47 protein-coding genes, 3 tRNA genes and 1 other RNA gene (2 of these 51 cut by a window edge) are annotated in these 57,671 nt (G+C 40.4%); 28 read left to right on the forward strand and 23 right to left on the reverse strand.

The window, feature by feature from the left end:
* On the forward strand, nt 1–150 hold the end of the coding sequence (locus tag ABDV70_RS04905; protein ID WP_343595876.1) for an MGMT family protein. The gene continues 189 nt to the left of window position 1, outside the view; 150 of the gene's 339 nt are visible here — the last part of the coding sequence; its start codon lies off the left edge, out of view; its stop codon occupies nt 148–150.
* 43 nt (nt 151–193) lie between these two features.
* Here the strand turns inward: ABDV70_RS04905 and ABDV70_RS04910 are convergent, their stop codons facing one another.
* From ABDV70_RS04910 to carA, 4 genes are all read right to left on the reverse strand, one after another.
* Nucleotides 194–631, reverse strand: a complete 438-nt coding sequence (locus ABDV70_RS04910; protein WP_343595878.1) for a universal stress protein — start codon at nt 629–631, stop codon at nt 194–196.
* Nucleotides 632–768: 137 nt separating this feature from the next.
* Nucleotides 769–1,245, reverse strand: coding sequence for a transcription elongation factor GreA (gene greA / locus ABDV70_RS04915; protein WP_343595880.1), 477 nt, complete (start codon nt 1,243–1,245; stop codon nt 769–771).
* A 90-nt stretch (nt 1,246–1,335) separates the two neighbouring features.
* The gene (carB, locus tag ABDV70_RS04920) at nt 1,336–4,569 is read right to left on the reverse strand and encodes a carbamoyl-phosphate synthase large subunit (protein ID WP_343595882.1); all 3,234 of its coding nucleotides are present in this window, start codon (nt 4,567–4,569) and stop codon (nt 1,336–1,338) included.
* A gap of 14 nt (nt 4,570–4,583) precedes the next feature.
* Nucleotides 4,584–5,723, reverse strand: coding sequence for a glutamine-hydrolyzing carbamoyl-phosphate synthase small subunit (gene carA / locus ABDV70_RS04925; RefSeq protein WP_343595884.1), 1,140 nt, complete (start codon nt 5,721–5,723; stop codon nt 4,584–4,586).
* A 314-nt stretch (nt 5,724–6,037) separates the two neighbouring features.
* Between carA and ABDV70_RS04930 the strand changes: the two genes are divergently transcribed.
* Nucleotides 6,038–6,580, forward strand: coding sequence for a hypothetical protein (locus ABDV70_RS04930; protein ID WP_343595886.1), 543 nt, complete (start codon nt 6,038–6,040; stop codon nt 6,578–6,580).
* A 46-nt stretch (nt 6,581–6,626) separates the two neighbouring features.
* On the opposite strand, the gene ABDV70_RS04935 is transcribed toward ABDV70_RS04930, so the two are convergent.
* Nucleotides 6,627–7,163, reverse strand: a complete 537-nt coding sequence (locus tag ABDV70_RS04935; RefSeq protein ID WP_343595887.1) for a DOMON-like domain-containing protein — start codon at nt 7,161–7,163, stop codon at nt 6,627–6,629.
* 18 nt (nt 7,164–7,181) lie between these two features.
* Nucleotides 7,182–7,505, reverse strand: coding sequence for a ribosome assembly RNA-binding protein YhbY (gene yhbY, locus ABDV70_RS04940; protein ID WP_343595889.1), 324 nt, complete (start codon nt 7,503–7,505; stop codon nt 7,182–7,184).
* A gap of 312 nt (nt 7,506–7,817) precedes the next feature.
* Between yhbY and rlmE the strand changes: the two genes are divergently transcribed.
* The 9 genes from rlmE (at nt 7,818) to ABDV70_RS04985 (ending at nt 19,300) form a co-directional block, all read left to right on the forward strand.
* Nucleotides 7,818–8,468 (forward strand): 23S rRNA (uridine(2552)-2'-O)-methyltransferase RlmE, encoded by a 651-nt coding sequence (rlmE, locus tag ABDV70_RS04945; RefSeq protein WP_343595890.1) that lies wholly within the window; start codon nt 7,818–7,820, stop codon nt 8,466–8,468.
* Between the two features lie 131 nt (nt 8,469–8,599).
* Nucleotides 8,600–10,495 carry an ATP-dependent zinc metalloprotease FtsH gene (ftsH, locus tag ABDV70_RS04950; protein ID WP_343595891.1) on the forward strand — a complete coding sequence of 632 codons (1,896 nt, stop codon included), beginning with the start codon at nt 8,600–8,602 and terminating at the stop codon, nt 10,493–10,495.
* Nucleotides 10,496–10,763: 268 nt separating this feature from the next.
* Nucleotides 10,764–11,627 carry a dihydropteroate synthase gene (gene folP, locus ABDV70_RS04955; RefSeq protein WP_343595893.1) on the forward strand — a complete coding sequence of 288 codons (864 nt, stop codon included), beginning with the start codon at nt 10,764–10,766 and terminating at the stop codon, nt 11,625–11,627.
* A 245-nt stretch (nt 11,628–11,872) separates the two neighbouring features.
* Nucleotides 11,873–12,811, forward strand: coding sequence for a LysR family transcriptional regulator (locus tag ABDV70_RS04960; RefSeq protein ID WP_343595895.1), 939 nt, complete (start codon nt 11,873–11,875; stop codon nt 12,809–12,811).
* 331 nt (nt 12,812–13,142) lie between these two features.
* Nucleotides 13,143–14,378, forward strand: coding sequence for an NRAMP family divalent metal transporter (locus ABDV70_RS04965; protein ID WP_343595896.1), 1,236 nt, complete (start codon nt 13,143–13,145; stop codon nt 14,376–14,378).
* 11 nt (nt 14,379–14,389) lie between these two features.
* Nucleotides 14,390–15,148, forward strand: a complete 759-nt coding sequence (locus tag ABDV70_RS04970; RefSeq protein ID WP_343595898.1) for a 5-oxoprolinase subunit PxpA — start codon at nt 14,390–14,392, stop codon at nt 15,146–15,148.
* A 13-nt stretch (nt 15,149–15,161) separates the two neighbouring features.
* Nucleotides 15,162–15,971: a putative hydro-lyase gene (locus ABDV70_RS04975; protein ID WP_343595900.1), complete on the forward strand. Its 810-nt coding sequence runs from the start codon at nt 15,162–15,164 to the stop codon at nt 15,969–15,971.
* Nucleotides 15,972–15,995: 24 nt separating this feature from the next.
* Nucleotides 15,996–17,579, forward strand: coding sequence for a 5-oxoprolinase/urea amidolyase family protein (locus tag ABDV70_RS04980; protein ID WP_343595902.1), 1,584 nt, complete (start codon nt 15,996–15,998; stop codon nt 17,577–17,579).
* Entirely contained in the window at nt 17,576–19,300 is a 1,725-nt protein-coding gene (locus ABDV70_RS04985; protein WP_343595904.1) for a biotin carboxylase N-terminal domain-containing protein, read from the forward strand. The genes ABDV70_RS04980 and ABDV70_RS04985 overlap by 4 nt, the downstream gene beginning before the upstream one ends.
* A gap of 98 nt (nt 19,301–19,398) precedes the next feature.
* On the opposite strand, the gene ssrS is transcribed toward ABDV70_RS04985, so the two are convergent.
* From ssrS to ABDV70_RS05000, 3 genes are all read right to left on the reverse strand, one after another.
* Nucleotides 19,399–19,582: non-coding RNA, 6S RNA (gene ssrS, locus ABDV70_RS04990), on the reverse strand.
* 113 nt (nt 19,583–19,695) lie between these two features.
* A complete protein-coding gene (locus ABDV70_RS04995; protein ID WP_343595905.1) occupies nt 19,696–19,980 on the reverse strand; it encodes a cell division protein ZapA in 285 nt (94 codons plus the stop codon).
* Nucleotides 19,977–20,534 (reverse strand): hypothetical protein, encoded by a 558-nt coding sequence (locus ABDV70_RS05000; RefSeq protein ID WP_343595906.1) that lies wholly within the window; start codon nt 20,532–20,534, stop codon nt 19,977–19,979. The genes ABDV70_RS04995 and ABDV70_RS05000 overlap by 4 nt, the downstream gene beginning before the upstream one ends.
* Before the next feature lie 64 nt (nt 20,535–20,598).
* On the opposite strand from ABDV70_RS05000, the gene ABDV70_RS05005 reads away from it, so the two are divergent.
* The 6 genes from ABDV70_RS05005 to ABDV70_RS05030 all read left to right on the forward strand — a co-directional run bounded on the left by ABDV70_RS05005 (nt 20,599) and on the right by ABDV70_RS05030 (nt 26,950).
* A complete protein-coding gene (locus tag ABDV70_RS05005; RefSeq protein ID WP_343595907.1) occupies nt 20,599–21,225 on the forward strand; it encodes a UPF0149 family protein in 627 nt (208 codons plus the stop codon).
* 86 nt (nt 21,226–21,311) lie between these two features.
* Nucleotides 21,312–22,631 carry a Xaa-Pro aminopeptidase gene (gene pepP, locus ABDV70_RS05010; protein ID WP_343595908.1) on the forward strand — a complete coding sequence of 440 codons (1,320 nt, stop codon included), beginning with the start codon at nt 21,312–21,314 and terminating at the stop codon, nt 22,629–22,631.
* A gap of 32 nt (nt 22,632–22,663) precedes the next feature.
* Nucleotides 22,664–23,872 (forward strand): 2-octaprenyl-6-methoxyphenyl hydroxylase, encoded by a 1,209-nt coding sequence (gene ubiH / locus ABDV70_RS05015; protein WP_343595909.1) that lies wholly within the window; start codon nt 22,664–22,666, stop codon nt 23,870–23,872.
* Nucleotides 23,869–25,098 carry an FAD-dependent monooxygenase gene (locus ABDV70_RS05020; protein ID WP_343595911.1) on the forward strand — a complete coding sequence of 410 codons (1,230 nt, stop codon included), beginning with the start codon at nt 23,869–23,871 and terminating at the stop codon, nt 25,096–25,098. The genes ubiH and ABDV70_RS05020 overlap by 4 nt, the downstream gene beginning before the upstream one ends.
* A gap of 156 nt (nt 25,099–25,254) precedes the next feature.
* Nucleotides 25,255–25,503, forward strand: a complete 249-nt coding sequence (locus tag ABDV70_RS05025; RefSeq protein WP_343595912.1) for a hypothetical protein — start codon at nt 25,255–25,257, stop codon at nt 25,501–25,503.
* A 184-nt stretch (nt 25,504–25,687) separates the two neighbouring features.
* The gene (locus tag ABDV70_RS05030; protein WP_343595913.1) at nt 25,688–26,950 is read left to right on the forward strand and encodes an MgtC/SapB family protein; all 1,263 of its coding nucleotides are present in this window, start codon (nt 25,688–25,690) and stop codon (nt 26,948–26,950) included.
* Nucleotides 26,951–26,991: 41 nt separating this feature from the next.
* Here ABDV70_RS05030 and rsmI read toward each other — a convergent pair whose 3' ends face one another.
* A complete protein-coding gene (rsmI, locus tag ABDV70_RS05035) occupies nt 26,992–27,834 on the reverse strand; it encodes a 16S rRNA (cytidine(1402)-2'-O)-methyltransferase (RefSeq protein WP_343595914.1) in 843 nt (280 codons plus the stop codon).
* Nucleotides 27,835–27,952: 118 nt separating this feature from the next.
* On the opposite strand from rsmI, the gene ABDV70_RS05040 reads away from it, so the two are divergent.
* From ABDV70_RS05040 to ABDV70_RS05050, 3 genes are all read left to right on the forward strand, one after another.
* The gene (locus tag ABDV70_RS05040) at nt 27,953–28,354 is read left to right on the forward strand and encodes a YraN family protein (RefSeq protein WP_343595915.1); all 402 of its coding nucleotides are present in this window, start codon (nt 27,953–27,955) and stop codon (nt 28,352–28,354) included.
* 79 nt (nt 28,355–28,433) lie between these two features.
* The gene (locus ABDV70_RS05045; protein ID WP_343595916.1) at nt 28,434–29,156 is read left to right on the forward strand and encodes a BON domain-containing protein; all 723 of its coding nucleotides are present in this window, start codon (nt 28,434–28,436) and stop codon (nt 29,154–29,156) included.
* Nucleotides 29,143–30,036, forward strand: coding sequence for an alpha/beta hydrolase (locus ABDV70_RS05050; protein ID WP_343595917.1), 894 nt, complete (start codon nt 29,143–29,145; stop codon nt 30,034–30,036). Before ABDV70_RS05045 ends, ABDV70_RS05050 begins: the two co-directional genes overlap by 14 nt.
* Here ABDV70_RS05050 and nudC read toward each other — a convergent pair.
* From nudC to dnaQ, 3 genes are all read right to left on the reverse strand, one after another.
* The gene (gene nudC, locus ABDV70_RS05055) at nt 30,033–30,782 is read right to left on the reverse strand and encodes an NAD(+) diphosphatase (protein WP_343595918.1); all 750 of its coding nucleotides are present in this window, start codon (nt 30,780–30,782) and stop codon (nt 30,033–30,035) included. The two genes, ABDV70_RS05050 and nudC, sit on opposite strands and share 4 nt — an antisense overlap.
* Nucleotides 30,783–30,785: 3 nt before the next feature.
* On the reverse strand, nt 30,786–32,432 hold the full coding sequence (locus ABDV70_RS05060; protein ID WP_343595919.1) for a chemotaxis protein: 1,647 nt from the start codon (nt 32,430–32,432) through the stop codon (nt 30,786–30,788).
* 115 nt (nt 32,433–32,547) lie between these two features.
* Nucleotides 32,548–33,912: a DNA polymerase III subunit epsilon gene (gene dnaQ, locus ABDV70_RS05065; protein ID WP_343595920.1), complete on the reverse strand. Its 1,365-nt coding sequence runs from the start codon at nt 33,910–33,912 to the stop codon at nt 32,548–32,550.
* A 206-nt stretch (nt 33,913–34,118) separates the two neighbouring features.
* Between dnaQ and ABDV70_RS05070 the strand changes: the two genes are divergently transcribed.
* The 6 genes from ABDV70_RS05070 (at nt 34,119) to ABDV70_RS05095 (ending at nt 44,649) form a co-directional block, all read left to right on the forward strand.
* On the forward strand, nt 34,119–37,409 hold the full coding sequence (locus ABDV70_RS05070; protein WP_343595921.1) for a LysM peptidoglycan-binding domain-containing protein: 3,291 nt from the start codon (nt 34,119–34,121) through the stop codon (nt 37,407–37,409).
* 46 nt (nt 37,410–37,455) lie between these two features.
* Complete coding sequence (locus ABDV70_RS05075) at nt 37,456–39,261, forward strand: extracellular solute-binding protein (RefSeq protein ID WP_343595973.1); 1,806 nt, start codon at nt 37,456–37,458, stop codon at nt 39,259–39,261.
* 13 nt (nt 39,262–39,274) lie between these two features.
* The gene (yejB, locus tag ABDV70_RS05080) at nt 39,275–40,342 is read left to right on the forward strand and encodes a microcin C ABC transporter permease YejB (RefSeq protein WP_343595922.1); all 1,068 of its coding nucleotides are present in this window, start codon (nt 39,275–39,277) and stop codon (nt 40,340–40,342) included.
* A 1-nt stretch (nt 40,343) separates the two neighbouring features.
* The gene (locus ABDV70_RS05085; protein ID WP_343595923.1) at nt 40,344–41,357 is read left to right on the forward strand and encodes an ABC transporter permease; all 1,014 of its coding nucleotides are present in this window, start codon (nt 40,344–40,346) and stop codon (nt 41,355–41,357) included.
* Nucleotides 41,329–42,915, forward strand: a complete 1,587-nt coding sequence (locus tag ABDV70_RS05090; protein WP_343595924.1) for a dipeptide ABC transporter ATP-binding protein — start codon at nt 41,329–41,331, stop codon at nt 42,913–42,915. Before ABDV70_RS05085 ends, ABDV70_RS05090 begins: the two co-directional genes overlap by 29 nt.
* Nucleotides 42,916–43,431: 516 nt before the next feature.
* Nucleotides 43,432–44,649 (forward strand): glycosyl hydrolase family 28 protein, encoded by a 1,218-nt coding sequence (locus ABDV70_RS05095; protein WP_343595925.1) that lies wholly within the window; start codon nt 43,432–43,434, stop codon nt 44,647–44,649.
* Nucleotides 44,650–45,269: 620 nt separating this feature from the next.
* Here ABDV70_RS05095 and ABDV70_RS05100 read toward each other — a convergent pair.
* The 3 genes from ABDV70_RS05100 to ABDV70_RS05110 all read right to left on the reverse strand — a co-directional run bounded on the left by ABDV70_RS05100 (nt 45,270) and on the right by ABDV70_RS05110 (nt 47,664).
* Nucleotides 45,270–45,345 (reverse strand) — tRNA-Glu (locus ABDV70_RS05100).
* 49 nt (nt 45,346–45,394) lie between these two features.
* Nucleotides 45,395–45,470, reverse strand: a tRNA-Glu gene (locus ABDV70_RS05105).
* Nucleotides 45,471–46,242: 772 nt separating this feature from the next.
* Nucleotides 46,243–47,664 carry an amino acid permease gene (locus ABDV70_RS05110; RefSeq protein ID WP_343595926.1) on the reverse strand — a complete coding sequence of 474 codons (1,422 nt, stop codon included), beginning with the start codon at nt 47,662–47,664 and terminating at the stop codon, nt 46,243–46,245.
* A gap of 154 nt (nt 47,665–47,818) precedes the next feature.
* Here ABDV70_RS05110 and ABDV70_RS05115 point away from each other — a divergent pair, with 154 nt between their 5' ends.
* Complete coding sequence (locus ABDV70_RS05115; RefSeq protein WP_343595928.1) at nt 47,819–48,715, forward strand: lysine exporter LysO family protein; 897 nt, start codon at nt 47,819–47,821, stop codon at nt 48,713–48,715.
* A 27-nt stretch (nt 48,716–48,742) separates the two neighbouring features.
* Here the strand turns inward: ABDV70_RS05115 and ABDV70_RS05120 are convergent.
* The 3 genes from ABDV70_RS05120 to pyrC form a co-directional block, all read right to left on the reverse strand.
* Nucleotides 48,743–48,818, reverse strand: a tRNA-Glu gene (locus tag ABDV70_RS05120).
* Nucleotides 48,819–48,838: 20 nt separating this feature from the next.
* Nucleotides 48,839–49,498, reverse strand: coding sequence for a ribonuclease T (gene rnt / locus ABDV70_RS05125; RefSeq protein ID WP_343595930.1), 660 nt, complete (start codon nt 49,496–49,498; stop codon nt 48,839–48,841).
* Nucleotides 49,483–50,517: a dihydroorotase gene (pyrC, locus tag ABDV70_RS05130; protein ID WP_343595931.1), complete on the reverse strand. Its 1,035-nt coding sequence runs from the start codon at nt 50,515–50,517 to the stop codon at nt 49,483–49,485. Before pyrC ends, rnt begins: the two co-directional genes overlap by 16 nt.
* A gap of 148 nt (nt 50,518–50,665) precedes the next feature.
* Here pyrC and ABDV70_RS05135 point away from each other — a divergent pair, with 148 nt between their 5' ends.
* A complete protein-coding gene (locus tag ABDV70_RS05135) occupies nt 50,666–51,925 on the forward strand; it encodes a GGDEF domain-containing protein (protein WP_343595932.1) in 1,260 nt (419 codons plus the stop codon).
* Between the two features lie 49 nt (nt 51,926–51,974).
* Here ABDV70_RS05135 and argG read toward each other — a convergent pair whose 3' ends face one another.
* The 4 genes from argG to ABDV70_RS05155 all read right to left on the reverse strand — a co-directional run.
* Nucleotides 51,975–53,318: an argininosuccinate synthase gene (argG, locus tag ABDV70_RS05140; protein WP_343595933.1), complete on the reverse strand. Its 1,344-nt coding sequence runs from the start codon at nt 53,316–53,318 to the stop codon at nt 51,975–51,977.
* A gap of 286 nt (nt 53,319–53,604) precedes the next feature.
* A complete protein-coding gene (locus ABDV70_RS05145) occupies nt 53,605–54,756 on the reverse strand; it encodes an HlyD family type I secretion periplasmic adaptor subunit (protein WP_343595974.1) in 1,152 nt (383 codons plus the stop codon).
* A 61-nt stretch (nt 54,757–54,817) separates the two neighbouring features.
* Nucleotides 54,818–56,956 (reverse strand): type I secretion system permease/ATPase, encoded by a 2,139-nt coding sequence (locus tag ABDV70_RS05150; RefSeq protein ID WP_343595975.1) that lies wholly within the window; start codon nt 56,954–56,956, stop codon nt 54,818–54,820.
* A gap of 8 nt (nt 56,957–56,964) precedes the next feature.
* Nucleotides 56,965–57,671: the 3' end of a TolC family protein gene (locus tag ABDV70_RS05155; RefSeq protein ID WP_343595935.1), read on the reverse strand. Its footprint extends 766 nt past the window's final position; the window shows 707 of its 1,473 coding nt (coding positions 767–1,473); its start codon lies off the right edge, out of view; its stop codon occupies nt 56,965–56,967.

Here is a 57,671-nt window from a genome sequence, read left to right on the forward strand (position 1 = left end):
TATCGGGTGGTGAATGCTCAGGGGAAAATTAGTGTAATTAAACTCAATGAGCATGGGGAAAATATTCAGCAATTAAAACTGATGGATGAAGGGATTTTTTTGAAAAATGGAAAAATTGATTTAAAACAGTATCAATGGCAGGGAGAATAAGGCAAAGGCACTTAGCTATTTGCAAGATAAGCACCTATATAATTTATCTTACAATCAGTACAGGGAGGGGAAGTTCTAATAGTGCTCTTTGTGCAACACTACCTAATAAAAATTTAGATAATCCAGTACGGCCATGAGATCCCATCACCACAAGATCAGCCTTTAAGTCTTTCGCTGCTTGTGTAATGCCTTGCACAATAGAGAAATCCTCCAACAATTGCGTATGTAAATTAAGATTATCTTGTTGATAGTTTTGAGCAAGCTTATTTAAATTGTCTAAAATATAATTGCGTGCCCGATCTAGAACCTCATTACTTTTTCCTGTTTTGATATATTCAGTGGCAATGAGTGGATCAAGTGTTAAGACTTGAACAATTGTAATAGTGCTATTAAAAATTTTTGCCAATTCAACGGCATGTTGAACAGCGCGAGAGGAGTATTCGGAGCCGTCTACAGGGACGAGGATGTGCTGATAATTCATATTATTTCCTATTCATTTTTTGTTATGTACTATTTTTTATGATGATAACATTTTTATGTTGTACGTCGTATGTTTAAAAGAAATCAATACAAAAAAGCCTCCAAACTTAGTTTTAAAGTGGAGGCTTTTTTTAATTTTTAGAGATATTCGACACTTACGATCTCATATTCTACTTCACCTTGAGGTGTTGTAATTTTTGCTTCATCGCCTTCATTTTTACTTAAAAGACCACGTGCAATAGGCGAATTTACCGAAATTTTATTGATTTTAAAATCAGCTTCATCATCACCTACAATTTTATAGGTTTTGCGTTCTTCGGTGTCTAGGTTTTCGATGGTAACAGTTACACCAAAAACTACACGACCATTTTGTTCTAGCTCATGAACATCGATAACTTGAGACGCGCCCAATTTACCTTCAATATCTTGGATACGTCCTTCACAGAAACCTTGCTGTTCACGTGCAGCATGATATTCTGCATTTTCTTTTAAGTCCCCGTGCTCACGTGCTTCGGCAATCGCCTGAGTAATACGTGGACGTTCAACAGTTTTTAAATGTTGTAATTCTTTCTCTAGGGCGACTTTACCCTCAGGTGTCATTGGATAACGTTGCATTTTAGTCCCTCTTAATGAAATGGGAAAATACCGTATAAAAAAAAGAAAAATCCCGCCACCGATAAGGTGACGGGACTTATCGGTAAGGAATTAGCCTACAGTGTGTAAATCTTGCAAGCGATATACATCCATTGGCAATTGGATTGCAAATGCTTGGCAAACTGCCTCAGCACCATTAATCGTCGTTGTGTAATACACTTTACCTTGTAATGCCGCACGGCGGATCATGGCAGAATCATATTGAGCCTGCTTGCCTTCAGTGGTATTGACAATAAGGTGTATTTCACCATTTTTCAAGCGATCTACAATATGTGGACGGCCTTCGGTTACTTTATTTACACGTTCACAGGTTAATCCTGCTTCGTGGATCACTTTGTATGTTCCACCTGTTGCAACCAGTTTGAAGCCGAAGTCGATCAAGCGTTTCGCTACATCAACAATGTCTTTCTTATCTGAATCGCGAACAGACAAGAACGCATTTTTGACTTCACCTTCGGTAGGTAAGCCAGGTAAGCGTTCATTTGAACCAAGCACTGCTTTATAGAATGCTTCACCAAAAGTTTTGCCTACACCCATGACTTCACCTGTAGATTTCATCTCAGGTCCAAGCATTGGGTCAACGCCTTGGAATTTTGCAAATGGGAAAACGGCTTCTTTTACAGAGAAGTAAGTTGGAATAATCTCTTTTGTGAATCCTTGAGATTCAAGCGATTGTCCAGCCATACAACGTGCAGCAACTTTTGCTAAAGATTCACCAATGCATTTTGATACAAATGGAACAGTACGTGATGCACGTGGGTTTACTTCAAGGATATAAACGTCATCGCCTTTTACAGCAAATTGTACGTTCATTAAACCAATAACCCCAAGCTCTTTGGCCATTGCAACAGTTTGACGACGCATTTCATCCTGAACTTCTTTTGATAGAGAGTAAGGAGGAATAGAACATGCAGAGTCACCAGAGTGAATACCTGCTTGTTCAATGTGTTGCATGATGCCGCCAATCACCACATCTTTACCATCAGAAACACAGTCAACATCAACTTCTGTTGCCGAGTCAAGGAAATGGTCAAGAAGGACAGGGGCTTCGTTCGATGCTTGAACCGCTTCACGAAGGTAGCGTTTAAGTTCGTCTTCGTTATATACGATTTCCATTGCACGACCACCCAACACATAAGATGGGCGAACGACTAATGGATAACCAACTTTAGCGGCTTCTGAAATCCCTTCTTCAGCAGATTTTACAATGCTGTTGTTTGGTTGACGAAGCTGTAAGCGTTGGATCATTTGCTGGAAGCGTTCACGATCTTCTGCACGGTCAATCGCATCTGGAGATGTTCCGATAATTGGCGCACCAGCTTCTTCTAAAGCACGTGCCAATTTTAGAGGAGTTTGACCACCGTACTGTACGATAATGCCTTTTGGCTTTTCAGTACGCACGATTTCAAGTACATCTTCCAATGTAATCGGTTCAAAGTATAAACGGTCTGATGTGTCATAGTCAGTTGAAACTGTTTCAGGGTTACAGTTGACCATGATGGTTTCATAACCATCATCACGCATTGCTAATGCAGCGTGTACACAGCAGTAGTCAAACTCAATACCTTGACCAATACGGTTTGGACCGCCACCAATCACCATGATTTTGTCACGGTTTGATGGGTTTGCTTCACATTCTTCATCGTAAGTTGAATACATATAAGCTGTGTCAGATTCAAACTCAGCCGCACAGGTATCAACACGTTTGTAAACTGGGTAAACGCCCAAGTTCCAACGGTGTTTACGGAATTGTTTTTGTGAAATACCCATTAAGTTTGCAATGCGAAGGTCTGATAAACCTTTGCGTTTAAATGCACGGATATTGTCAGCGTTTAAATCACCAAAACCTAAAGTTTTAACAACTTCTTCAGTTTTCACAATGTCTTGAATTTGAATCAGGAACCAACGGTCGATTTTGGTCGCTTCAAAAACATCATCTAAGCTAAAGCCATGACGGAAGGCATCGGCAACGTACCAGATACGCTCAGGACCTGGAACTTTAAGCTCTTGAAGGATTTTATCTTTTGCGTTTTCTGTACCAACTTCAATTTTTTCATCGAAACCACAAACACCGACTTCAAGACCACGAAGGGCTTTATGTACAGATTCTTGGAAGTTACGACCAATCGCCATCACTTCACCCACAGATTTCATCTGTGTTGTTAGTACAGGTTCAGCTTGTGGAAATTTCTCGAAGTTAAAACGAGGGATCTTCGTTACAACATAGTCAATTGCAGGTTCAAATGATGCAGGTGTTACACCACCAGTGATGTCATTTTTCAACTCATCAAGTGTATAACCTACAGCAAGTTTTGCTGCGATTTTTGCAATTGGGAAACCTGTCGCTTTTGACGCCAATGCAGATGAGCGTGACACACGAGGGTTCATCTCGATGACAACCATACGACCAGTATTTGGGCAAATACCAAACTGTACGTTTGAACCACCTGTTTCAACACCAATTTCACGTAAAACTGCAATCGAAGCATTACGCATTAACTGATATTCTTTATCTGTTAATGTTTGTGCTGGTGCAACAGTGATAGAGTCACCTGTGTGAACACCCATCGGGTCGAAGTTTTCGATTGAGCAGACAATGATACAGTTGTCGTTTTTGTCACGAACAACTTCCATTTCATACTCTTTCCAACCAATGAGTGATTCATCAATCAAGAGTTGATGGGTTGGAGAAAGTTCGAAACCACGTTCACAGATTTCAAGGAATTCTTCACGGTTGTAAGCAATACCGCCACCTGAACCACCCATGGTAAATGATGGACGGATGATGACAGGGAAGCCAAAGCGTGCTTGAATTTCCAACGCTTCCTGAATATTTTCAGCGACAGCAGCTTTTGGACATTCCAAACCAATTTTACGCATGGCTTGGTCAAACAATTTGCGGTCTTCAGCTTTTTCAATTGCTTCTTTGGTCGCGCCAATCAATTCAACGCCATATTTTTCCAATACGCCGTGTTCATCAAGTGCAAGCGCACAGTTCAGCGCAGTTTGTCCACCCATCGTTGGAAGGACTGCATCTGGACGTTCTTTTTCAATGATCTGTGCAACAGTTTGCCAAGTGATTGGTTCGATATACGTTGCATCTGCCATTGAAGGGTCAGTCATAATGGTCGCTGGGTTAGAGTTCACCAAAATAACGCGATAACCTTCTTCACGAAGCGCTTTACAGGCTTGTGCGCCAGAATAGTCAAACTCACACGCCTGACCGATAACAATAGGACCTGCACCAATAATTAAGATGCTTTTAATATCCGTACGTTTAGGCATTATTCGCTCCTTAATTACTTCTTAGCTGCTTCAATAAGTTCGATAAAATGGTCAAACAATGGCGCACAGTCATGTGGACCCGGGCTTGCTTCAGGGTGACCTTGGAAGCTAAATGCAGGTTTGTCTGTACGATGAATCCCTTGTAATGTGCCATCAAACAATGATTTGTGAGTTGCCTTTAATGTTGCTGGCAGGGTGTCGAAATCAACTGCGAACCCATGGTTTTGTGATGTGATCATCACTGTACCATCTTCAAGGTTTTGTACAGGATGGTTCGCACCATGATGACCATGACTCATTTTGATGGTTTTTGCACCAGAAGCGAGTGCCAAGATTTGGTGACCTAAACAGATCCCAAAAACAGGAGTATTTGTAGTTTCAACAATGGTTTTTACAGCTTCAATTGCATAATCACATGCTGCTGGATCGCCAGGGCCATTTGACAAGAAAACGCCATCTGGGTTTAAGGCAAGAACTTTTTCTGCTGGTGTTTGAGCAGGGACAACAGTAAGTTTGCAGCCACGATCTGCGAGCATACGTAAGATGTTGGTTTTGACACCATAATCATATGCGACAACATGATATTTAAATTCTGGTTGGCTAAAGCCTTGACCCAGTGTCCATGAACCTTCTGTCCATTCGAAACCTGTTGGGTCGCAACATACTTTTGCAAGATCTAAACCATTTAACCCGCCAAAAGCACGTGCTTTTTCTAAAGCTTCTTCTTCGGTAATATTGTCGCCAGCAAGGATACAACCATTTTGTGCACCTTTAGCACGTAAAATACGTGTAAGTTTACGGGTATCAATATCGGCAATGGCCACAACATTATGCTGTTTTAGGTAATCTCCCAAAGACTGCTCAGCGCGGAAATTGCTATGCAATAAAGGAAGATCTCGGATAATTAAACCATTTGCCCATACTTTATGGATACGACCTGATTCAGCATCTTCTGAATTACAGCCAGTATTCCCAATATGAGGGTAGGTTAAAGTAACAAGTTGTTGTGCATAACTTGGGTCGGTCAAGATTTCTTGATAACCAGTCATAGCGGTATTAAAAACGACTTCACCAGTCGTTGATCCCGTAGCGCCGATAGAAATACCTTTAAAGATTGTTCCATCTGCGAGGGCTAAAATGGCGGGGGTGCTCAAACCAAAGCTCCTGAAATTTTAAGCTGTAAAAAAGCGAGTAGACATAAAAAAAGGTAGGCTGTCCTGAAAAAAACACGCACTCCCTTGGTCTGCTCGCTCGTAACTTAAAAACGTATTGTACGCATCCAACTTGGAAAAGTCCACGTAATTTATCAAGATTCCTGCTTTGATGAGTGATTATTTTTATTTGGGGAAAGATGTTGTTAAATTGTGAGAAAGTTTTAAATCGCCAATAAAAGGCTGGTGAATAAAACAGCGATTTGTTACAGTGAGGACAATATCCTTTCATAATTTTAAGTAGAGGGAATATGGTTATGGCAACAAAAAATAATCTCGAAGAAAAACTGACACAAACTACCGATCAATTGGAGCAAAAAACTGCCGAGGTAAAAGCCAAAGTCGCTGAAAAAGTTGCTGAAGCTCAGGGAAAAGTAGGTGAAGTAAAAGCAACCGCTAGTCAAAAAATTGATGAAGTGAAGGATAAGGCAGCGCAAGGTGCTGCGAAGGTCGAATCCGATGTTCAACAAGCAAGTGCTTCATTTCAGGAACAGGTTAAGCAGTTTAAAGAAGATTTTGTTGCTCGATTTAATGAAATTAGAGAAAAATTTACCTTTTCTCAAGATGACTTAATTGAGTTAAAAGAAGTCGCAAAAATTGAATTTGCTTCGATTGTGGATGAAATTTCTAAATTATCCAAAGAGGTGAAAGAAGATGTTTCACAACTTTCAGCCAAACATAAAGAACATGTGACCGAAACGCTACAAAAAACCAAGGCGAGTGCGGTAGATGCTTGGCATAAAGTAAAAGAGGGTGATGAAAAGAAAGCCTCTGAAGCTGAAAAAGAAAAAGTTGAATAAATTTGTTGTATAAAAAACGGATCATTTATTGATCCGTTTTTTTATATTAAAAGAAATGTAGCCAGTCTCTTTTATTGTGAAAGTCTGCTTGACGACCACTATGCTGCATTGCATAGAGTTGCTGACCTTTTGATGTATCTAATATCGCAGAAAGCCCAACAAAAATATTATGCCATTTAAGCTGATGCTGTTGCATAAATGCACCAAGATCTAGCGTTGCATTTAATCCATAGTGAGTACGTTTAAGTTCAACCAGATCGATATCGTGTGCCATTACAGGGGGCATGGTTTCAGGATAGCGATATTCTTCAAACTGATAGCTTTGCCATGCTTGAGAAGGTGATAGGTTTATTTCACGATAATAGTCTTCATCTTTTACACCAATGAACACCTCAAAACTTGTGTGTTCCCACAAAAAGTCTTGACGAGGATGGGCAGGTGTAATGCTTGGCCATTGAATCAGTTGTAAAGGGTCACGTATCCAGAATCCGATATTGATGATAGAAGGTAATTGTTGCTCAATTGCCCCGACCAAAAAAATATCATGAAACTTGTGATAAGGTTGAAGTTCGTAACTCGCCATAAGAATCTGCTAATTCAATTAGTTTGCTAGGTGTGCGTGACGAACAAGATTCGACAATTTTGGATTTTGCTTTGCGGCTTTTTTGTAAAGAAGTGCAATTTTACCAATTTTTTGTACAACCTGTGCCTGAGTTGCTTCAGCAAGTGCTTCAATTACTTCTGCACGTTCCTCACGATCTTCACCCGCAATTTTCACCTTGATCAGTTCATGGTCGTTTAATGCGCGTAAAGTTTCTTCAACCACATTTTCAGTTAAACCTTGACCACCAAGCATGATCACGGGATTAAGAACGTGACCAATTTGACGTAAGCGTTTGCGTTCCTGAATAGATAAATTTGCCATGTGAATAAACCTGAATTTTTAAAAGCGGAACAGTATATCAAATTGTAGGCGAAAGCGCATGAAAAACCGTATTCCCTCATCGGAAAAATTAGAAGTTCTGATACAAAAACTTAGATATTTTTAAGTCTTTTGATGAGATAAACAATTATTCTTCTGAAAAGATGTCTAGAAAAGCTTGAAAAAGCTAAGGGGTGATGTGAAAAACGATTAGCATCATTAAAAAAAGTCATGCGTTTATGTACAGTTGTATACTGCAAGCTTCTTATTTTTTGCGTACAATACTTTATTGATGTTTTGATACTATAGATGATTATGGCGACACGCATTACAAACCAAAAACTGTCTAAAAGTAGTCGTGCGTGGATGAGAGAGCATCTGGATGACCCTTTTGTGAAAAAAGCACAAAAAGAAGGTTATCGCGCACGTGCAGCATACAAACTTCTTGAAATTCAAGAAAAATATAAACTGATTAAACCTGGTATGACCGTAGTCGATTTGGGTGCAGCCCCTGGGAGTTGGTCGCAAATCGCGGGAAAACTGGTTGGAAACAATGGGCTTGTCATTGCTTCTGATATTTTGGAAATGGATGCTTTACCAGATGTTACCTTCTTGCAGGGTGACTTTCGGGAAGAAGAAGTTTTTGAAAAATTGTTAAATATTTTAAATGGGCGTCAGGTAGACATTGTAATTTCGGATATGGCCCCCAATACATCAGGTAATAGAGCTGTTGATCAACCTCGACAAATCTATTTATGTGAGCTTGCACTAGATTTTGCTCAAAAGGTTTTAGGACCAAATGGGCAATTCGTTGTAAAAGTGTTCCAAGGAACAGGGTTTGATGAATTCCGTAAACAGGTTGTTGATAGTTTTGATGTATTAAAAACTGTAAAACCTGCTGCATCTCGTGCACGTTCAAAAGAGGTTTTTCTGATTGGACAAGGTCGGAAAAAAGCATTGCGATAAAAGTTGACTTGCCAATGCATTAAAAATTGTGCATGTTGTACAATTTGAGTACATTGAGTACGAACTTGTAGTTAAATAATAGATCATGCTGGAAAGGTATGATTACATTAGATTGATATGGGAATAAAGCTTTGAGCGATCTCTTCAAAAACGCCGTGTTGTGGCTTGTGATACTCGGAGTGCTGATTTTAATTTTCAGCAACATCAGTGATCACAACAAACCATCGCAAATGAACTATTCAGAGTTTGTGGCGGCTGTGAATGCGGGCCAAATTAAACAAGTCACGATCGATGGCGAAAAAATTACTGGCGAGAAAAAGAACGGTTCAGATTTTGAAAGTATTCGCCCTGCGGTTCAAGACCCTGAACTTATGCCGAATTTAATCAAAAACAATGTCGTAGTGGAAGGTACAGCACCACAACGTCAGGGTGTTTTGATGCAACTACTCATTGCAAGCTTCCCAGTGCTTCTGATTATTCTGCTATTTATGTTCTTTATGCGTAACATGGGTGGTGGAGCAGGCGGTAAAAATGGCCCAATGAGCTTTGGTAAATCAAAAGCAAAAATGCTTTCTGAAGACCAAATTAAGGTTACTTTTGCCGATGTTGCTGGCTGTGATGAAGCTAAACAAGAAGTCGTAGAAATCGTAGATTTCTTGAAGGATCCAGCCAAATTTAAGCGTTTAGGAGCATCTATTCCTAAAGGTGTTTTGATGGTAGGGCCTCCTGGTACAGGTAAAACCTTACTTGCAAAAGCGATTGCAGGCGAAGCGAAAGTGCCTTTCTTTAGCATCTCTGGTTCTGATTTCGTTGAAATGTTTGTGGGTGTCGGTGCTTCGCGTGTTCGAGATATGTTTGAACAAGCGAAACGTCATGCGCCATGTATTATTTTCATTGATGAAATTGATGCTGTTGGTCGTCACCGTGGGTCAGGTACTGGTGGTGGACATGATGAGCGTGAACAGACATTAAACCAGATGTTGGTTGAAATGGATGGTTTCGAAGGCAATGAAGGTATTATTGTTATTGCCGCAACAAACCGTGCGGATGTACTGGATAAGGCATTACTTCGTCCAGGACGTTTTGACCGTCAGGTGATGGTTGGTTTACCGGATATTGCAGGTCGTGAACAAATTTTAAATGTTCATTTGAAAAAATTACCTTCTGTCACAGGTGTGGATGTAAAAGTTCTGGCTCGTGGTACACCGGGTTTCTCTGGTGCACAATTGGCTAACCTTGTGAATGAAGCTGCATTATTTGCTGCTCGCCGTAATAAAAACACGGTCGATATGCATGACTTCGAAGATGCAAAAGACAAGATTTATATGGGCCCTGAACGTAAATCAATGATTCTTCGTGATGAAGAACGTCGTGCTACGGCTTATCATGAGTCAGGTCATGCAATTGTTGCAGAAGTGCTTCCGGGTACGGATCCTGTGCATAAAGTAACAATTATGCCACGTGGTTGGGCTCTTGGTGTGACTTGGCAGTTACCAGAACAAGATCAAATTAGCCATTACAAAGACAAGATGTTGAATGAAATTTCAATCTTGTTTGGTGGTCGTATTGCAGAAGAAATTTTCATTAACCAACAGTCAACAGGCGCATCGAATGACTTTGAACGTGCAACGAAAATGGCACGTGCAATGGTGACAAAATACGGTATGTCAGACAAAATGGGTGTGATGGTTTATGAAGATGAAAACCAAAATGGTTTCTTCGGTAATGTCGGTAGTCGCACGATCTCTGAAGCAACACAACAACAAGTGGATGCTGAAGTACGTCGTATTCTAGATGAGCAATATAAAGTTGCATGGGATATCCTTGAAAGTAATAAGGATAAAGCGCATGTGATGGTAAAAGCTTTGATGGAATGGGAAACGATTGATCGTGATCAGGTGCGTGACATTATGGAAGGCCGTGAACCACGTCCACCTAAAGTTTACGTTGCTGAAAACCCTGTGGCAGATTTAGAACCACCGAAAGATGGTCCTTCAACACCGCCACCATTACCAGCAATGGGTTAATTAGATACTTCTAAAAAAGAGTCGCAAATGCGGCTCTTTTTTTATAGTGGGATTTCAAGATATAAGCATGAATCGATAATATACAGAGGATCGAAATAAAGATAAAACAGACGCAAAGAGAACTGCGTATATGATTTTGAGCCATTGCCGAACAGTGCAATCAAAAACACTGCAAAGTGATCACCACTTCATCTCTTTTCATATTGTGTACCACTTTTTGTTAAGATAGAAAGAATAACCAGCCTTGATCGATTTGATTGTAAATACTATGCATTTGATATCTCTACCCAATAAACAACTACATTGTGGAAATAAAATTTTAGATTTATCTCGCCCGCAGGTGATGGGCATTTTAAATGTTACTCCGGACTCGTTTAGTGATGGAGGGAAACATCATCACATTGATAATGCGATAGAACATGCTGAGCAAATGATACGTGATGGTGCAACGATTATTGATATTGGTGGTGAATCAACGCGCCCTGGTGCAGATGCAGTCCTTTTGGATGCGGAATTGGAAAGGGTGATTCCTGTTGTACAGGCGCTAGCAAAATATGATGTAGTGTTATCGATTGATACCAGTCAACCAGAGGTGATGCAGCAAGCAGTTCAGTCTGGCGCACATATCTGGAATGATGTGCGGGCATTGAGTCGGGAAGGTGCTTTAGAAATGGCAGCGCATTTGAATATCCCTGTAGTATTAATGCACATGCGTGGCGAACCAACGACAATGAATCAGTTGGCAAGTTATCAGCATGTGACCAATGAAGTTTTAATCGAACTTCGGCAGCGTATAGATTGTGCGTTACAGGTAGGGATCAAAGCTGAACGTATTATTGTTGATCCCGGTTTTGGGTTTGCTAAAAATACAGTCCATAATTTGCAATTATTAGATGAATTATGGCAATTGCATCAGTTAGGTTATCCAATATTATCGGCATTGTCTCGGAAACGGTTTATTGGTGCGGTGACTGAACAAACCGAGGCTATGGATCGTGCTGTTGGTAGTGTGGCGGGGCATTTACTGTCAATTCAGCAAGGGGCGAGTATTGTCCGCGCGCATGATGTGCGTGCGACTGTTGATGCAATTCGAGTTTGGGAAGCGATGAAGAGTTGGCCGCATTGGGAATGATGATGGCAGAGTTATACAAATGCAGTTCTTTAGCTTTTTATGGGGATAGCCTGATTTTATAAAGAAAGGATTTTTTTGAAAATGTGAATAGTCTTGCAAGGGAAGTTTCTAGATTATTCACATAGATGGGTCATTGAAGACTTGTATCAGAATTAATATATGTCCAATTTTTTAATGATTAAAAATATAAAGATGATTCATTCAGCGACTATACTAAAAACAATCAGGTCGTTTAGGCGTATATTTTGAACTATAAAGGATTAGAAAACTTTTATTGGGTTGTACTGCTGAATAGCTTTAATAAAGCCGCCATGAAGCTCAATACAACACAGTCTTCTGTTTCTCAGAGGATAGCAACCCTTGAACAAGAATTAGGCGTTAAGCTTTTAGAAAGAACCTCTCGTACGCTGCAAATTACAGACTCGGGGAAGGTCGCGTTTAAATATGCAGAAAAAATGATTGAGTTAAATCATCAATTTTTACAAGAGGTTTCAAAGCAGTCTGCCATTGAAAGTACGATCCGTTTAGGTGTCGCAGAAACCATCGTGCATTCATGGTTGGTTGATTTTATTGAAAAAGTTTATGAAGAATATCCGTATGTAACAATTGATATTATTATCAATGTCACACCTGTTTTAAAGGAAGCGATTAAAACAGGTGAATTAGATATGGCATTTATGTTGGATACAAGCTGTGATTTTGATTGTATTGAAATTCCATTGTGTAATTTTGAGCAGAGTTTTTTGATTTCCCCGCGTTTAGGTAAACGCTTTCCATCAGGTTTTTTATCCTTTCAAGATTTAAAACGAAATACCATTATTACCTATCCTAAAAATACCTATCCCTACCTTGATTTAAAGCAGCAATTGAACCGTTTGCGGTTACATGAACCTAAAACGATTACCAGTTATTCTTTGGCAACTTTAGTCAAAATGACAGAAGAAGGAATGGGGATTGGTGTCATGCCACATTTATCGGTATTAAAAGAGCTTCGTGAAAAACGATTACTCATTTTACCTACGGATATCCACCTACGTCCTTATCAGTTTTCCTGTGTTTATACGGGGGGGCGGGATGAAATGATTAAGCAGAACCTTGCAGAACTTGCTTCGGATATTTCAAAACAGTCCGTTGGAAAATTAAAGCAACAGTTCGGAAATGAAAACTTTCTTTTTCAGCGTTAAAGAAAATGTCGATTTTATGGCCATGAATTTTGCACAGTTATGGGGATGGTTGCACTGATAATTTGCTGTTTTTGCACTCTTATTTTTCAAGTAAAAATAAATAAATGATATAAAAATTAAAATTTCTAATTGGTATTGATAAGAAAAAAATAATATTTAAGTTTGTATGCAATTTCTTAATGTTAATCAATTGTTTGCATTGCTTATAAAAGTAATGGTTATTAATTGTTCTTATTGGGCTGGTATGGTTAATTACTAGAGGACTCAAGAATTTCTTTTTTATGAGATGGCGAAAACAACAAGATTGAACTTTTTATAGCATGAGGGATGTATGACAAAGGTTGAAAAAAAGGCATTTTTTAATGAACGACAATGGGCAATTGTTGCTTCAATTTTTTTAATGGCAACATCGGCAATGGGGCCGGGTTTTTTAACTCAAACGGCAACCTTTACCGTCAAAATGGGAGCTGCTTTTGGTTTTGGTATTCTCCTTTCTATTCTTATCGATTTTGTTGTGCAACAAAATATTTGGCGAGTGGTGACATTAACGCAAATGAGGGCGCCAGAAATCGCAAATGCAGCTTTACCAGGAAGTGGTTATGTCTTGGCATTCATGGTGATTTTTGGTGGTTTCTTTTTCAATATTGGGAATATTGCAGGCGCTGCACTAGGGCTAAATGCATTATTTGGGTTAGACACCAAATGGGGCGGTGTTATTAGTGGTGCAATTGCGATTTTAATTTTTGCGTCACGTAAAGCCAGTTTGGTTGTTGATAAGAGCATGATTTTTCTTGGAATATTAAAAATTATTCTGGTTGTTATCGTTGCTATTATTGTGGCTCCACCTGTTGCAGATGCATTCCATCAAACCATTTTACCTAGCCATGTCGACTTTGCCAGTATTACCACGATTGTTGGGGGAACTGTTGGCGGGTATATCTGTTATGCAGGTGCACATCGTTTATTAGACAAGGGAACAGTTGGCCCTGAGCATATCCACGAAGTTTCTAAAGCTGCAACAAAAGGGATTATTGTTGTTGGTGTAATGCGTTACATCTTGTTCTTGGCTATTTTGGGCGTTGTGGTGAGTGGTGCATCAATTGATTTGGCAAGTAAAAATGCCAACCCAGCAGCACAAGCCTTTCAATATGCAGCAGGAATGTTTGGCTTTAAATTATTTGGATTAATTTTCTGGGCAGCAGGGATTAGTAGCTCGATTGGTGCTGCCTATACATCGGTGACATTCTTTAGCGCATTTAAAAAAGACATCACACTTCGACAACGTAATATTTGCACCATTGTGTTCATTGCCGCAGCGTTATTGTTGTTTGTCATTCTTGGGGCAACACCTGCAAGTTTATTGGTCTTTGTCGGTGGTTTAAACGGTTTGGTATTGCCGATTGGTTTAACACTTTTTGTTTATGTTGCCGCTTGCCGTAAGGATTTGCTTGGAAATTATGATTATCCAAAATGGTTAACCGTTTTAGGTATTCTCACTTGTATTTTAACTTGGTACATGGGGTATGTTTCATTTAGTACCATTTTCAACTATTTGAAAGCTTTGTAAGGATGATGACCATGAAAATTGATTTAAATAGTGATTTAGGCGAAAGCTATGGTTCATGGAAGATGGGCAATGATGCCGCAATTTTACCCATTGTCAGTAGTGCCAATATTGCTTGTGGTTTCCATGCGGGAGATCCTTCTGGGATTTTAAAAACATTGCGTGAGGCAGTGAAATATCAGGTCACTGTTGGAGCACATGTGTCTTATCCAGACCTTGTCGGGTTTGGCCGTCGGAATATGGATGTGTCTTATGATGAACTTTTTGCAGATGTGCTTTACCAAATTTCTGCTTTAGATGGCATGGCAAGAAGTGTCGGGACAACCGTGAAATACGTGAAACCTCATGGCGCGTTATATAACACCATTGCTCAAAATTTAGATCAGGCAAAAGCTGTAATCGATGCAATTCAGATCTTTAATCCTCAATTGGCGTTGGTTGCTTTGGCAGGTTCACCGTTGGTTCAGTTTGCTAAAAATCAGGGATTGCAGGTGATTTCTGAGGCATTTGCAGATCGTGCATATAATCGTGATGGTTCTTTGGTTTCAAGACGCCTTGAAGGTGCAGTTTTGCATGATGCAGATTTTGTCGCAAAACGTGTCGTATCGATGATTCAACAGGGCGGGGTTGAGTCTATCGATGGTCATTTTACGCCAATACAGGCAGATAGCATTTGTTTACATGGCGATACGGAGGGTGCATTGCTTATGGCACGTCGTATTCGAGAAGAACTGCAACAGCATCAAATAGTTGTGCAAGCATGCACAGCATAAAGGAATAAATGTCATGTTAAATCATACTTATTCTGCAACAGCCGAACAGTTGGATGCCGCTCGACAAGCCCGATTGCAAATACGACAAGGCTATGACCGACCAACAGCAGGTATGGTTGCAGGAATGACTCAGGTCAATATGTTGAGTTTACCTCAGGAGTGGGCTTGGGATTTTTTATTGTATGCACAGCGTAATCCTCAAAGTTGTCCTATTTTGGATGTGATTGAGCATGGAGAATTTAAGTCTAAACTTGGGCAGGATATTGATGTCCGTACCGATTTCCCTCGTTATCGTGTATGGGAACATGGAAAATGCACGGCTGAAATAACGGATGCAACATCTATTTGGGAACAGCATACGGACTTAGTTACATTTTTGATTGGTTGTAGTTTTTCTTTTGAAACTGCCTTAATGGACGCAGGCATTGAAGTTCGTCATATTCATGATCAATGCAATGTTCCGATGTATTTAACCAATATTCCATGTCAGTCAGCAGGTCGAATTTCAGGGAATCTGGTTGTATCTATGCGACCCATTCATGCTTCAAAAATCTCAGAAGCAGTTCAAATTACGGTAAAAGTACCTCAGGTTCATGGCGCACCTGTGCATATTGGTGCGCCTCATGTACTCGGAATCCAAGATATTCAACAACCTGACTTTGGCGATGCGCCTCGAATTTTAGCAGATGAAATTCCTGTGTTTTGGGCATGTGGTGTGACGCCACAAGCTGCGGTGATGAATTCGAAAATTCCATTTGCTATCAGTCATGCACCGGGACATATGTTGATTACAGATATTCCAGATCGTGAATGGATGAAATAACGAAAAAAAGAAATAGGATAATGTATGCGTTTTTTATCGGTCAATTTGGACAGTTTTTTAATCGAGTTAAGTGATCTTACGGAAACAATGGCGCTATTTCGGCATTTACAACATGCAAAACATGTTGCCATTGTCGATATGATTCCTGCTGCGAAAACTATTTTAGTTCAGTTTAATCCATTGATGATTGAACAACAGCAATTAACCCATTGGATTGCACAACAAAAAATTCGTTGTGATGACATCGTTGCAGGGCGAGAAGTAATTATCGATGTTCAATATGATGGCGAAGATTTAATATCGGTTGCTGAACTATTGGGAATGAGTACGCGAGAGGTAATTCAGCGCCATACCGAAGCAGCATGGCAGGTTGCATTTATTGGTTTTGCACCTGGTTTTGGCTATTTAATTCGTCCAGATCAACCCTTTGGTAGTGTTCCAAGATTAGCGTCTCCACGTAAAAAAATCCCAGCAGGTTCGGTTGGATTGGCGGGTGAATATAGTGGAGTTTATCCCAAAGAAAGCCCCGGTGGTTGGCAACTCATTGGACGGACGTATGAGCAAATGTGGGATGTACACCGTGAGTTCCCAGCACATTTAATGCCAGGAAATCAGATTATTTTTCGTGATCGAACGTCACAGTCTGTCACTGTGAATATCCCAAAAGTATTTGGGAAGTCCTCTAAAAATATTCAGCAAGGAGAAGCTGTGCTTGAAATATTGCAATCGGGGATGCAAACCCTTTTACAAGATGAAGGACGAGTACAACAATTCTCTCTTGGCGTTGGGGTGGGTGGTGCTTTAGATAAACGTGCAATGTGTCTGGCGAATAGATGTGTGGGCAACCCTGATAATGCTACTGTTCTCGAAATATTAAATGGTGGATTTAAAGCCAAGATTTTAGCCCCTATGGTGATTGCCATTACAGGTGCACAAGGTCAGGTTTGTGTTGACTATGCAGATGGTACATCGGGTTTTTTACCTTGTTCAAAAGCAGTTGCACTTGATCAGGGGGATGTGGTGCAGATTACACAGCCTACACATGGATTACGTCATTATGTTGCAATCCGAGGTGGTATCGCGGCAGAACCTATTTTGGGAAGTACAAGTTTTGATACGCTTGCAGAACTTGGAACAACACCTTTAAAAGCTGGTGATCAAGTGCATGTTGCTGATTTAGCGGTGCAAGCCGTTGCTGATATTGAATCGATAGCTCAGACATTGCCTCAAGCAGGTGATGTTGTTGAATTAGATTTTGTTCTTGGCCCAAGAACAGACTGGTTTAAACCTGAAAGTCTAGATTTGTTATTTGAACAGACATGGCTTGTGACCAATGAAATTAATCGTATTGGTTTAAGACTTAAAGGTGAATATGCCTTGCAGCGTTGTGTCGAAAAAGAATTACCAAGTGAGGGTACTTGCGTTGGTGCGCTTCAAGTTCCACCAAATGGACAGCCTGTTTTGTTTATGAATGATCATCCGTTAACAGGCGGCTATCCTGTAATTGGTGCTGTAGCGAATGATCATCTGGATTTGGTTGCACAAATTCCCTCAGGCTGTTTGATTAAGTTTAAAAAAGTTTCAATATTTATGGATGAATTATTATGAATAAACAACATAAAGTTTTAATTGCCAATCGGGGTGAAATTGCGGTTCGTATTATTCAGGCATGTAAAGATTTAAATATTCCATCGATTGCGATTTATGCCGATGAAGATTTACAAAGTTTACACACCCGTTTTGCTGACGAAGCGTGGGCACTCAATGGAATAACAGCACAAGAAACCTATTTAAGCATTGAAAAAATTATTGAAATAGCACAACGCGCTGGCGCAACAATGCTACATCCGGGGTATGGATTTTTGTCGGAACGGGCTGAATTTGCTCAAGCTGTGCTAGATGCGGGTCTAATCTGGATTGGTCCAAACCCAAACAGCATTCGGCAGCTAGGTGATAAAATTGAAGCACGTAAGTTGGCTGCTAAAGTAGGCGCGCCGTTAGTAAAAGGAACGTCTGAACCATTAAAAAATGCAAAGGAAGCATATCATTTTGCTTTAGAAAATGGCTTGCCAATTGCAATTAAAGCTGCATTTGGGGGGGGTGGACGTGGCCTAAAAGTGGCATGGAAACTAGAGGATGTAGAAAGTCTATATGAGTCTGCTGTACGTGAGGCAACAGCTGCATTTGGGCGTGGTGAATGTTTTGTCGAGCAATATTTGGATAAACCACGCCATTTAGAAGCACAGGTGATTGCTGATACACATGGAAATGTCGTTGTGGTCGGAACGCGAGATTGTTCATTACAACGTCGTAACCAAAAGCTAGTCGAGGAAGCACCTGCACCATTTGTCAGTGCAGATATACATCAACAGATTATTGAGTCTGCAACAAATATTTGTCGTGAAGCGCAATATGTCGGGGCAGGAACAGTTGAGTATTTATTGAGTCGGGATGGCAAATTATCCTTTTTAGAAGTCAATACACGGTTGCAGGTTGAGCACCCTGTTACGGAACAAACAGCGGGAATCGACTTGGTTGTCGAACAAATTTCGATTGCATTAGGACAACCACTTTCGATTCAGGAAACACCGAAACCACAAGGTCATGCGATTGAGTTTCGAATAAATGCTGAAGACCCAGCACGGGGCTTTATTCCTGCTTTTGGTCAAATTAGCCAATTTACAGCACCATCGGGTATTGGCATACGTTTAGATACAGGTGTTGAAAACCAAAGTACTGTTTCCAGTCATTTTGATTCACTGATGGCAAAACTAATTGTTACAGGCCCAACGCGTGAACTTGCAATTCAGCGCGCAAGGCGGGCTTTAGCTCAATTTCAAATAGAAGGCATTGCATCTGTCTTGCCTTTTCATCGGGCTGTTTTACAGCAAAAAGATTTTTGTGAAACTTTTCTTGTGCATACGCGCTGGATTGAACAAGATTTAAAAGCAGATTTTGAACCGTTCATACGCAGTAAATATAATCAACAGCATAGTTTACAGCGTTGGCCAATTGAAATTGATGGTCGTTTACATGAAGTGGGTTTACCTGCGGCATTGCTCCAGTTTTCATCTACAACCAAACCTGTTGAAAAACAAACAACCACCGCTCAGGCGAATGAAAATCAGGTTGTTGCGCCAATGAATGGAGTCATTAGTTCATGGAAGGTGACAGAGAACCAGCAGGTTCAAAAGGATGAAATGATTGGTGTCATGGAAGCTATGAAAATGGAAGTTCCTATTTATGCACATAGAACAGGAACCATTCATCATTTGGCAGAACTGAACAGTACGCTACAGGCAGATAGTATTATTGCTGAAATTCAATAAAATAGACAAAGCTCTAATCGTGCTACGGCATGATTAGGGTGATATGGTCTATTTCTTGCTAATCAATTAGAGAATAAAGAAGAGATTTAAACTAAAAAAAGTGCTCCAAAATGCCGCTGCATGTCTTTACCCTTGAACCCTAAAGTTCAAGGTGGACACGACGCATACTTGCTGGGTTTCCTGCTCGGGGCAGGCATACACTCTAAATACGCAGAACGTAATCCTAAAGTATAGATATCGGCTCAGGGGAATCAGACCGGCTGGCGAACATCTCAGAGACTTTAGTTAGTATAACCAATAACAGAGGTAATGCAAATCATCTTCAACAGGGTATGTTCAGTAAGTGTTGAGGATTTATTCAAAAAAATTAATGCGTGAAGAGATTGTGTTACAAATTACACAATCTCTTCCACCTCTTGTAAAATTGTGCTGAGAATTCGTTCGCAGTGCGCATATTCTTGTAACGATTTATTCAGTGCCAAAACTTCTTGCATTAATTCTAATGCAACCATAATCACCAGTTTATTGTGTTCAACACGTGGTGCATTTCGGCGGAATTCCTGAAATTTATCATTTAACAGTTCAGCAGCTTTTTCAAGATCTGCTTTCTTTTCGGTTGTGGTAGACAAACGAAAAATTTGTTCGATTAAACGTAATTCGACGGTGACAACATCACTCATGGTGTTACATCCTCATTCGTTTCAGTCGGGTGAGCAAGTTGCTGGATTTCTTGTGCATGATGATCTTGCTCTGTACCTAAAGTAGACAGGCGTTGAATAATCGCTTCAACTTTAGATTTGGCATGCTCATTTTTTTGCATTAACCGTTCACGTTCCTGTTTAAGCTCAGTCATTTCTTGTTGGGTATGACGTTGATCATTGATCAATTTTTCTTTGGCAACGCGTAATTCGTTGCGTTCGTTTAAAATTTCCTGAAAACGATTTTTTAAATCGGTACAGCTTTTTTCTAAACGGTTATAACGATCTGCCAGTGTGGTTGCATCTTGATTCAACTGCTGATATTTCGATTGAACATTGCTTAAACTGTCTTGTAAACGATCTATCTCATCTTGCTTTTGGGTGATGATGCTATTTTTTTGCACAATTTGGGCATGATGCTGCTCTTCTGATTGCGTTTGGGATGCAACCAGAGTGCTATTTTCGCTTTCAAAATGTGCTAAGCGAGTTTTTAAAACTGCAAGATGCGCTTGAAGGCGCTTTAATTCTTCTAACATAACAAGGTCGCACAGTGCTGCAAACAAAGGTAATATATATGCAGTATAGAGATTGGATAAACGAATGCAAGACGATATTTCAGGTTGGTCCGAATGGGAACAACAATTTTCAAAAATTGAAGAAATTTCAAGCCCGAGTGAGTTACATGGGTTGTTGACAGGTATAGTTTGTGTGACAGAACCACCAAGCCGTGAAGCGTGGCAGGAGATTCTAACCACGCTTAGCGTACCTGCATTAGACGATACCGCATTAGATATTTTGACCGATGAAAGTGAAGATGTTTCACATGCACTTTCTGAAGATGAACTAGACTATTTACCAATGTTACCTGATGACGATCATCCACTTCGGGAGCGTGTACTGGCACTGGCAGACTGGTGTGCAGGCGTGGTGCTTGGTTTTGGATTGGCTTCAGGGCATATCCGAAACGATGAAATGGAACAGATTGGTCATTTGCAGGATGTTGCTGCGGTTGAATTTGAAGATTCAGATGACGATGAAGAAGGGGAAATGGGCTATCAGGAATTGTATGAATTTGTACGTTTGATTCCTGTAAGCCTATCGATTGGTCGTAAAAAAGTAACCGTTGAAGAAAGTTCTTTGTTGAAAAACCGATCTGTGGATACAAAAGCGCAATCGGAGACAGGTTCTGCGATTGTTGAAATGTTTACCCCACATCGTCCAAGTTAAGTTGTATTGCGAGGTTCCCCTTCTTTGTGTTGGGGAACACATTCGTATTGAGTCATAGTAATTCAATTATTTGAAAGAAGAACATCATGAAATTAACTCAAATTGATTTTCAACAACGCCGTACACGACTAGCTCAAAAAATGGGTGCCAATAGCATTATGGTTATTGCGACAAGCCCTGTGGCGTATCGTAACCGTGATGCAGATTATAAGTTTCGTGCAGATAGTAGCTTTTTCTATCTGACGGGATTTGCAGAGCCTGAAGCTGTGGCGGTGATTGAAACATTTGAGTCAGCCGATGATTACTCATATAGCCTGTTTTGCCGTGAACGCAACCGTGAAATGGAAATCTGGAATGGTTATCGGGCAGGGATTGATGGTGCAATTGAAGATTATGAAGCCGATGAAGCGTATGCAATTGACCTGTTAGATGAAGAAATTGTTGAGAAATTATTAAACAAAAACAGTCTGTATTATCGCATTGGGCATCAGGCAGATTTTGATGCCAAAGTCAGTCAGTGGTTAAAAAAAGCTGATGCTCAGCAGAGAAAAGGGCACGGTTCGCCTACACAAGTGATTCAGCTTGACCGTATTTTAGATGAAATGCGATTGATTAAATCGGCGCAAGAAATTGAGCTGATGCAAATTGCCTCGAATATCAGTGCAAAAGCGCATACTCGTGCCATGCAAAATGTTCATCCGGGGATAATGGAATACGCATTAGAAGCAGAATTGAATTATATCTTTGGTCAACATGGCTGTGTGCCTTCGTATAACAGTATTGTAGGTGGTGGTGCAAATGCGTGTATCTTGCATTATGTTGAAAATAATCAAGTTTTAAAAGATGGTGACTTGGTGTTGATTGACGCAGCATGTGAATATGAGCTTTATGCGTCAGATATTACCCGTACATTCCCTGTTAATGGCAAGTTTTCAGCAGAGCAAAAGGCCTTATACGAAGTGGTATTGGCATCGCAATATGCAGCGATTGATGCAGTGCGTATAGGCAATTCATACCGTGAACCACATGAAGTGGCGGTCAAAATCCTGACTGAAGGTTTACTGGATTTAGGGCTATTAAAGGGCGAATTGTCGGAGCTTATTGAAACAGAAACATATCATCAGTTTTACATGCACGGTACAGGGCATTGGTTAGGGATGGATGTGCATGATGTTGGGATCTATAAAGTCGATGGCGACTGGCGTACCTATGAAGAAGGTATGGTGGTGACGGTTGAGCCTGGTTTATATATTGCGCCAGATGATGAAACTGTAGATGAAAAATGGCGTGGGATTGGTATTCGTATTGAAGATGATGTCGTTGCAACAGCACAAGGTCCACGTGTATTGACGGCAGACGTTGTTAAAAACATTGATGATATTGAACATTTAATGGAACACCATTAAGACCAAGATCATAAAAATAAGGAGTCTTGAGAATGCAACAGCAAGTAATCATTGTCGGTGGGGGAATGGTTGGGCTTAGTCTGGCATTAATGCTGGCGAAGTCGAATATTTCGGTGAAATTGCTTGAAGCGATTCGCTATCCTAAATATGAAGATCAGGCAACGATTCCCTATCATTCTAGTTTTGATGCCCGAAATAGTGCTTTGTCCCGTCGTAGTGTACAGATCTATCAAAAATTGGGACTTTGGGATGCATTACAGCAACATGCGACACCCATTTTACAAGTACACATTACAGAGCAAGGTAGTTTTGGCAAAGCAAGACTGGTTGCCGAGCAGGAAAATGTAGAAAGCTTTGGTCAGGTCATTGAGAACGCATGGCTAGGTCGTGTGTTGTTGAGTCAGGTACATCAGCAGCCTTTAATCGAACTGATTGATGGTGTCAAAGTGACATCTATTCGTCAGGATGCGGAACAGGTTTATATCGAAGCGACTCGTGGTGAAGAAAAATTATCACTGAGTAGTTCGTTACTCATTGCTGCAGATGGTCGAGACTCATTTTGCCGTCAAGCATTGGGTGTGGGTGTAGATGAATATGACTATGAACAGGTTGCCATTGTCACCACGGTTCAAACGTCAAAGCCACATCAGCATGTTGGTTTTGAGCGTTTTAGTCCGTTAGGGCCGTTGGCATTGTTGCCTTTACCAGGTGAATACCGTCGTTCAGTGGTGTGGCCTGTGAAAAAAGGCACGGAACAAGAATGGTTGGGCGATGAAAATGATCAACATTTCCTTGATGCCTTGCAGCAAACTTATGGTGACCGTGCAGGACGGTTTGAAAAAACAGGCAAACGCTTTAGCTTCCCATTATCACAGGTGTTAGCACATCAGCAGGCAGTTGGGCGTGTAGTTTTGATGGGCAATGCTGCGCATACCTTGCATCCCGTTGCGGGACAAGGTTTTAATTTGTGCTTGCGGGATGCCGATGTATTGGTACGTTTTCTAACTCAACAGCTTTTGGTGTCTGATGATTTGGGACAGCCAGAGGTATTAAAAGCCTATGAACAAGCACGCCTGAAAGATCAGCAACGTGTCATCAAATTCTGTGACAGTATTGTGCGTGGCTTTAGTAATAACAATCCATTGTTAAAAATTATTCGTAATACGGGTTTAATCGCTTTTGATGTCATTCCCGGAGTAAAACCGATGATTGCCAACTATGCGATGGGGTTAAAAGCATGAGTCAAATACATGATGTGGTGATTATTGGCGGTGGATTGGTCGGTGGTTTAACGGCACTTTTATTGGCACAAGGTGGGGTGCAACCTGTGGTTTTGGATGCTGCCCCAATTCTTGATCAGACACAGGTTTTAGCAAAGCCAAATCCCCGTGTTTTAGCTTTAAGTCAGGCGACTATGCATTTACTTGAGCAGGCTGGTGTGTGGGATGAACTTGCCCGTCATATGCCGTACACAGGCATGCAGGTCTGGAACCAGAATGGCTATGGCGAAATTGTGTTTGGTCAGGTAAGTGAACGAGAACCGATTCGTGAACAATGGCTGGGTTCTATGGTTGAACCGAGTATTTTAAACTTGGCAATACAAAAGCAGTTACAACGCCATGTCAAAGATTATCGGACACAGGTTAAAGTCACCCGACTTGAGCAAATCCCGCAAGGTTGGTCAATTGAATTGGCAGATGGTACGGTTTTACAAAGTAAACTGGTGATTGGCGCAGATGGGGCAAACTCTTTTGTGCGTAATCAAGCCATGATTGATTTGGATATTTTGGATTATCATCAAATTGCGATGAGCTGTGCCATTAAAACCACACAGCCGCATCAGCATGTTGCACGGCAGATTTTTTTACCGACAGGGCCTTTGGCATATTTGCCAATGTATAGTTTGGATGCTCAAGCACAAGGTTATTGGCAGTCGATTGTGTGGAGTTTGCCTGAAGATATTGCCGAAGAATATGCCGAAATGGATGATGAATCCTTCATGAAATTGGTGACTCAGTCGAGCCTGCACATGTTAGGTGAGGTTACAGCCGTTGAGTCACGTGCACATTTTCCACTTAAGGCACGTTCTGCTCAGCATTATGTCAAATCTGGCTTGGCGTTGGTGGGCGATGCTGCCCATGTAATTCATCCGCTTGCAGGTCAGGGGGTGAATATTGGCTGTCTGGATGCTGCAATTTTGTGTGATGTGTTATTACATGACCTTGCACGTGGTAGTTGGGCACATGAACAAACCTTGCGCCGCTATGAGCATCTTCGTAAAGGACAAAACCAAGCCATGATGCACAGCATGTCTATGATTGGCTGGTTGGAGCGTTCAACTTTAACACCATTAGTTTGGGCACGAAATCAAGGCTTAAAATGGGTTGAGCAAACCCCACTTTTAAAAGACCTATTTATGCAGCAGGCAGATGGATTAATGCATTTAAAAGCGACACGTTATGTGTAATTCACAAAAATTGATTAAAAAATCGATGAATTACGTTAAAAACTTACAATTTTTTGCATAACCCTCTTTGCGGCAGAACAATTGATTGGTAAATTTCTCCCTAATTGCAAAGCTGTGTGAACTCAAAGCCATAAAAGCAATATTGGGGAGTAGAAAATGACCGATATCGATAATTATGACGATGCTGATGAAGCGACCGTTGATGAAGATGAAGCGAAAGCTGCAGAAAAAGGTGCATCAGAGAGTGATGAATCACTCTCTGATACAGAACTTGCTGAAGCTGAAAGCCTAACTGTGACTGCAAAACGGAAGCAGCGTCAGGCGTTAGAAGATGAAGTTGCTGCATTTTTAGCACGTGGTGGACGAATTACTGAAGTTCCACCAGATGAATCAGCAGAGGACTAACAAGAAAGCACTGTTTTAACAGTGCTTTTTTTATTGCACATGATGCTACTTTTTTGCCCATTAGGTCATTCGTGAGTGGCGGTTTTTTATTCGATACTAGAGATACCTATAAAATTAGATTAAGCTGTAGTTAAATCCATTCATTTTTAAAAATTCGACAATAAAAACAATTCAGGTGAACAATATGGATGTGCTATATACGGGACATTCTTTTCAAGAAATTCTGATGATTTTTGCGACAGCTTTAGGTTGTGGCTTGCTCATTGGTTTGGAACGAGAGCGCCATCATTTTCAGGAAAAAACCATTATCTTTTCAGGTTTGCGGTCATTTGCGTTATGCAGTGTTTTAGGAACCGTTTGTTTTTCATTTGGGATTGAAGTGGGGATTGTCGGTGCGATACTTGTGGGTTGTATCGTGGTGTATTCACTGTGGTCGCAAAAGGATGACATTGGTACAACCACCGAATTTGCATTGATTCTGAGTTATTTTATTGGGGCGATGTGCTGGTGGAATATTGCTATTGCAGCTAGTCTGGCCGTTGTGATTACCATTGTATTGTTCACCAAACAATCCTTACACGGATTTGCCAGTCAGTGGGTGACGGATGCCGAATTAAAAGATGGCATTTTGTTGTTGGCACTGATTTTAATTGCCTTACCGTTAATGCCAAATCAGCCGCTGTGGGGAAATGTGCTCAATCCATATCTGATTTTAAGACTGCTCATCCTTATTTTAGTGGTGCAGTCATTGGCACATTTGGCTAAACGATTATTGTCCTCGAAAAATGCCTTACTTTTATCTGCTTTTGCCTCAGGTTTTGTTTCGAGTACCGCCACGATTGCCAGTTTGGGGCTACAGGTGCGTAAACGACCCGAGTTGGCTCAAGGTTATGCCTGCGCGGCCTTAGCGTCATGTGTTGCAACATTGGTACAACTGTTGTTGATTGTCGCGGGAATCAACTGGGTATGGCTTAAACAGATTACATTGCCGATTTTATTGGGCATTATCGTGTTATGTAGCGGTGTGTTTTGGTTGATGAAAATGGCGAAAAATGAAATATCCGTAACAGCACCAACTGAGCTGAATGCAGATAGCCAAATGTTCAGTCTAAAACAAGCCAGTATGATTGTAGTTGCACTGACCGTGATTCAGGTTGTGGTGTATGGGCTGAGTTTAGTGCTAGGAAAAGCAGGGCTCATTGTGGGGACTGCACTATCTTCACTTTTTGAGGTTCATGCAGCGCTTACAGCCATTGTGGTGCAGGGTAGTCCGACAGCAAATCAGTCTATTTATCTGGTGGCATTTATGATTGGTTTGGCCGTGCATGCTGTTTCAAAATGCGTGAATGCCATTATTTCTGGTGGTGGAAAATATGCGCTTTATTTTTCGCTTGTTCAAATTGCGCATATGGGTGTTGTGATTGGGACATTATGGTTATTGGCATGATAAAAGGTGTTGCAAACAGTTGTTACAACACCTCCAATTGTTTATTCGTCTTCAGCAGTCAGTTCTAACGCACGTTGATAGGCAATTTTCTTTTTGATGCCTGTTAAGTCCGCTGCCAATTGGGAAGCGGCTTTTACAGATAAATCTTGTAGTAGACGTTTAAGTAACTCGTCTAGTTTGTCTTGTTCAAGGTCTTTTTCTTGGGTTGCACCGCCTACAACCACGACAATTTCACCTTTTTGTTGATTGGTATCTTTTTCAACAAAATGAAGCAACTCACCAAGCGTCATTTTTTTAATAGTTTCAAAAGTTTTGGTAATTTCACGGGCAAAACCAACAGGACGATCTGCGCCAAAAACCTGAAGCATATCTTTGACACAATCTAAAATACGATGTGGTGCTTCATAAAAAATCAGGGTTTGCATTTCGTCTTTAAGTTTTTCAAGCTGTGCTAAGCGTTGGGATGATTTTGAGGGTAAAAAACCTTCAAAACTAAAGCGATCACTCGGTAAACCCACTGCACTTAAAGCTGCAATTGCAGCGCAAGCACCAGGAACTGGTACAACACGAATACCATGTTCTTGTGCCGCACGAACCAGTTTAAAACCAGGATCACTAATCAGTGGTGTACCTGCATCACTAATGAGTGCAAGATTTTCACCTGCTTTTAATTTATCAATTAATTGATTGATTTTATTTGATTCATTATGATCATGACAGGCAGTCAGCGGCGTATTGATATTAAAATGTTTTAAAAGCTGTGCAGACTGGCGGGTGTCTTCGGCCGCAATTAAACTCACCGATTTTAAGACATCAATTGCACGGAAGGTCATATCATCTAAATGCCCAATGGGGGTAGCAACAACAAATAACTGGGCACTCATAACAACCTCCGAGAGAAACCAAAAAGTGTAGTGTACTGCATTTGCATGCTTTGGTGCAGCGCTTTTACTTTTATCTGCCCGAGGTATAAATGCGAAACAGAGTCAGGATCAGCCAAAAATGACAACATCACAAAAAATAGGACAATGGGCGGAACAACACGCCATTCAATACTTACAAGCACAAGGGTTTCAATTGTTGTGGCAAAATTTTCATTCACGTTTTGGTGAAATTGATTTAATTTTGCGACGGGCAGATGAGTTGGTTTTTGTCGAGGTAAAAGCACGTTCTAATCGTCAGTTTGGCGAAGCCGTGGAAATGATCACCCCGCAGAAACAACGAAAAATTATTAAAACAGCAATGTATTTTCTTACTTGCTATCCACAATATCAGGCGTATTCTTGCCGATTTGATGCCGTTTGTATCCAATTTACGCAACAAATTGCAAAAAAGATACAGCAAGATTTTTCACAGCTCACTTATGATTTACATTGGATTGAAAGCGCATTTACTTTAGATTGAGCGTTCTGTAAGCTGTGAGCAGAATCTAAACAAATGTTTGAAACATTGAAAAAATTGCCATTTTAAGGAGTTTTTCTGAGTGTCTAAACGTATTATGTTGGCATTGTTATGTGCCGCAAGTTTATCTGGATGTGCGAGTTTTGTTGCAGGAGGAACTGGAACGACACCTGTAGGAACAGAAAGTGGTGAGCGTTCTTTAGGGCAGATTTTAATTGATAAGTCGATTGAGCGCACAGCAAATATTAATTTATATAAATTAGATGGGCGATTTAAACAATCTCGGGTCAATATTAAGAGCTTTCATAGTAATGTATTGCTCACAGGACAAGTCCCTGATGCATCTTTAAAACAATTGGCTGAAGATAATGTAAAAGCCATGAGCGATGTAAAAGCCGTACATAATTATATTACTGTTGGTAACCAGATTAGTTATAGCACCATCATGCAGGATGCGACTGTAACAGCAAATACCCGTGCTTTAATTGCCAAAGCACCTGTAATTTCTGACAGTAAAGTTTTAGTACATACCGAAGATGGTGTGTTGTATGTCATGGGGCGTTTAAATACCGCAGAAATTAATGATTTAAACAATGTCTTATCGCAAGTGGGGAATGTTACTAAAATTGTGACTTTGGTGGATAATATTGATCAGAGTGGTCGTAGTAATTTATTAAATTCTTCTGGGGTGCAAACGCCTGTTGCGGTAGATTCAGACAAAATGTCACCGACGACAACGACTACACCTTATACAAATAATCCGCCTTTAACACCTGCAAACGAGCAGAATAATGCAGCTCAATAATCGCTTTTCTTTATATCTAAATGACATTGCACAACAGGCAAAAACCCGATTGTCTGATTTTCGTATCTATGACTTAGCCAGTTCATCGTTAAACCGAATGACTTCACGGCAGAGTTTTGAGTTACAAGAAGATCTAGCCTATGGAGATCACCCACGCCATCGGCTAGATGTGTATCGTAGTTTGGTTCCGAGAGAGGAGCGCCCACTGATTGTCTTTGTTCATGGTGGCACTTGGTCGCGTGGGGATAAAAAAGACTATCTCTTTGTTGGTGAAAGCTTTGCCAAAGAAGGCTTTGATGTCGCGATTATTAACTACCGACTTGCGCCTGAATATATCTTTCCAAGTTATATTGATGACTTGGTATTGGCATTGAATTATTTAAATCAACAGCAAAACAAACTGGAGATATCAACAGAACATGTGATATTGATGGGACATTCTGCGGGTGGTTTTAATGTGATGTCAGCCGTTTACCATCCACAGGCGTATTTGTTGGAATGTAAACAGCAGATTAAGGCCATCGTCGGGTTGGCAGGGCCATATCATTTTGATTATCAGGGCGATATTTATCTAGAGCAGGCGTTTAACCCACATATCCCTTATCAGGACGTGATGCCGTATTATTTTGTTGAGCACAATCAAATTCAGCATATTTTATTGTTAGCAGAAAAAGACCGTATGGTGGCGAACAGTAATACTTTAGATATGCATCAGAAATTGTTGGAAAAGGGCAATAAAAGCCAAATATATAGCGTTCCAAAAACAGGGCATATTACCCTCATTGGAAGTGTTTCCAGCTTTTTTAGCCCATATTTTGACACCAAACAGGTGATTTTATCGCATTTAGATCAGGTGCTTATGAAAAAAAGCGCTGCTTAAAGCGCTTTTTCTTGAGTGATATGCATAATCATTTTATAGGCAATACTGCCGACATTTGGAATTTCAGGAAGTTGATCGTAGGCAAAAAATTGCGCACTGCGAATTTCTTCTTCCTGTAATTGAATTTCTCCACCTGCATATTCAGCATGGAATGCCAACATCAAATTGCTTGGGAAAGGCCACGGCTGACTGCCCAGATAACGAATATTCTTTAACTGAACGCCCACTTCTTCAAATGCTTCACGGGCAACTGCCTGTTCGAGCGTTTCACCTACCTCGACAAAACCTGCAATCAGGCTGTACATATCGCCCTGATGCTTGGCAGATTGAGCCAGCAAAACTTCTTGGTCATCTTTGGTGATGATGGTAATAATGCAGGGGTTAATGCGTGGATATTGTTGATAGCCACACGCCTGACACACCATGCAGTATTCGGTTGGGTGAATTTCTGTTTGTTCACCGCAATGACTACAGAAGCGGTGATTACGTCGCCATTCGAGCAATTGCATGGCACGACTGGCCTGCTCAAATTGGGTGGCACTCCATTGGGCAATCAGTTGGCGAATCGGCACAAACTTAAAGCCTTCAGGAATGAGTTCACCTTGTTTTAGATCTCGGGCAATGATTTGATCACCCGACTGAAAACTTAGGTCTCCCTCAAGTTTTTCGACTTGAGGAAGTTGCATTTGATCATCTACAAGCAGTTGTTGCTCGTGGAAAATATAGGCGAGAGAAAGCTCTGACATGATTTAAGCGGCACTTTGTAGTTTTTGACTATGGTCGAGCGCGACATCAAACATACGTTGCATAATCGGTTGATGATTTGCACGACTTTCCAATAGCATATCGGCACTTGCACAAACATCTAAAATATACTGGATTTGCTGGGTGCTGATGGGTTGTTGTTGTGTAACGTATTGCTCAACAAAACTGGCACAGTTTAAAAATGCTTGTGGTGCTTTTGGTCCATCTAACATAAACAAAAGTGCACCTGACATTTCTCTTAATTGGCTAGGTAAGTTTTCTAGGTATTCGACATTTTGAGTTTGTGCATAATTCATTAGATTCTGGCTAGAAAGGTCGATGAGCGCTTTTAATTCCTGTGCCAGAACCTCGTGTGCATTATCTAAACGGTCGAGGGCAATTCCAGTATTATGCACGTGATATTGCAGTAAGTCCGATTGGTACTGACGACTAAGTAAACCCAAATCGTTCAATGCTTGCAACAGACTATTCATTAATTGTTGTACAACATCGGTATCTTGCAGGGCTTGGGCATTGTACAGTTGTGCTAATGGCTGTTGTATTTGCTCTGCGGTTGTATTCATGTTTAGTACATGAAAAACACGTGCAATGGACTGTAGTTGTTGTTTAATTTCACCTAAACGGTCATTGCTGAAACTGAGATAGTTAAATTCAATATCTTTGCGCAGCGCAGTAATTTCGTCGCTCAATAAACTACAGATTGCTTGAATGGTTGTTTGATCAGGCCCAAACAGTTTTTTGTAGTACAGATGCAATTGATTGTCTGACAAAATATCATCATGCAAATTGAGCTGAGAGCGTAATTGTTCTGCTTCAGCATGATCTTGAGAAATACAAATACCGATAATGTCTGCAAGTTCGCTAATGGTTGAGGTAAATGCAGCAGGATTATCAAGCAATTGGCGGATTTGACCTTCGAGTTGAATGAGTACACGTAGGCGAGGTTGCGTCATGCGGCTTTCTGCCAAGTGTCGCAAGGCAATATTGACTAAGCCCCAATAGGTCTGACTGGCTGTGCTTTGTGCTAAAAATGCCACATGCTGCCCGACCAGTTGAAACCCAATGTAGTCAAGTGGATTGATTTTTTGGTGGCAGGCATGAAGTAAACAGAGTTTATACAGTGGATAAACGGAATCACTCAGTTCAGGCTTGGACACAGGTGCTGGTGTGAAGTTAGGCTGTACACATTCAAGTAACGCCTCAACCTGATGACCCTCACGTGTCAGTGGTTTGTTGAGTGCCAGTTCTAAATGGTTGCGTGTTTCAAGCAAAAATTGTGGAATGCTGACCTGTTGTAGGCAACTAAATTCGATGTAACGCTTTAACGTTGCCAAACCTTCACTTAAATATTCAACATCAGAACTTTTAATCTGCTGAGGATCACGAATCACATTGTGCATGAGTTCAGCACTATATTGTGTGATCTGTGCTAAAACAGGCAAATCAATAAGTTGTAAAATTTTGGCGCATTGTCGTAACTGCAATAAAGCATCATCAATTCCAAATGGTAACTGTTGTTCCTCTACCAATGTTGTTACAGCCGATTCTACATGTGTTATTGAGTTATCGATCTCATTTTTTATAATCAGTAATGCGGTTGGATCGAAATGAATCGCTGATTGATAAGACATTAATCTACCCCTATTTTTTGATTAAGTCATGTGTTGCGAAAGGACAAAATATTCCAGTCGACTTTGGCAATCATATAACTAAATATAGAGGTAGTTAAAGCCTTTTCACAGGAATTTATTTTCCAAAGAAACAAGGTTCTCCGTGTTTCTCCTGATATTTTGCCACCCACTGGTTATGCGCTTCGAGTTCTTCCTCCGAGGGTTCAATAACTGGCAGGCTGAGATCAAGTGCAAGTCTTTGTGCGGATGTTCCTGAGTTTTGTTCGGCATGGGAAAGGGCATCCATATCAAAAGAAACTTGCCCGCCCGTCATGGCTAAATAAACGTCGGATAAAATCTCGGCATCTAGCAATGCGCCGTGGTACGTACGGTCACGTGCCGGAATCTCATAACGTCTAACCAACGCATCAAGTGAGTTTTTCTGTCCTGGGTGTTTACCTTTTGCTAGTGCTAAGGTATCGGTCACTGCACAGACGGATGATAGGGTTGGCAATCCTGCGCGTTGAAACTCCATATCAAGGAAGTTCATATCGAAGGTTGCGTTATGGGCAATAATTTCAGCGCCTTTTAAATAGTCAAATAGCGTTGCGGCAATTTCTGCATAGACAGGCTTGTCCGCTAAAAATTCATCGGTAATACCGTGAATTTCAACCGAGTCACCGACAGGTTTCTCAGGTCGGATATAAATATGAATAGAACTACCTGTGAGTTTACGATTGATCATTTCAATCGCGCCTACTTCAATGATTCGGTCATCGTTTTGATAGTAAAAACCTGTGGTTTCTGTATCTAGAATCAGTTGACGCTGTCCATGTACTTCAAGCGTTGCAGGAGTAAGCTTAATGTGCGGATGTTCGCTATGTTCCTGCACTGATGGCGAAGTGGACTCTTGTTGGTGATTTAGAACTTCTTCTGTTTCTTCAGATGTTTCAGCCATCAGAGGGTCATCTTCTGATTCAGTGTCTGTGCCAATATCCAGACCAAAAGGATCATCCAGTAGCCAGTCAGATTCAGACTTTTTTATATCTTGCATGGTGGCCTCTTTGTTTTTGTGTTGATCTCGTGTTTGGTCTGCGCCTAAATTGGCTAAATGGTCTGCCATTTCATTGCCTTCATGACCTGCATGACCTTTAATCCAGTGCCATTCAATGTCGCGCCCCTGACAGGTCTGATCGAGTTCTTTCCAGAGGTCTGGATTTTTGACATCTTTCCAGTTTTTCTTTTTCCAACCATGAATCCATTCGGTAATGCCTTGTTTAACGTAGTTGGAGTCTGTCCAGATAATTAAATGTGCATCGGCTGGACATGCACGAATACCTTCGATTGCGGCTTTTAGTTCCATACGGTTGTTGGTGGTATTGAGTTCACCACCATATAGTTTTTGTTTGGTATCATCATAAATGATGTATGCACCCCAACCACCTAAGCCAGGATTTCCGCGACAAGCGCCATCAACATATAGTGTGATTGTCTGTGACATGATACAAAACCCAAACTCAATTTTAAAAGAAAACGTAATATTCTAAACCCAAAATCGTAATATTCGTGCATTCGCTGATATTTTTTAATTTCTTGTAACATTTATGTCCAAATCAGCATAGCATATGGCCTTGCCTGATGAGCACGCTTTAATACAATGGCTCTATGTGAATATTACAATTATCACGACTTTGTTTGGAACCGTATATGTTTAAACCAACCACAGCATTGTGGCAAATTCCTGTACCGCAATTTTTTAAACTTTCTTTTTTAAGTTCAACAATTGCCGCTTTGGCATTGACGACAGGATGTAGCTCAACTACAACAACACATCCTACAAAGTCCAAAAATATGGGGAGTGGGGACTATCTTGATGCATCTTCTTTGGACTCATTGGAAGATTTACTTTCAGCAACGGATATGAGTGCGGTAGAGGGAGACCGACTGCTTATTTTAAAACATGGTGACGTATGGAAGCGTATGACCGTTGGTTTTAAAATGGATGAAGGTCGTTGGGATCCACGAATTGAAGCACAGCGTAACTGGTTTGTTTCTCGCCAACCCTATCTAGATCGTTTAAGTGCTCGTGCCAGCCGTTATTTATATCATACCGTAAAAGAAGCAGAACGCCGTGGTATGCCGACAGAGTTAGCGCTTTTACCTGTGATTGAAAGTTCATACGACCCAGCAGCCACCAGTTCGGCATCGGCAGCGGGTTTATGGCAGTTTATTCCAAGTACTGGACGTATTTACGGTTTGCAGCAGACGGGTTCTTATGACGCACGTCGTGATGTTGTCGAATCAACACGTGCAGCTTATGAATTTTTGGGCAGTTTATATAATCAGTTTGGATCGTGGGAGTTGGCTTTAGCTGCTTATAATGCGGGGCCGGGGCGTGTACAACAGGCGATTAACCGAAATGCAGCAGCAGGCTTGCCAACAGATTATTGGTCTTTAAAATTACCAGCAGAAACCATGAACTATGTTCCTCGGTTTTTAGCTGTTGCTCAGATTGTGAAAAATCCGCGGGCATATGGTGTCGTGTTACCACCAATTGCAAACCGTCCCCATTTCCGTGAAGTGAAGGTACCTGCGGGCGCATCTTTGAGTGATATTGCGAATTTGACAGGCTTAAGCCGTACAGAGTTATATTCATTGAACCCGGGTTATCGTGGTGAAATTATTGATCCTGCAAGCCCTGCAAGAATTTTAGTCCCTTCAGATGTCAGCCCTGCAATTGATAAAAAATTGATGGCGTTGAAAAGTGGTTATTCGGGTTCAACAGGTGGATTTTGGGCAGGTAGTCGCAGCGTGACGCCACCGAAGGCATCAACTTCTGTGACCACAGCAACACGAGCGACATCTTCTGGTACGGTGCTTACACCAAGCAGAACAACACCGCCACCGATTACAGCGACAACATCGAATAGTGCCAATGTTGCTTCAGTAATCAGTCGTCCAAGCAGTAATAATGTCAGTACAGGTGCACATAAGCAAACACCTCAGGACGCCAATGCTTTGGCAATGTTTGCTAATAATGCCGATGTTCCGAGTGCACCACGTATCCCTGTTGCTGTGACAACAGCAAACACGGTGAAAAAGCCAATTGCGGTAGAGCCTCCTATTTCACTCAAAGAACGTGAGCGTATTCAGGCTGAAATTCGTTCTGACGATTTAAAGAACGAAACAGTGAAACAGGTGGTTGACCCTGTTGCATCGAGCAAGGAAAAGCAGCAAGTTGTAAATGAAATTAAAGCAATTGCACCTGCTGGAACAGAGATTGTTGATCCATACGATGGCAAGATTAAGTTAACAGCAATTCAAACCAGTTTGTCAGTTGCTGAAAATGAAGGTAAGGAAGTGAGCAAAAGCTTCTCTTATCCAAAACAACTTGTGGAATCGACACCTGAAACATCTCCAGATGTACAGCGTAATAAAGACAAAAACTATATCCAGACAGATACGGATGTTGTGGTTGTAGCACCGAAGGGACAACGAAGCACTTATACCGTGATTTCTGGGGATACACTTGCCATTATTGCTATGAAAAATGGTGTGTCATGGCGTGATATTGCAAAATGGAACCAGATTGATCCAAATGCACCTTTGTATGCAGGAACAACCCTGTATTTGTATAATGCAAAACCTCAGAGCAGTAATAGTTCATCCTCAACGACAACAAAAGCCGCAAAACCAGAGAGTTATGTGGTCAAAGCCAATGATAGTTTGACAGGGGTTGCCAATCAGTTTGGATTTACCGTAAAACAACTGGCGGACTGGAATAATTTAACCACGACCAGTAATTTATTTGTTGGTCAGAAGCTGAGTTTAAAAGCGCCAGAGGTAGAAAAGCCAACTGCGGAAAATGCTCGTAGCCATACAACGACCAATGCCACTAAAGCGGTAAAAATTAAAACCAAACTTTATGTGGTAAAACGTGGTGAATATCTGAAAATGATTGCAGACCGCTATGGTTTGTCAAATCAGGAATTGGCTGATTTAACTTCGGGATTAACACCTTCAAGTTCGTTGATGGCGGGACAAAAGATTCATGTTCCTTTGCATGAAGTGACTCCAGAAACAGATGCATCAGTAGCAAGTACACAGAGCAATAATGTAGAAAAGGAACAGATTAAGACTGAACGTTATAAAGTTCAACATGGTGATAGCTTAAGCAGTATTGCTGCAAAAGCGAAAATGTCTTTAGGTGATTTTGCCAAACTGAATAATTTAAGCACCAATAGTTCAGTTCGTGTTGGGCAAACGTTGAAAATACCTGAGGGGATGACTGTACCAGATGTGTATACGGTTAAAAGTGGTGATCATCTTTCAAGTATTGCAGCTCAATATGGTTTAACCGTTGACTATATTGCCAAACTCAATGGATTGTCTCGAACATCGGGAATTCGTGTTGGACAGCATTTGAAATTAACAGGTGACTTGCCAAGTGATGATAGCAATAGTAGCAGTACAGATGACGCCGCAGATGCGACAAGTTATGTGGTGAAACCGGGCGATACGCTCGCAACTGTTGCAAAAAAATATCACTTAAAAACTGTGTATTTGGCAGAGTTAAATGATTTAACAGCATCGTCCAGATTGCGAATTGGTCAATCATTAAAGTTAAAAGAAGATGCTTCTGCAAAGACGGAGGTGAAGGCGGCCACCAACACAGCCAAAGCTGTTGTATCGACAAAAGACACAGAAACTTATGTGGTTCAGGCAGGGGAGTCATTAACAAGTTTGGCAAATCGTTATGGTTTGAGTGTTAAAGCGTTGGCTGAAATGAATGATTTGACGCCAAAGTCGAGTTTGCGCCGTGGGCAAAAAATTAGTGTGCCTAAGCAGACGACAACTTATAAAGTTAAATCAGGGGATTCACTCATTCGCTTGGCAGCTAAATATGATATGGATGTCAAACAGTTAGCCGAGATGAATAACCTAGAGCCAAATTCGCAATTGCGTTTGGGAACAACTTTAAAAGTGCCTAATTTATAACGCAGATGGATAAGGTCGTGGTCGGGTGAAAGTCTATTATGTTGTATTGGGAATACTGGGTTTTATAAGTCAGAATTTAGCTGCAAAGCTGGAAACAACACCTTATATTGCGATTCATAGCTCGGCACAATATCGGGCTTTACCCGCCATGCCTTATGCCAACCCAAATGCACCCAAAGGGGGGTATTTGGTACAGGCCAGTAATGGAACATTTGATAATCTAAACAGTATGAACGGTAAGGGAAGTTCAACCGATGGGGTGAACTATCTCTTTGATAGCCTGATGAGTAGCTCACTAGATGAACCTAGTGTGTTATATCCTTTGGTGGCGAAGACCGCGACTTTTGACCCTGAACAAATTCATTTTGTCATTTTCCAGTTAAACCCTCGTGCACGGTTTAGTAATGGTCAACCGCTTACCGCAGAAGATGTGAAATTCAGTTTTGACACCTATCAAACCAAGTCGAATTTTGGTTTGCAGATGTATTTGGCCGATTTAGCCAAAACTGAGGTGATTTCTAAATATGTTGTAAAGTGTACGTTTAAATCTAAAAATAACCCTGATATGCCCGTCATTTTGGCAACTTTACCGCTGTATTCTAAGGCGGATTGGGCACATAAAGATTTTGGTCGAGTCAGCTTACAGCCCATTTTGGGTTCTGGCCCCTATCTGATTGACCGTATTGATGCAGGGCGTAGCATCAGTTATAAACGAAATCCAAATTACTGGGCGAAAGATTTACCCGTCAATCGGGGGCGATATAATTTTAATCAGCTTAAATATGTGTATTACCGAAATATTGATACGGCTTTTGAAGGTTTTAAGTCGGGTCAATATACCCTTCATGAAGAAATCATGGCTCGTAAGTGGGTCACGGAATACCGTTTCCCTGCTGTGCTTTCGGGTAAAGTTGTCAAATATCGTTTTGCACACCACAATCCAATTACGACACAAAGTTTTGTGTTTAATGCCCGCCGTGCGCCTTTAAATGACATTCGTTTGCGTCAGGCATTATCGTATGCTTATGATTTTGAATGGCAAAATAAGGCCTTGTTTTATGGACAATATCAGCGCTTACAAAGTTATTTTGCCAACAGTGAACTTGAGGCAAAAGGCAAGCCAAATGCGGCTGAACTCAAAATTTTACAGCCTAAATTAAATCAATTAGATCCGATCATGCGTCAAGGTGTATTGCAAGATTGGCGTTATCCTGTGTCAGATGCCAGTGGTTTTAACCGTAAAAATTTGATTATTGCCCATCAGTTGTTACAAAAGGCTGGCTATCGGGTTGAAAATGGTCAATTGAGAGATCATCAAGGCAAGCCGATCCAGTTTGAGTTTTTGATTCATCAGGATGGTTTACAACGGACATTGATGCCATTTGTGCGCAACCTTAAAAGATTAGGGATTCAGGTAAATATTCGTCAGGTCGATGTACCACAATATTTAGAACGTATGCGCCGTTATGATTTTGATTTAACCACCAATGCCATGCCACAAAGTTTAACCCCGGGCAACGAGCAAACCCAATTTTGGGGCAGTGCTGCGGCAGACCAGATTGGAAATTATAATTATGCGGGCATTAAAAACCCTGTCATAGATGCAGTGATACAGGATGTGATTCATGCCAAAGACCGTCAACAGTTGATTGTTGCGACCCATGCGTTAGATCGGTTGTTACGTGCGGGGTATTATCAAATTTTGACTTATGGAAAGGGCGAAACATGGTATGCCTATTGGAATATGTATCGCCAGCCCGCGATTAAACCGAAACTCTCAGCAGGGATTGACTATTGGTGGTCAGATCCCAAAGCACAACAACAAATAACCCAATATTTGCGCCAGCATTAAATAAGGAGTGGTGATGGGCGGATATATTCTGAAACGGCTTTTGCTGATTATTCCAACATTATTCTTTATTTTATTGGTCAATTTTCTGATCGTACAAATTGCACCGGGTGGCCCTGTTGAGCAAACCATTCAACAAGCAGAAAGTTATCAAAATGGGAAAACGATAGCAGGTGCAGAAACCTCACCGAGCACAGATACACATTACCAAGGGGCAAGAGGGTTAAGCCCCGAAATGGTTGAAAAAATTAAGGCGCAATATGGGTTTGACCAACCCGCGTATTTACGCTTTTGGAAAATGCTTACGGGATATATGCATTTTGACTTTGGTATCAGTTTTTTTAAAGATAAACCCGTAACGCAATTACTCTGGGAAAAAATGCCTGTCACCATTTCGCTTGGGTTATGGAGTACTTTATTGATTTATCTGGTGTCGATTCCGCTGGGGATTCAAAAAGCCAAAAAACATGGTTTGTGGTTTGATCGGACAACATCAATTTTACTGGCAATTGGCTATGCCGTGCCAAGTTTCGTGTTTGGGGTATTGTTGATCGTTTTTTTTGCGGGTGGTTCATATTTTCAGTGGTTTCCCCTGCAAGGATTGGTCTCGGAAAACTTTGATCAGTTGAGTCTATGGGGGAAAATCACCGATTACTTTTGGCATATGGCTTTGCCATTGTTGACGATGGTGCTAGGCGGCTTTGCCAGCCTGACTTATTTAACCAAATATTCGTTTATGGAAGAAATGCATAAACAATATGTGTTGGCAGCAAGAGCAAAAGGTCTGAGTGAAAACCGTGTGTTGTACGGGCATATTTTTCGTAATGCGATGTTAATAGTCATTGCAAGTTTACCTGAAGCTTTGGTCGGTGTTTTTTTTGCAGGAAATCTGTTTATCGAGATCTTATTTAATTTAGATGGATTGGGGTTTCTTGGGTTTGAAGCCGTTGTGCAACGAGATTATCCCGTGATTTTTGGGACGTTATTTATCTATACTTTGATTGGTTTATTGCTAAGGCTGATTGGCGATATTTTGTATCAAGTGATTGATCCTCGAATTAATTTTGACGCACGGGGAGGCTGAAATGTCACCTTTGATGCAGGCAAGACTACAACGATTTAAACAGCATAAACTTGGCTGGATCAGTTTCATTTTATTCAGTCTGATTTTTATTGCATCCCTTGGTGCGGAACTGATTGCCAATGATAAACCCTTGTTTGTACGTTATCAGCAGCATGATTATTTTCCTATGCTACACAGCTACCCTGAAACGACTTTTGGGGGCGTGTTTGAAACAGAGGCAGATTATAAAGACCCTGCGGTACAAAAACTGATTAATGCACAAGGCTGGATGGTGTGGCCAATGGTTCGTTATGCCGCACAAACGCCAAATCTGGAATTAAGTATTCCTGTCCCTTCAAAACCCACAACTGAGAACTGGCTTGGCACAGACGATCAGGGACGAGATGTGTTTGCCCGTATTTTATATGGCCTAAGAGTTTCATTACTTTTTGGTTTTGCATTGACATTCGGCTCGGCGGTGTTTGGTATCTTGATTGGTGCGATACAGGGTTACTATGGCGGATGGGTTGACTTAATCGGGCAACGTGTTTTAGAAGTCTGGGGTGGTTTGCCGATGTTGTTCATCGTGATGATTTTGGTGAGCATGTTTACCCCGAGTGTTTCGTGGTTATTTTTGATTATGCTACTTTTTGGCTGGACGTCTTTGGTGGGGCTGGTTCGTGCTGAATTTTTACGTGCACGTAATCTGGACTATGTCCGTGCGGCTCAGGCTTTGGGTGTGCCTGATTATCTGATCATGTGGCGGCATATTTTACCCAATGCCATGAGTTCGAGTTTATCGCAACTGCCATTTATGTTGACTGCTAATATTACAGCACTGACAGCACTGGATTTTTTAGGCTATGGACTTCCACCCGATGCCGCTTCTTTAGGTGAATTATTGCTACAGGGTAAAAATAATTTAAATGCACCGTGGTTGGCTTTATCTGGCTTTTTTACCTTGGCACTTGTTTTGTCATTATTGATTTGTATTGGAGAGGCAACCCGTGACGCATTCGATCCAAGACAACACTAATCTATTGTTGAAAGTTGAGCATTTGACCATACAAAGTCCGCAGCAGACTTTGGTACAAAATCTAAATTTTGAGCTTGCCGCAGGGAAAACACTTGCGTTTGTAGGTGAAAGTGGTTCGGGGAAATCCTTAAGTAATTTGGCGATTTTAGGTCTATTACCCGAAACGCTACAGGTCACAGGACAGATCACATTTCAGGGGCAAACGATATTGCCTTATGATCAGGCACAATTGCAAAATTTGCGCGGCCAGAAAATTGCCATGATTTTTCAGGAACCGATGACCGCTTTAAATCCATTGCATCGGGTTGAAAAAATTATTGGAGAAACTTTGCTGTTACAGGGCATGAGTCGTCATGTGGTACAGCAAAAAGTGATTGAGCTTTTACAGGATGTCGGCATTACCGATCCCGAGCAAAAACTTAAATCTTACCCACATCAACTGTCGGGTGGGCAACGTCAACGGGTGATGATTGCGATGGCGTTGGCACAAGACCCAGACCTACTTATTGCTGATGAACCTACAACGGCTTTAGATGTCACTTTGCAGGCACAAATTCTGCAACTCCTGAAAAAATTACAGCAACAACGTAACATGGCAATGATTCTGATTAGTCATGATCTGGCATTGGTTCGACATTATGCTGATGAAGTCGTAGTGATGAATCAGGGACAGGTTATCGAACAAGGTCATATCCAACAGGTATTTGAACAACCACAGCAAGCCTATACCCGCCATTTACTCCAACAGGACTTTGGACGGGCACTTCATATAGATTCACAACAGGTTCTATTAGAACTCAAACAACTGAGTGTCAAATTCCCAAGAAAACGTGGGTGGTTGAACCACATCACTGACTTTACAACAGCACTTGAGGCGATGAACCTGACTTTGATGCAAGGGGAGTCGATTGGTATTGTGGGGGAAAGTGGTTCGGGAAAAACCTCATTGGCTTTGGCTGTGGCAAGGTTGTTACCTAGTGAAGGGCAAATTGTGCTACTAGGGCAGGATTTAAACCTGTTAAAAGAGAAAGCATTGCGCCCGCAACGTACGCAATTTCAAATGGTATTCCAAGACCCATACAGTAGTTTAAACCCACGCCTAACGGTTGCAGAGCTGATTGCCGAAGGGCTTATATTAAAAGGGAACTTAAATGACAAACAACGCCAACAGCAGATTGAACAAGCTTTGGGTTATGTTGAGTTACCGACTTCATTTTTAACACGTTACCCGCATGAATTATCAGGTGGGCAACGGCAGCGAGTAATTTTAGCAAGGGCTTTAATTTTACAGCCTAAATTACTCATTTTAGATGAGCCAACGTCAGCTTTAGACCGAACCACACAACGTGGCATTGTCACATTGCTAAGACGTTTACAGCAGCAATTTGACATGAGTTATTTGCTGATTAGCCATGACTTACAGATTGTACGAGCATTGTGCCAGCAGGTTTTGGTTTTGCATCAGGCTCAGGTAGTTGAATTTCAGCCAACAGAACAATTATTTAAAACACCTCAAATGGCCTATACCCAACAATTAATCGAAGCGAGTCAATACTAGATTTTGGTTGATTGGGAACAAACAAGCCATCAAAATCGCTATAACATCGACTAAGAAATTTAAGATTGAATGATATAGCAAATGTTCAATTGGGCATCATTTTAATACATTGGTTTTTGCTAATGATATTAGAAAAAGATGGGTTTTTGAAAAATGGAATGGGCATTGGGCAATAAAAATATTAAAAAAATCGAAAAGCAAATTTTTAAAATAAAATGAGGATAACTGGTGCTTTAAATAAGCTAAGTATTGGTTTTTATTGTTGATATTGGCGTTAAATGCTTTGGTAAATTGGGCATCAAATATTTTGTAAAATTAATCTGAATTTCAGAATTCTCCGATAATGTAGTTCGCGGAAAAGCTTTGTTTTGTAGTATTTTGTTTTTTAAAATCAATTTGTTGCAAATACAAGGCTTTTCTTATATGTGTTCTATATATCTATTTTTTATATCGAACTCAGGTTGGTATAAAAAAGTTAAAACCAATAATACTACTTTTTTCTTGGGGTATCGTTTTATGTTTAATTCTGCTCGTGTTTATTCGACAGGGATGGTGTTATGTGCCGGTTTATCTATGATTCAAATCGCATCAGCATCAGATACACGAACTGTTCGGGAGCCAGTGATTCCTTCCTCATGTGCTACTTTAAAAGCAACAGGAAGTGATACAACACGGATGATTCAAACTGCATTGAATAATTGTTCAAGTGGCCATGCCGTAAAATTAATTGTTCAAGGTTCGCAACGCAATTTTTATTCAGGCCCATTGGTTATTCCATCAGGTGTAAGCCTGTGGGTTGACCAAGGTGCGATTTTACATGCCTTAAACAGAGCCAGTGCTTTTGATAATGGCAATAGAACCTGTGGAACGCTAGATACAAAAGGTAATGGATGCTCTGCATTGATTACTATGAACTCGGCTTCCAATTCAGGTATTTATGGTTTAGGCAGCATAGATGGGCAAGGTGGGGTGACATTGAGTGATAAAAATATCAGTTGGTGGAACTTGGCACAACAGGCGAAAACATCTGGCAAGAAGCAAAACGCACCGCGTTTAATCCAAATTAATAATGGTCATAATATCACCTTATATAAAATTACTTTAAGAAATTCACCAAACTTCCATGTTGTATTCAAACAGGGGGATGGTTTAACCGCGTGGGGGGTGACAATCGATACACCAGCAACAGCACGTAATACCGATGGTATTGACCCAATCTCATCTAGAAACGTTACGGTTACACATAGTTATATCAGCACAGGCGATGACAATGTGGCGATTAAAGCCAATCCATCCGCAGGTTCTTCAACGAATATGAGTTTCATTGATAATAGATTTGGAGCTGGTCATGGTCTATCAATTGGAAGTGAAACGACGGATGGTGTTTATAATATTGATGTGAATGGTTTGACGCTCAGTGGTACGACCAATGGACTGCGAATCAAGAGCGATCAATCTGCGTCGGGTGAAGTTGCAAATATTCACTACAATCAAGTGACGATGACTAATGTTCCAAATGCGATTGTAATGGATACGGTGTATGAGAAAAAATCGGGAAATACCAAAGCGTATTGGCATGATATCAGCTATAACAATATCACTGTAAATGGTGCATCAAGATTTATCTTTAATGGAACAAATGCATCAAGACCACTTTCAGCAACCATGAGAAACATGCATTTATCGAATCAAATTACATGGACTAAAATTAACGCGAATATTCTTCAATATTAAAAGTAAGTCTGCATTTTTGATTTAACCGTTGGTGTATCGATGTTTGATAAAAATATCGGTACACCAACAACTTTGAATATGTCATTTACAAGAGCCATTCATTATAAAAAATATCACAATCTAAATTGTTTGTTTAAGCCGAGATTATCTTTAGGCTTTTAGGGTTGCAGAAGATTTCTAAAAATGGACGTAAGATGAGTTATAAAAAATTACACTCAAATACGTTCAAGATTTTCTAGTAGAAATAACAGGTGTAAGAGATTCAAGGTATGGCTGTGAAGGATCTGAGATCATCTTTTTTTGCATGATTAAAAAATGGTTTGAATAAAATCACTTTTGTTTTTAAAAGATAATTTATCTAAACTCGTTTAAAATGCACCCAAAGAATTAGAGTAATTTAACATGAGTGTAGTTTTGATATTTGCAACGGGGCTTATCATTGGTTTTATTCTTGGGCGCAATACGACTGATAAAAAACGAGAGAGACCCAAGCTGGAACTAAGAGAACGTATACATCACCATTTATGGCTTGGTGAGATTGTGAAATCTTGATATTGAAGAAATGCAATTTTTAGATAGAAAAAAGCCCAGTCGTGTATTGAACTGGGCTTTTTAGAATTTGGCGTCCCTACGGGGATTCGAACCCCGGTTACCGCCGTGAAAGGGCGATGTCCTAGGCCTCTAGACGATAGGGACTTATATGAGGCATTACCTAATGATAACTTGCCTAAATTTTCAGATTTAGTGGCGTCCCTACGGGGATTCGAACCCCGGTTACCGCCGTGAAAGGGCGATGTCCTAGGCCTCTAGACGATAGGGACACATCAGAAGGTGGGCGTATATTAGGGGGAATATAAAAAAGTGTCAAACACTTTTTGAGAAAAAAGTAAGTTTTTTAAGGTGTTTGTTTAAAAAATATTAAATTTATCGAAAAAATATGATTTTTGCTGGAAATATCATCATATTGAATGGGTTACTGTGGTGAAAAAAGATTGGGTCTAGATATTTTTAATGAAACTTAAAAATTTTTGATTGGTTAAAAATACATCTAACGATGCGAGATGCTATAAATGGTTGTTCATTTTTTGTGGTTGCTTGAGCAATATCTTGATCAAATGATTTGCAACAGTGAAAAATAAACAGAGAAAAATTTGCATCGGGAACAGGTTTAAGTGATTTTTCTGAGCAAAGAATGCTCATACTATTCATTCACAGTGTTGTTGGATGTGATACATGATGATCAAGATAGCGCTCTAAAATATTACAAGGCTGTGAGGTAAATGAAGGACTAAATCTTTATATTGTTCTGCTCAAATATCCGAATTGATATAGCTCATCATCATTTTTCCAATAAAGGGAGAATTTTGAATGTGTGTATGAGTAGCCTGTTTGGCTACATAATATGAATGAAGACTTTTGAGTCAATGTAACCAGAGTGCTTGAGTATTTAGATATGACGGGTTTATGCCGTATGTAAAATAATGAGTGTACAAATCTAAAATTATAAAATGAAGTTTAATCTTTGCGATATCTACTGATATAAAAAAGTGCAGCACTTAGCTACACTTTTTTATCAAAACAGAGAGTTAAAAATCAATCTGTTTGTTTTCTATAAAAGATAAAATGGCTTAGGTAGCACAGCGCAATAAAGATAAGGCAGCTATAAAAACCTGGAAGCATAGAACTGTCTTGGGTCATGCTAATACAGGTAATAACACAGAATGCAAAACCTAAGATTGGAGTAAGTGGGAAAAATGGCGCAGCAAAGCGTAAATCACCGACTTTATGTCCAGATTTGTACCATTGTCGACGGAAATTGAATTGGCAGACGCAAATCGCAATCCAGACAATTACCATCGTAAATGCCGCAACACCTAACAAGTTTTTGAAAATAGTTTCAGGCGCAAATTGTTCCGAAAGTAACCCTGGAATGGCACCAAACATGGTGACAATAATGGCAACAATCGGTGTTCCTGATTTAGTAAGTTTGGCAAAAATACGTGGCAATTGCTTTTTGGCAGAGAGCGCCCACATCATGCGTGATGCAGCGTATAAACCTGAATTTGCAGCAGAAAGCAATGCCGTGATAATCACAAAACGAATAATATCTTCAGCGTATGGAATACCAATATAGCTAAATACCGTCACAAAAGGGCTGCTGCTGACTTGGCTTGAGCTTAAGCCTGCTTGTTGGTATGGCAGTAATGCACTAATGACAATAATGGTACCAACAAAGAAAATCAGTAAACGCCAAATGGCAGCATTAATTGCTTTTGGAACATTCTGTGCAGGATCTTCTGTTTCTCCAGCAGCAACACCAATCAGTTCAGTTCCAGAAAAGGCAAAGTTTACAATCAGCATTGTCGAGAAGATTGGAAATAACCCTTGAGGGAACCAGCCCTGAGCCGTCAGGTTATGAAATAGCGGTGCATGGTGCATGCTATGAAATGGGATAATGCCAAAAATTGCCAGCAGTCCCAACAGAATAAAGCCAATAACTGTGACGACTTTTACCAGTGCTAGCCAGAATTCAGATTCGGCAAACATGCGGGTGGAGCTGATATTTAAGATAAAGACCAAAGCTGCAAAGATAACAGTCCAAATCCACATGGAAACGTGTGGAAACCATTCCTGCATCAGCAAAGCGGCTGCGGTAAATTCAGTTCCCAGTGTGGCTGTCCATGTCAGCCAATATAGCCAAGTAATCATATAACCTGTAGCTGGGCCGATATATCGATTGGCATATTCGCCAAATGACCCTGAAACAGGCATGTGTACAGCAAGTTCACCTAAGCAGAGCATCACCATGTATGCAATTAAACCGCCTAGGAAATAAGAGATAATGGCACCTACAGGCCCCGTTTGTGCAATGACTTCACCCGAACCTAAAAACAGGCCTGTGCCAATGGCACCACCTAGTGATAGCATCACGAGGTGTCGGGTACTCATAGCGCGTTTGAGTGGCGCAGAATTGCCCTGATGCGAAGCATCATTCGGAGTTTGAGATGACTGCATGAAAAATAAAAATACAGAATAATGAAGCGGGTTATTGTAGAGAAAACCATTAAATGTGCAATAGTGAACTTAAAGTTGTCTTATTCGTTAGTATTATCGAAAAATGCTACATTAGCAAAAGTTTTGTATGACTTAAATTTGGATAAAAATTAAAATGTTGAGCGTATTGTTTAGTTCATTAGTACCCATTTTATTGGCTTTGGTTTTGGGATGGGGTTTTGGAAAGTTTGCTGCCGCATCGCTAAAACAAAAAATAATTCGAAGCATTACCTATTTGGTGTGGCTACTACTGGTTGCTATAGGCTTTCAATTTGCTGAAGTACTTGCTAATCCACAAATTGGCATATCGGTCTTGTTGCATGCTTTGCTCTATGCTTCAGTGTTGTCGGGTGTAACTTTTTTATTTTTGTATCGAAAAACGGAATTGTCTAAAGCAAATGTGGCGATGCGCAGCTTAAAAGATGTTTTAAGTCCAATCAAAGAATGTGTGATTGCCATGTTGATGGTGGTGTTTGGGATTGTTTTGTATGTAGGCTTCAATCAAAAGTTCTCGACAGAACATTTAGCAAGTAATCTATTGTATATACTTATTTTTTTTATTGGTGTGGATTTCTCTACGGTACAGTTGCAAAGCTTAACCAAACGCCATTTTAGTGTGCCTATTATTACAATTTTGGCGATGGTGGTTTCGGCAGGCATTTTGTCATTATTTACGCATTACTCTGCAACCACTTTAATGATGGTTGGCAGTGGTTTTGGTTGGTTTAGTTTGTCGGGGTCGCTGATTGCAACGCTCACCAATCCTGAATTAGGTAGTTTTGCCTTATTGACTGATTTAATGCGTGAGTTTTATGCGATTGGTTTGTTGTATTTGCTTGGACAACGCATGCCATATCCTGTGATTGGTATATGTGGTGCAACATCAATGGATTCAACTTTGCTTTTTGTAAAAAAGAGCTGTTCAGCGTTAGAGGTACAGATTGCAATTTTTAGTGGATTTATATTAACGCTGCTCGCACCATTTTTGATTGTGCTATTTGCATCGTTTTAATAAAAAAATATAAAGGAAATAAATAGATGGCGTCCCTACGGGGATTCGAACCCCGGTTACCGCCGTGAAAGGGCGATGTCCTAGGCCTCTAGACGATAGGGACGTTGTGAGGATGGCGGTATCTTATTGATCCGCCACCAAACTGTCAAGTACATGTGGTGCGAGTTTGTTTAAAATATAGCAAAACAGTTCAGCAGTCTTCTGTGTATCGTATAAAGCAGAGTGAGCTTCTTTACCATCAAACTCAATTCCTGCCTGAATACATGATTTTGCTAAAACCGTTTGTCCAAACATAACTGCACTTAAAGTCACGGTATCAAACACAGAAAAACTGTGAAAAGGACTCTGATTTTTAGTTCCTGTCCGAGCAATTGCTGCTTGTAAGAACCCTAAGTCGAAATGTGCATTGTGCCCAACCAAAACGGCATGAGTACATTGTTGTTGACGACGAACAGCAGTTAGTTCTTTAAAAATACGTTTTAAAGCTGACTTCTCATCTTCTGCCATAGCAACCCGTAGTGGATTGAAGGGGTCAATCCCAATAAAATCGAGTGATCTTCGGTCTAGATTTGCCCCTTCAAAAGGGTTGATATGTGCATGTAATGCCTCACCTGGCACAAATTGACCTTGTTCATTGTAAAGAATAGGAATACATGCAATTTCAAGTAGAGCATCGGTTTGCGCATTAAAACCCGCAGTTTCGACATCGACGACAATAGGTAGAAAACCTCGAAAACGTTGACCTATGATTGGAGCCGTTGAATCAGTCACACTTTTCTCCATTGGATGGTTTTACCTGCATAAAGCGGGATAATTTTTTGATTATCCAAATAGTCGAAACTTTCAGGAATTACTTGTTCTTCTTGCGCCAATGTAATGGTGTTGGTGTTGCGTGGCAAGCCATAGAAGTCTGCACCAAAGAAGCTTGCAAAGCCTTCTAAACGGTCAATTTTACCCATCTGATCAAATGCTTGCGCATAAAGTTCAATGGCGGTTGGTGCACTATAACAACCCGCACAGCCACAAGCATTTTCTTTGGCATGTTGCGCATGTGGTGCGCTATCTGTTCCTAGGAAAAATTTAGGATTACCACTGGTTGCCACTTCAAGCAATGTGGTTTGGTGTTGCTGGCGTTTTAAGATGGGTAAGCAATAAAAATGCGGTTTAATACCACCGACCAACATATCATTGCGGTTAAACAATAAGTGCTGAGGTGTAATGGTCGCTGCAACATTACGGTCTTGTTCTAAGACAAAATGCGCTGCTTCACTGGTGGTGATGTGTTCGAGAACAATTTTGAGTTCAGGAAATTGTTTTAATAACGGAGAAAGCACTTCATCTAAAAAGCGTTTTTCACGATCAAAAATATCAATATGTGAATGTGTCACTTCACCGTGGAGTAACAGCGGAACTTGATGTTTTTCGAGTTGTTCAATGACGGCATAAACTTTACGAATATCACTGACACCATTGTCGGAATTCGTGGTTGCACCCGCAGGATAAAGTTTAATCGCATTGACATGCGCTGAATCTTTTATTTTTTTTACTTCTTCAGGCGAAGTATGGTCGGTAAAATACAGCACCATACGTGGGTCAAATTCCACGCCTTCAGGAACATGGCTTAAAATTCTTTCACGATATGCTTGTGCTTCTTCAACCGTTTTTACTGGTGGAACAAGATTCGGCATGCAAATCGCACGGGAAAACTGTTTTGCGAGGTCTGGGACGGTGCGTTTTAGCGCAAGACCATCACGCAAATGAGCATGCCAATCATCTGGCTGAATAAGTGTAATCGTTTTCAAGGGGATTCAAGCTAAAAATAAAGTAAATGATAATGCAATTTAAGTCAGAATGGTAACTTTCAAGTAGAAGAAATGTTGTAATTAGAAGGATATATTTTTAAAAATTATGCTAATTTTAACTGAGGGGAAGCATGTTTAGGGTTAAAGCATGACATATAACTCAGATATTGCGACATTACAAGCTCAAAAGCATGAAATTACAGCAATTTTAACCGAGCATGAGAGAAAAGCAGGGCATCCACTACCAGAGCCTTACGAGGCTGAATTTTGGGTTTATTTTCGGCAAAAAAACAAGGATAGTCTGCTGGTCTTTTTCAGGTCTGGTATTCTTATTTATCTGGTCTTTGGTCTTTTTATTTTAGTTCGAAATTATTTTATTATTCCAGATGAATATTATTCGCATGATTATTGGCGTTGTGCATTAAATGTTTCGAATGGGGCAGTGTGTTTATTTTTATTATTCTTTTTAGCCAAAAATAAAAAAAATGATCAGTGGTTTAGTTATATTGCATTGTTTTTAGTGAATTGGGTTATTTTTATAACCTCGATTCTCATTATGTCACTCTATACAGTGTCATTAAAGTTACAATTTATTTTTATTGCATTTGGTTTTGTTTTTGGCTACTTGGCCACAGGTGTAAAGCCGATTCAAATGTTTGTTTCGGGGATATTGTCTACACTGGGTGTTTTTATATTTTTAATACATCAACGAATAGATTTTGATCCTATTTTGACATCACGTGTTTTTATTGGAAGTAATCTAGTCGGTTTCGCAATTACCAAGATTATTAATTATAAAGAGCGCACCAGTTTTTTAAAAACCAAACTTATTGAAATTGATCAATATATTTTAAAAGATTATAACATTCGTTTATTAAAGCTGTGTAATAGTGATGGTTTGACAGCAATTTCTAATCGTCGAAGTTTGGATGAAACGTTAGAGCAATATTATACGATAGCACGATATAATCAGACGCCACTTGCGGTGTTGTTTATCGATATTGATTATTTTAAGGCATATAATGATTTTTATGGACATCCTCAAGGAGATGTTGTTTTAAAGAAAATTGCTCAGACCATTCAAAATCAAATACGACATTCAGATTTTGTAGCACGTTATGGCGGGGAAGAATTTGTGGTCTTATTTCCAAATACTTCTGCTCATTATGCAAATGAATTAGCGGAAATGTTGATTAATCAAATTGATCGATTGGAAATTGAGCATAAAAAGTCAGAGATTGCACCTTATGTAACGATTAGTGTTGGGGTGATGTTATACCAAGGTGAACCACACTTTTCACCTCACATGTTATTATTATTTGCAGATCAGGCGTTGTATCATGCCAAAACTTTAGGTCGGCATCAGAGTTACCAATACGTTATTTCAGATGATCTAAATAAAGCATAAAAAAAAGCCAGCATTTTTATGCTGACTTTTCCTTGAGACAAGAAAGAGATTATTTTTTCTTGTTTTCTAATTGTGGTACTGCCGAGCCTTGTGCAATAGACAAGAGTCCTGCATTGCTATAGATACCCAATTTTGCACGTGTATCGATAATATCAAGATTACGCATCGTAAGCTGACCGATACGATCCATTGGTGTAAAGGTTGAATCACCTTTTTCCATGGTTAGACGTTCTGCTTCATAAGTCAGGTTAGGTGACTCGGTGTTCATGATCGTAAAGTCATTACCGCGACGAAGTTCAAGTGTTACTGTACCTGTAATTGCTTTTGCAACCCAACGCTGTGCAGTTTCACGAAGCATCAATGCTTGAGAGTCGAACCAGCGACCTTGGTAAAGTAAACGACCTAAACGTAAACCGTTGATGCGGTATTGTTCAATCGTATCTTCGTTATGAATCCCTGTAACAAGGCGTTCATAAGTGATATGAAGTAGTGCCATCCCCGGTGCTTCATAGATACCACGAGATTTTGCTTCAATGATACGGTTTTCGATTTGATCAGACATACCCAAACCATGACGACCACCAATACGGTTTGCTTCAAGAATGAGTTCAACTGGATTGTCAAAGCGTTGACCGTTCAATGCAACTGGCATACCTTCTTCGAAAGTAACAGAAACTTCTTCAGGTTTAATTTCGACTTCATCTTTCCAAAAAGCAACGCCCATGATTGGCTCTACGATTTTGATACCTGCATTTAGGTATTCAAGATCTTTCGCTTCGTGAGTTGCGCCTAGCATGTTAGAGTCAGTTGAGTAGGCTTTTTCTTTTGACATTTTATAGTCAAAACCGTTGTCGATCAGGAACTGAGACATTTCAGCACGACCGCCCAACTCATCAATAAACTGTTGGTCTAACCAAGGTTTATAGATTTTAAGGGCAGGGTTGGTCAACAAACCGTAACGGTAGAAACGCTCGATGTCGTTTCCTTTATAAGTAGAACCATCGCCCCAGATATTGACATCATCTTCTTTCATGGCAGTAACAAGCATGGTTCCTGTTACCGCACGACCAAGTGGTGTGGTGTTGAAGTAAGGTACACCGCCTGTGCTGATATGAAATGCGCCACATTGAATTGCAGCAATACCTTCAAGTGCCAACTGTAAACGGCAGTCAACTAAACGTGCTTTAATTGCACCATATTGTTCTGCTTTTTTAGGAATGGCATCGTAATCATCTTCATCTGGTTGACCCAAGTTTGCAGTATACGCATAAGGCTCTGCACCCTTTTGTTTCATCCACAATAAAGCTGCTGAAGTATCTAAACCACCAGAAAAGGCAATACCAACTTTTTTGCCTACTGGTACATGCTGCAAGATTGTTGCATTATCAGTCATTGCTAGTCCTAACTTATAAATAGGCACCACGAAGAGGGCTGCCCTGAAAATTTGTAAACGTTCTATTGTAACACTTTCATTCCAGATATTTTTGCTAAAAATACGGCTGAATGTGACTTTCGTTCAGGGTATTCTTAGCAAAAAAGTGGATGAAACTCTACCTCGTTTAAGTTTGCCGAAAAAGAGACGTCTTGAAAAGTAAAAAAATTATAAACGGCTTTTTAAATCCTTTTGATCTTGGAACGCGGGGAATCAAAAGGATAAAAAGCCGTATTGGGAAGGCGTGTTAACGTTCGCGTAATGCTTCTTTAGCTTTGTTAAATGGTTTAAGTAAGTAGTCTAAAACGGTTTTTTCACCTGTTTGAATATCGACAGTTGCAACCATACCGGGAGTAATCGCAAATTTCTGGCCTGCTTTGTTGACTAATTTGTCTGTATTGGTTCGGATATAAACACGATAATAGAACTGGTCTTGTTTAACTTCATCACGCAGGGTATCGGGTGAGATCACCACGACTTTTCCTGCTAGTCCACCATAAATTGAGTAATCGTAGGCGGTAATTTTGACCAGTGCAGACTGTCCGGGATGAATGAATGCAATATCTTTTGGTGAGATTCGTGCTTCAATCAAAAGTTGTTCATCTAAAGGTACAATCGTCATGACTTTACCATTTTGTGGGATAACCCCTCCAATGGTATTCACCTCAAGCTCTTTTACAATACCGCGCACGGGAGCATAAAAGGTTGAACGCTTGACCGAGTCGTTACGACCATTAATGACTTGTTGCAGCGATTGAATATCAGCATTGGCCTGAGCTAATTCTTCACGTGCTTTAACGTAGTAGTCATTGCGTTTATCGCTAATTTGATTTTCAAAATTATTGATGTCACGTTTGAGACGTAGCACTTCCACTTCCGAAGCAGCACCTTTGGTGACCAGTGGTTCCGTCATTGCCAATTCATTTTTGACTAATCCAAGCGCATGCGTTAAACCATTGATTGAATCATTTAAATTTTCACGTCGTGAAGCGTAAAGTGCGGTTTCTTCTCGGACAAGGCCCGACATGTGGCGTACAGATTTTGGAAAGACCAGCGGTGTTCCATTGACTTCAGCTTCCAATCGGGCTGCTTTTGCTTGGGCTGCGTATAATTTGGATTGGCTTTCACCGACTTGTGATTCAAATCGTGTTGGGTCAAGTTGGGCAAGAATTTGTCCTTTTTTGACAATATCTCCTTCTTTGACATCTAGTTTTGTGACCACACCGCCATCTAAAGATTGAATAATTTGTTCTTTAGAAGAGGGAATAACTTTCCCTGTTCCTGTTGAAACTTCTTCTAGTTTAAACCACCACGCCCATACAAATAAGACTGAAAGCCCAATCATAATAATCCAGATGATCCATGAGGGTCTGGGTAAAGACGGCTCTTTTGTGACCATTTCAGTTGGGTTGGTAGGTCTTGTTGGTGTTGCTGATGTTGGTATTCCTTGAGTCGATGCGTTATGCTGCTCCATGTTGACTCTCCGAAGTATTTGATTTATTAGTGTTTAATATAATATCGCGTGGTCCATCTTTAATGATTCGTCCTTCATGAAGAACAATAATCCGATCAACCAATTGCAAAATCGCAGGGCGGTGTGTTGCGACAACCAAAGTTCGATGTGTAGACCATTTTTTTAACTGTTCTACAATGATTTTTTCGCTGACATCATCGAGTGCTGCGCTTGGTTCATCAAAAAGCACAATATTGGTATCACGCAAAATATGTTGTGCCAAAAGTAAGGCCTGACGTTGTCCACCCGAAAAGCCAATCCCTCCTTCTAAAATAAGATGGTCGAGTCCTTCTTTCTTTTGATTCACGATATCTAGCGCATTTGCAATTTTTAAAGCATGAAAAATTTCTTGGTCTGTTGCAGTAGGGGCTCCAAGTTTTAAATTTTCTCGGATGGTGCCATAAAACAAATGCGCACCTTGATTGAGGAGGGTCATATCTCGGCGAATATCGTCAGGATCAAGGAGAGACATTTCAATATGGTCTAATGTTATTGAGCCTTGTGTTGTGGTTTGCATTCCAGAGAGCAGTTGTAACAGTGAAGATTTTCCCGCACCATTTCGCCCTAGAATTGCAATTTTTTCTCCAGCCTTGATGTGTAGGTTTGGAATATTGAGAATAGCCTGATTATCATCTTCATTGTATTTAAAGATAACATTGCTGAATTGATAGTCGCCCCGAATGTTGTTTTTCTGAATCATGTTGCTACGTTCAGGATGATCGACAGGTTTTTGCATTAAGTCATCCAGTCCTTTCTTTGCCACCTTCACTTGCTGCCAGCGTCCGAGGACTGCCGTAATTTGAGAAATAGGCGCTAGCATCCGAGAAGATAAAATTGAACAGGCTACCAGTGCCCCTGTTGTCATTGAACCATCAATAACGGCAAAGCAGCCGACTAAAACAATAATGGCATAGGTTAATCCCTGTAATTTTGCTGTCCAAGCATTGAGCCATCCTGTGATTTTACGTTGTTGCATGCCGACATCAGCAGAAACCTGATTCATATGATGCCACTGGTTTTGAAAGCGTTGTTCGGCACGAAGGAGCTTAATTTCTTCAATTCCCTGTACCGCTTCAACTAAAATGGCATTACGAATTGCGCTTTCACGCATGCCTTGCTGAGATAAAATAGCCAGTTTCTTTTGTGCGATAATGGCAGGGATAATCATTAACGGTACAATGAGTAAAATAACCCAAAATAAATTGCCCCCGATAATCCAGAAAATACACAGAAATAAAAGGAAAAAGGGTAAATCTGCAACTGCGCCAATGGTGGTTGAAGTAATAAGTTCCCGAACATTTTCCAGTTCACGGATTTGTGAAATGAAGGTTCCTGTAGATTTTGACCGTGCGCTATTTTTGATATGTAAGGCGTGACCAAAAACATAATCGGAAATTTTTAAATCAGATCTTTTTCCTAAAAGGTCTGAAAGATGCACACGAGAAATACGCAAAATAAATTCAAGGATAGCAGCAATGAGTACACCGCCTGCTAAAACCCAGAGCGTAGGGATAGACTGTGAAGGAACAACACGGTCATAAACCTGCATGGAAAAAATAATGGTTGCTAGTGCTAAAATATTGGCAGCAAGTGAAGCAACCGCAATATCGATATAGCGTTTCCAGTCATGTAAAATAATTTTCCAGAACCAATTTTGTTGGTACGGTTTGATATATTCATCGACCCGAATATCGGGAATGGAACTTTCTGGACGACAAATATAAATTTGTTTGACCTGATGTTCTAATTCATCAACATGAAAGCTCTGAAATAACCCCTGATCTCCACTAAATTGAAGATTCATTTGCCCCGTTTGATCAATTTTATCTAGAACAGCAATTTGCCCATCGTTCAGTTCTAAAATTAAAGGCAGTTGCCATGCGGTAATCTGATTAAGCCTAGCATCTGCCTTACGCATTTTTAACCCAATTTGTCGAACCGTCGCATGTAAAAAATCATCAACATGCTCATATTTGTTCCATTGGGTTTGTAGTAGAAGTTGTTCATGGGAAACTTCAATTCGATAATGTGATGCAATAATATTTAGGGCTTGCAGCCATGATTGAAATTGATGATCTGTGATTATGCTTTGGTTCATGGCTGTACCTCAAAACCTTGTATATTCTGATTATTTAGGTCATAAACATCACGGCTTTTCCCAACGACAGCAATATAATCCGTAATTGTATTATAGATGTCGAAGCGGACGGTTTCGCGTTCGGCTTTTGAACTGTGATAGGACTGTTCTGAACTCAATAAGTCTAAAATTGAGCGTTTGCCTAATTTGTATTGTTCTTCATAGAGCTCTTGAGTTTTCTCTGTGGATTGTTCCCGATTACGTAAAATTTCGATTTGGCGTTGGGCATTATCAATAATTTCCATATCATTACGTGTACTTTGTAAGACATTGAGATAAGCTGCATCTAACTTTGCTTTTGCGGCTTGCTCTGCATAATTGGCAGAATTGATTTGTGCCCGTATTGCACCCCCCTGATAAAAATTACTACTCATGGATAAATAAATGGAACTATCTGTATCGTTACGTCGGCCTGTATTGGGGTTTATGCCATTAAGGGCTTTATTAACCGAGCCAACCAAAGAGAACGTCGGATAAGGGCTGAGTTTGGTTTTTTCTTTTTCGTATTTTGCGACATTAATCTCTGCCTCTGCTGCGATCATGCTTGGAATCGTATTGAGCTGAGGTGCACTATATAAACCAGATGTTTGAATAAATGAATCTGGAATCATAAATTGTGTCGCTGATATATCAAAACCTAAGAGTGTGCGTAATTTTTGTTCTT

Origin of the sequence: Acinetobacter sp., assembly GCF_039596015.1 — a bacterium.
GTDB lineage: Bacteria > Pseudomonadota > Gammaproteobacteria > Pseudomonadales > Moraxellaceae > Acinetobacter.

Excerpts from the sequence above, each read along its gene's own strand:
- ABDV70_RS04985 (WP_343595904.1), top strand. The coding sequence starts at position 17,576 with ATGAATAAACAACATAAAGTTTTAATTGCCAATCGGGGTGAAATTGCG.
- greA (WP_343595880.1), bottom strand. The coding sequence starts at position 1,245 with ATGCAACGTTATCCAATGACACCTGAGGGTAAAGTCGCCCTAGAGAAA.
- ABDV70_RS05000 (WP_343595906.1), bottom strand. The coding sequence starts at position 20,534 with ATGTTAGAAGAATTAAAGCGCCTTCAAGCGCATCTTGCAGTTTTAAAA.
- rlmE (WP_343595890.1), top strand. The coding sequence starts at position 7,818 with ATGGCGACACGCATTACAAACCAAAAACTGTCTAAAAGTAGTCGTGCG.
- ABDV70_RS05005 (WP_343595907.1), top strand. The coding sequence starts at position 20,599 with ATGCAAGACGATATTTCAGGTTGGTCCGAATGGGAACAACAATTTTCA.
- ABDV70_RS05050 (WP_343595917.1), top strand. The coding sequence starts at position 29,143 with ATGCAGCTCAATAATCGCTTTTCTTTATATCTAAATGACATTGCACAA.
- ubiH (WP_343595909.1), top strand. The coding sequence starts at position 22,664 with ATGCAACAGCAAGTAATCATTGTCGGTGGGGGAATGGTTGGGCTTAGT.
- ABDV70_RS05085 (WP_343595923.1), top strand. The coding sequence starts at position 40,344 with ATGTCACCTTTGATGCAGGCAAGACTACAACGATTTAAACAGCATAAA.
- pepP (WP_343595908.1), top strand. The coding sequence starts at position 21,312 with ATGAAATTAACTCAAATTGATTTTCAACAACGCCGTACACGACTAGCT.
- ABDV70_RS04930 (WP_343595886.1), top strand. The coding sequence starts at position 6,038 with ATGGCAACAAAAAATAATCTCGAAGAAAAACTGACACAAACTACCGAT.
- ABDV70_RS05095 (WP_343595925.1), top strand. The coding sequence starts at position 43,432 with ATGTTTAATTCTGCTCGTGTTTATTCGACAGGGATGGTGTTATGTGCC.
- yhbY (WP_343595889.1), bottom strand. The coding sequence starts at position 7,505 with ATGGCAAATTTATCTATTCAGGAACGCAAACGCTTACGTCAAATTGGT.
- ABDV70_RS05070 (WP_343595921.1), top strand. The coding sequence starts at position 34,119 with ATGTTTAAACCAACCACAGCATTGTGGCAAATTCCTGTACCGCAATTT.
- ABDV70_RS04995 (WP_343595905.1), bottom strand. The coding sequence starts at position 19,980 with ATGAGTGATGTTGTCACCGTCGAATTACGTTTAATCGAACAAATTTTT.
- ABDV70_RS04970 (WP_343595898.1), top strand. The coding sequence starts at position 14,390 with ATGAAAATTGATTTAAATAGTGATTTAGGCGAAAGCTATGGTTCATGG.
- yejB (WP_343595922.1), top strand. The coding sequence starts at position 39,275 with ATGGGCGGATATATTCTGAAACGGCTTTTGCTGATTATTCCAACATTA.
- rnt (WP_343595930.1), bottom strand. The coding sequence starts at position 49,498 with ATGGAGAAAAGTGTGACTGATTCAACGGCTCCAATCATAGGTCAACGT.
- ABDV70_RS05110 (WP_343595926.1), bottom strand. The coding sequence starts at position 47,664 with ATGCAGTCATCTCAAACTCCGAATGATGCTTCGCATCAGGGCAATTCT.
- ABDV70_RS05135 (WP_343595932.1), top strand. The coding sequence starts at position 50,666 with ATGACATATAACTCAGATATTGCGACATTACAAGCTCAAAAGCATGAA.
- carB (WP_343595882.1), bottom strand. The coding sequence starts at position 4,569 with ATGCCTAAACGTACGGATATTAAAAGCATCTTAATTATTGGTGCAGGT.
- ABDV70_RS05145 (WP_343595974.1), bottom strand. The coding sequence starts at position 54,756 with ATGGTCACAAAAGAGCCGTCTTTACCCAGACCCTCATGGATCATCTGG.
- ABDV70_RS04975 (WP_343595900.1), top strand. The coding sequence starts at position 15,162 with ATGTTAAATCATACTTATTCTGCAACAGCCGAACAGTTGGATGCCGCT.
- argG (WP_343595933.1), bottom strand. The coding sequence starts at position 53,318 with ATGACTGATAATGCAACAATCTTGCAGCATGTACCAGTAGGCAAAAAA.
- ABDV70_RS04935 (WP_343595887.1), bottom strand. The coding sequence starts at position 7,163 with ATGGCGAGTTACGAACTTCAACCTTATCACAAGTTTCATGATATTTTT.
- ABDV70_RS05030 (WP_343595913.1), top strand. The coding sequence starts at position 25,688 with ATGGATGTGCTATATACGGGACATTCTTTTCAAGAAATTCTGATGATT.
- folP (WP_343595893.1), top strand. The coding sequence starts at position 10,764 with ATGCATTTGATATCTCTACCCAATAAACAACTACATTGTGGAAATAAA.
- dnaQ (WP_343595920.1), bottom strand. The coding sequence starts at position 33,912 with ATGTCACAGACAATCACACTATATGTTGATGGCGCTTGTCGCGGAAAT.
- ABDV70_RS04980 (WP_343595902.1), top strand. The coding sequence starts at position 15,996 with ATGCGTTTTTTATCGGTCAATTTGGACAGTTTTTTAATCGAGTTAAGT.
- ABDV70_RS05115 (WP_343595928.1), top strand. The coding sequence starts at position 47,819 with ATGTTGAGCGTATTGTTTAGTTCATTAGTACCCATTTTATTGGCTTTG.
- ABDV70_RS05020 (WP_343595911.1), top strand. The coding sequence starts at position 23,869 with ATGAGTCAAATACATGATGTGGTGATTATTGGCGGTGGATTGGTCGGT.
- nudC (WP_343595918.1), bottom strand. The coding sequence starts at position 30,782 with ATGTCAGAGCTTTCTCTCGCCTATATTTTCCACGAGCAACAACTGCTT.
- ABDV70_RS05060 (WP_343595919.1), bottom strand. The coding sequence starts at position 32,432 with ATGTCTTATCAATCAGCGATTCATTTCGATCCAACCGCATTACTGATT.
- ABDV70_RS04965 (WP_343595896.1), top strand. The coding sequence starts at position 13,143 with ATGACAAAGGTTGAAAAAAAGGCATTTTTTAATGAACGACAATGGGCA.
- ABDV70_RS04910 (WP_343595878.1), bottom strand. The coding sequence starts at position 631 with ATGAATTATCAGCACATCCTCGTCCCTGTAGACGGCTCCGAATACTCC.
- ABDV70_RS05040 (WP_343595915.1), top strand. The coding sequence starts at position 27,953 with ATGACAACATCACAAAAAATAGGACAATGGGCGGAACAACACGCCATT.
- rsmI (WP_343595914.1), bottom strand. The coding sequence starts at position 27,834 with ATGAGTGCCCAGTTATTTGTTGTTGCTACCCCCATTGGGCATTTAGAT.
- ABDV70_RS05025 (WP_343595912.1), top strand. The coding sequence starts at position 25,255 with ATGACCGATATCGATAATTATGACGATGCTGATGAAGCGACCGTTGAT.